The organism is Capnocytophaga bilenii (assembly GCF_017565765.1).
In the GTDB taxonomy this organism is placed as follows: Bacteria; Bacteroidota; Bacteroidia; order Flavobacteriales; family Flavobacteriaceae; genus Capnocytophaga; species Capnocytophaga bilenii.
In genome coordinates this window covers 1-45,624 of sequence record NZ_JAGDYP010000012.1, presented here as the reverse complement: position 1 = coordinate 45,624, position 45,624 = coordinate 1, and the positions used below count along the sequence as shown (strand labels likewise).

Genomic DNA, 45,624 nt, shown 5'->3' with positions numbered 1-45,624 from the left:
GGCAACTTCACCCTCTACCGATAGCAACGGGAGATAAATGAATCATAAGAAACCAGCGAATGAGAAATCACTCGCTGGTTTTTTTGTTGGTGGATAGTGCTGTGTGTTTGTTGTTGGGGATTGAGTTTTAATTGATAATCTTTCTAAATATCAATGTTATCGGAAAAAAATATCTTTTTTTCATTAAAGATATAATTATCTTTTATAACTTTGCAGCGTGAAATTAAAAACACTAATTTTAAATTGTTATGACAGCTAAAAAATTATGGTTTTGGCTTGGAGCGACAGTAGCCGCTTCATTCCTTGTGCTGATTTTTTACGGTGTTGAAATTTACCGTACAGCACCGCCTTTCCCTACTAAGATTGTCGTTAATAATGGCGATCTTCTTTATGAAGGGCAAGACATTAAAGATGGTCAGAATGTTTGGCAATCTATGGGTGGTCAAACAGTAGGTAGTATTTGGGGACACGGAGCTTACATCGCTCCCGACTGGAATGCTGATTACCTACACCGCGAATCAGAAGCTTTGCTAAAAATTTATGCCGAAGAAGACGGTAAAGTGTATAGCGAGCTTACTGAAGAAGAACAAGCTAAGTATCAGGTAAGATTGCGTAAAGAATTGCGCAACAATACCTTTGATGAAGCTACAGGCGTGATTACCTTCTCGCCAGAACGTGCTAAAGTTGCTAAAGAACTTGCCGACTATTACCGTCGCTTGTTTATGAACGACCCTGCTCTTAAAACTACTCGTGTGCATTACGCTATCCCCGATAACGCTATCAAAGATGAAGCTCGTATGGCACAAATGAGTGCATTCTTCACTTGGACTTCTTGGGTATGTAGTACCAACCGCCCAGGTAGTGATGTTACTTATACCAATAACTGGCCTTATGACCCTGTGATTGGTAACCACCCTTCTACTTCACTACAAATGTGGTCGGGCTTTAGCGTGCTAATGTTGCTTTTTGGTGTTGGTTTATTGGTATATTACCACGCAAGCAACAAAGAGGAAGAAGAAAGCGAACATCTTCCTGCACAAGACCCTATGCGTGGTTTAAAGCCTACCCCTTCAATGAAAGCTACCCTCAAATATATTTGGATTGTATCTTTGCTTATCTTGGTACAGATGGTAGCTGGGGTAATTACAGCTCACTACGGGGTAGAGGGTGAAGGTTTCTTCGGTATCCCACTTGATTTGATATTACCACAAGCTATTACCCGCAGCTGGCACGTGCAGCTCGCTATCTTCTGGATTGCAACCTCTTGGTTGGCTACAGGGCTTTATATTGCCCCTGCAGTATCAGGCTACGAACCTAAATACCAATGTCTTGGCGTGAATGTTCTCTTTATTGCCTTGTTGATAGTTGTATTAGGTTCGTTGGCAGGACAATGGTTTGGAGTAATGCAAAAATTAGGCTTGGTAGAAAACTTCTACTTCGGTCACCAAGGATATGAGTATTTAGAGTTGGGTCGTTTTTGGCAAATCTTATTGCTTGTAGGCTTGTTCTTATGGTTGTTCTTAATGGTAAGAGCCTTGTTGCCTGCTTTGCGTAAAAAAGACGAAAACAGACACTTATTATTGCTCTTTGTATTAGCCTCTATAGCTATTGCTGCTTTCTATGGTGCAGGATTAATGTACGGACGCCAAACACATATGGCTATTGCCGAATATTGGCGCTGGTGGGTAGTGCATCTTTGGGTAGAAGGCTTCTTTGAAGTATTCGCTACTGTAGTAGCAGCGTTTTTGTTCTCACGTATGGGCTTATTGCGTTTGAAAGTAGCAAGCGCTTCAGTATTGTTCTCTACAATTGTATTCTTGGCAGGAGGTATCTTGGGTACATTCCACCACTTATACTTTAGCGCAACCCCTACAGGTGTATTGGCATTGGGTGCTACCTTTAGTGCTTTAGAGATTGTACCTTTGGTACTCATCGGTTACGAGGCTTATCACAACTACAAAATCTCTAAAACTACTGAGTGGATAAAAGCTTATAAATGGCCTATTTACTGCTTTATAGCTATGTGTTTTTGGAACTTCCTTGGTGCAGGTATCTTCGGGTTTGCTATCAATCCTCCTATAGCGCTTTATTATATACAAGGGTTGAACACCACCGCAGTTCACGGGCACGCAGCCTTGTTTGGAGTGTATGGTATCTTAGGTATAGGCTTAATACTATTCGTATTACGCGGTCTTTACCCCGATCGTCATTGGAATGGCAAACTCCTTGCGTGGGCGTTCTGGCTTATCAATATAGGTCTGTTAGTAATGTTAGTAGGCAGTTTGTTGCCTGTAGGTATCTTGCAAGCGATAGAAGCTATCCAAAATGGCTATTGGTCAGCTCGTTCTGAAGCGTTTATGCAATCAGAACATATGCAAATCATTCGCTGGTTGCGTATTCCAGGTGACTTGCTCTTGGCTTTTGGTGAATTGCTATTGGTATACTTCATCATCGGTTTGCAAACAGGTTGGTCGTTAAAAGAAAAACGATAATAGCGATTTTATTTATATGATAGAAAAGGCTACCTCAAAAAAGTGGGGTAGCCTTTTCTATTTTTTCTGTTAAAATTTATCTTTTTCTTGTTAGCTATTATTTTTTTTCATACTTTTGTGCCGTCAAGACTATGAAAAAGAAGCATTTGCATAATCGTTATGGCGTCCTTTTGTTACTGCTATGTATGCTGAAAGTCGCATTTCCTGTAGGAGAGTTTTTTCATAAACACCTTACAGGGAAAGAGTTATGTGCTATAGCTTCGGGTGATGAGTGCCACCACAAAGCTCACTTTTCATCCATAAACACCCACTACGATTGTATTTTTTTACAGTTACATCAGTACTTTATTGGTACAAGCGTTCTTCACTTCCTTATAGAACTACCTACTGAAGTAACTACTTTTTTTCTTCAAAATAATATTTACCAAACAACTTCTGTTGTTTTCTCACGAGGACCTCCTGCTAATTTAGTAGTTAACGCTAGTATTTGATGACTAAGGTCTAATAACAAACGACTAAGGTCTAACAACTAAATCCAATTTCTATGCAAAAGATATTTACTCTTCTGCTGCTTTTGTGTGCGCTTCCTATTTTGGGGCAAAGCCAATTACAACTGCAAGTAGAAGATACACAGCAATTGCCATTGGCAGGGGCAGTGGTGCACTTTATGGGGAAGCACTATCTCACCGATAGCAACGGCAAAGCAATTATTGAGAAAGCAAACAAAGGTTCTTATCCTATCAAAATTACCTATCTAGGTTATCACGATTACCAAGCAACGCTTGCGCTGCCTATTGCACAACCTTATAAGGTAGTGATGAAAGAAGCAGTAAGTCAGCTGGAGGCTGTAACGGTAGTAGGTAATAACCCTACGAGAGTAAACTGCAAGTTGCCTTGCAAGATTGAAGGTATCAAAAAAGAGAATCTTACGCAGCATTTGGGTGATGAATTGGCTAAAATACTTACCCAAACAGCGGGCGTCTCGATGATACAAACGGGGGCTACCATTGCCAAGCCTGTTATTCACGGCTTGCACAGCAATCGTATTTTGATACTCAATAACGAGGTGCGCCAAGAGGGACAACAGTGGGGTGCCGACCACGCTCCCGAAATAGACCCTATGGTAGCCGACCAGATAACCATAGTGAAAGGAGCTAATGCCGTGCGCTATGGCTCTGATGCCCTTGGGGGAGTCATCCTCATAGCGCCTAATAAGTTGCCCTATGGCGATGGGCTACACGGTAGATTGGCGCCTTCTTTCGCTTCCAATGGCAGAAAAACAGTCCTTACCGCAGTTGCAGAAAGTTCAGTGCCTAAGTTCCATTCGTGGGCGTGGCGCGTGCAAGGTACGCTGAAACGCTCTGGCGACCTCAGTACAGCCAACTATCTGCTGAACAACACCGCAGCCCGCGAGGCGAATTTTTCGGTAGCTACAGGTGTACAACAAAAGCAAGGTACTGCCGAAGTGTTCTACAGCCGTTACGAGAATGAGAGCAGCGTGTTCTACGGGTCGCATATCGGTAATTTAGACGATTTGTTAGGCAGGTTTGAAATCGGGAAGCCCCTCACTACCTATCCGTTTTCGTACACTATCAATGCACCCAAGCAAAAGGTAGTGCATCATCTGCTGAAAACCAAAGCGTTTTACTATATGCTTGGCGGTAAGCTCACGGCGCAATACGCTTTTCAGAAGGATATACGCCAAGAATTTAGCGTGCGCCGTATGGATAGAACGCGTATCCCTGCCCTGAATATGGAGCTCACCACTCACACCCTCGATGTAGATTGGGAGCATAGCTATAAGCATTGGCAAACGATGATAGGGGCGAGTTTTGGTAAGCAAGATAACTACAACCAGCCCGGTACGGGAGTAGTGCCTGTAATCCCAAATTTTGCTTCGCTTAGTTACGGAGCTTTTGGCATTCAGCGTTATGAGCGGCACAATTGGTTGGCTGAGGCAGGACTTAGGTATGACTATAAGTACCTGAATGCCGATGGTTACGATATGTATTCGCAACGCTACGGGGGCGAACACCAGTTTCACAACATCACCTATAATGCGGGCGCTTACTACCATCATAATTGGATAGACATTGGCACCAGCATAGGGTTGGCTTGGCGTTCTCCTCACGTAAACGAGCTGTACAGCAGTGGGTTACACCACGGGGCAGGTACTTATGATTTAGGCGATGATACACTACAGTCCGAAACAGGACTTAAGTGGCTCACTACCTTTACTTATAGCCACTCCACATTACGGCTCAATGTAGATATGTATTTGCAATGGATAAAAAATTACATTTACGATTATCCTACAGGCGAAGTGCGTACTCTTTTTTCGGGCGTGTACCCTATCTTTCAGTACACCCAAGCCGATGCTTTCTTTAGAGGGATAGACCTCGAAGCAAGACTGCCGCTGCTGAAATGGTACCGACAGCGTAACCACACCTTAGCGTATGAACTAAAAGGCTCGGTTGTCTTTGCCAATGAGATGCAAACTAAGCGCTACTTTCCCTTTATACCCGCTCCGCGCCTAAGCCAGCAGTTGCAGTGGAATGCCGATAGCAGTACAAAGCTTATGAGGAAGTTTACAATAGGTATAGAACATACTTTTGTGGCTAAGCAAACCCGCTTTGAACCTGCCCAAGAGTTAGTGCCCACCACCCCCGATGCCTATCATCTTTTCGGGGCGCATATAGGCACTACCTTAAATATTAGCAAGCAGCAAGCGCTAAGCATTAGAGTTTCTGCCGAAAACCTTTTAAATACCGAGTACAAAGAGTACACCAATCGCTTTAGGTATTACGCCCACGATTTGGGTAGAAATGTATTTGTAAGGTTAAATTATAATTTTTAAACAGTATTCAAAAATGAAAAAAATAATAGGTTATTTAAAAACTATCAGTATGATAGTTTTAGTGTGTTTCGCAGTAAGTGGCTGTAGTAAAGACAAAACCAAACCCGCAGCCCCTACCGATGAAACTAAAGACAGAGGACACGATATGCCCGACAAGGTACAGTTTATCATCACCGATAAAGCTACTAGAGAGGTGCAAGAACGCACCGCCGATAAGTCGCCTAAAGGAATAGAGTATGACATTACTTCGCCTGTACAATGGAAAGTAGGGCACGAATACCTATTCGAGATAGTGTATTACAACAACGGACAGCGTATGAACCACGAGTTTGTAACTGCCGAAATGGCACCTATTCACCAGCACTTTTTTCAGCTATTTCAAGGTGAATATCCCAAAAATGGCGAAGGAAGAGCCGCTATGGTAGAGGCTATGAACAACCTTGTAAACTACACTTATGAGGATACCAACCCAGAGAATGGCACTTACGGCACACAAGGAGTAAGTTTGCGTTTGCGCACTTGGGATAAAAAACACCCAGAATTGCGCGACCCTATCGGGCTAAAAGGCATTTTTCATATCAAAGACGAGGCAACTAGCGGCAATTATAAGTTGCGTATCAAGTTGGCACACTTTATTGTAGCCAACAAGTTAAATCCTCAAACTAAAGAAGAGCGTCCTTACAACGTGGTTGAATATAGCAATGCTTTTCAGTTGGATTCCGATATGATACTCCCCATAGAAATTAAACAATAACCCTTTTAACACTAAAAACAATGAAAAACATATATAATTTTTTAAAAATCGCATTGTTATCAATGTCTATTGCTTTTATCTCTTTTTCTTGTAATAAGAATGATGATAAAATAACACCTCCAAGCAAACAAAACCCCCAAACTGCTACCTCTACTACTGCTTCAACAGCTACTCAAACATTTGTAACAACTTGGAGCAAGCTCGAAGTGCGCTTTACCAAAGGGCATTCTCACGGCTATTTTCACGGCAACCCCGATTATCCTGTGAAATACCTCAAAACAGTACAGCATTTTTACTTCAATAATGTAAATGGCGTGCCTACTCCAGCAGCCAATAACCCCACCGCTATCCGTTGGGAAGGAGCAGATGTAGTAGAAGAAGACCATCACGATGATGAAGACGAAGAAGAACACCACAATCACCAACACAATGCAGGGGTCAGCTTATATGGTATAGAATTGATTTTTTACGATGCAAGTGGTAAGCGTATAAACACAATGCTAAGTACGGGCAACAACCCCAATCACTATCAATTCTTTTTTGTTGCCAATAATTTTGTAGCAGTAGCCAGCAATACCACCGTTCCTACCCAAGCAGAAGCACTCAACTACAAATACCGCGATACCAATCCTGAAGAGCTGTACATCAAAGGGGGAGCAGGAATTGATAAAAATCCAAACGCCCCTAAAGGAGTACTTCGCCAAGAACAGATAGGATTGAAAGGCTTTTTTGAAGTAAAACGAACCTATATCAATTTTGATTTGCGAATAATATTGGGTTACTTTAGCAGCAAGCCTGCCGATTTAGCGTATAATACCGTCCCTAATAATAAAATATTAGATGTGAAAATCCCGATACATATCTATACCGATATTCTAAAAGAATACAAGCAAGTGGAAGATGCAATGCGTGAATTTGGCGTAAGCCAAGAAGAAATAGAAAAAGATCAAAGCGACATTTTAGCTTCAAATCTATCCCCCGAAAGCAGCGGTACTTTCTTGTAATAGCCAATCACAAAAGAAGCTGTCCAAAAAGTCTTTAAAAGTACTACTTCGGCATCTCCCCCCCCCCTTTGAAGGGGGGAAGGGGGGGATGTTAATAATCAATTAGTTACAAAAATATTCTGTTCATTAATAAGCTTGTTTTAAGCTAAAATAAAACTTTTTGGACACCCTCAACACCACACACTTTGGCAAACTTTCAGAGTTTGCCAAAGTTTTTTTTTCGCTATTTTTGCCCCCCACTCTCACCGAACGATGAGCGAAGGTTGAGCGAAGGATGAGCGAAGGATAAAAAAAAACTGTGCGGCTTGCACTATCATTAAACATTAATCTTAAAACATTGTTTTTGGCACAAAAATTGATTTACTATTATTAAGGCAAAGACTGTCTATCAATCAAGAATCGTTTTTTAATAAATAAATATTTATGGAAAGGAATAACAAATTACAGAAGATGATAACAAAGCTCCCCCTATGGGCGGCTTCGTTATGCCTGCTTACCTCCTGTGGTAGTTACTATTATGCCGATGGCATCTATGGCGATATTATGCCCGAAAGAAACTACCAATATGAGGCTCCTCGCCACGACAGATATGACGAAAATCAACCCCCTCGCCATTTGCACAATAATTACAAAGAGTATTTTGCCCAAAAAGCACAACAGTACAAGCAAGCCCCCGATACTACCTACACCGCTTTTACCGATGTAAATAGCTATCGTTCCTCAGCCTATGATACAGGAGGCAAAGCCTATGGCGGATGGGGTAGCAATGCGCAGCAAGTGAATGTAAATATATATAACCACAACCGTTATGGCTATCCTTATAGCTATTACTACCCCTATAGTTATGGTTATTATCCCTATTACACACCCTACCGCAGCGGCTGGAGTTTCTCTTTAGGCTGGAGCAGTTACGACCCCTATTACGATTATTACAGCTATCGCCCCTATGGCTATTATCCTTACGGAGGTTATTACGGCTATTACCCTTATTATGGCTACTACTATCCCTATGGTTATGGCTATTACGGAGGCTACAATTATGGCTATCAGCACCCTCGTGAATATTATTACGAGCCCGATAACTCTTATCGCCGTAACTCCTATAGCAACCAAGTGCCCTATTACGGCAGAGGGCGTGCTATTATAAAAGATGACGGACGTCGTGGCGACCCCAATCGCTATGAAGAATACAATTACAACTACAATACCGAAGCTTACGGACGAAGACAGTCCGATAGCCGAAACTACAACAATAGCCAAATGGGCAGAAATTACAACAGCAATAGCGGTAATTACAATAGTAGCTCAAATAGCGACTCCTCAAGAGGCTATAGAAGTCCTAATAGAGATTAAAAAACACTGAAAATGAAAAAGATAAGCATAATTACTCTGTTCTTATTGATAGGCATCACTGCAAAAGCGCAAAACCATACCGATGCCCTGCGATATAGTACCGAAGAACTATCGGGTACGGCACGTTTCAAAGCAATGAGTGGAGCTTTTGGAGCTTTAGGAGGCGATATGTCGGCAGTGAATATCAATCCCGCAGGAAGTACTTTCTTCGGCAGTAGCGAAATAAACTTTTCACTCAACAACAAAAACCAAACCCTCGATATAGGCTTTTTAGACCGAAAAGCCAAAAGTAACAAAAACGACTTTGATGTCAGCCAGTTTGGAGTTGTGTTTGCAATCCCCAATGTATCACCTACCCTCAAGAAAATAAGTGTAGCGTTCAACTATCAAAAAACTAAAAACTTTGATAATGATAAGTTTATGTACGAGGCTTATAATACCAAAGGCTTAGATAATTATTTTCAGAACTATCTGCTAAAAGGCAACGGCGGCAATCCGTTTGCTTACGGACTTTTTGCAGCGGGTATGAACTTTGAAACAAGTGATGAAAGAGGACAACGCGCCATAGGCGAGTATTACGCTACTTTAGGCAAGCAAAAAGGTTATGCTGCCCAAATGGCTTATCTTGGCTTACGAGCAGGATTGGTAACACCCACAGCCACTTCCACCACCAATACAGGCTATACAGCCTTAGGCAAAGACCAAGAGCGCTTGCAACGCTATAGAATAGAACGCTCTGGCTATGTGAATAAAGCTAATATCAACTTCGCTACCCAAGTGGGCGATTTTATAGCATTGGGTATGAACCTCAATATTCACAATATCAACGAAAAGGCAATGTATAGCCTCCGTGATAACGACTTCAGAGGTACATCTTCCCTCACTTATGCCAATCATAAGCAGTATATCAATACCACAGGCGAAGGATTTTCACTACAATTGGGCGGAATTGCCAAACTTACAGAAAACATTAGGGTAGGGGCAAGCTATCAATCACCCGTTTGGTACCGAATGAAAGAAGAAAGCCGACAAGTGCTTTACGGCACCGTGAAAGGTATTCCGCAAAATGTAAATTACGATGTAGAGCTGATTAATAGATATGGCGATGAAATATGGTACGAACGCGAATATAAATTCCGTACTCCTGCACAATGGACAGCCAGTGCAGCCTACCTTATCAAAAAACGAGCTATACTCAGTGTAGATTATGTGCATAGCTCTTATAATAACTTGAAATTCAGGAGCAACAACCTTGCAGCCGAAAATGCTGTCATACAAAGTGAGCTTGGCGATACTTCAGCATTGCGCATAGGAGGCGAATTGCGATTCCCATTCCTATTGTTCAAAGACGACCCAAAATCTATAAATTACTTTAGTGTGCGAGCAGGTTATCGCTATGAACAAAGCCCCTACCGCAGAACAATAGCCACAGTAGGCGATTTGAAAGGTTACGCTATGGGCGTGGGGGTAACCTTAGGAGGCGTGCGCATAGATGCTTCTTATGATATTGCAAAACAAACCAATACATTTGCTCTTTACGAAAGTATCCTTACCGACAAAGCTACCCTCGAAACACAAAACAACAACTTTGCTGTAACCCTCACTTGGACACTTTTTTAGTTGTTAGTCATTAGTTTTTAGTTGTTAGCTTACCCCACACACTTTGGCAAACTTTAAGAGTTTGCCAAAGTTTATATAACTGATAATGGCAGATTATTAAACATTATTTTGTACCTTTGCAGCCGAAAATACTCTTAGTACCCTCACTGCAAAATAATGAAATTACACAGAAACTTAGTAGATGCCGTCATTGAAGGACTGTTATTAATCTTCAATAACGAACAACAAGCCGATAAAATAGTTGAAAAACAACTCAAAAAAGACAAACGCTGGGGAGCGCGCGACAGGGCTTTTATAGCCGAAACTACCTATGAGATAGTGCGCTGGAAACGCCTATATGCCGAAATTGCCGAAGTAAATGCCCCTTTTACGGTGCATAATCTCAGGCGAATGTTTGCCGTATGGGCTACCTTGCGAGGAATTAACTTACCAGAGTGGGGAAATTATTTTGAAAATACCCCACAACGCCGCATCAAAGGACGATATGACGAGCTTTCTAAAGTGAGAAAGCTACGCGAGTCTGTCCCCGATTGGTTAGACGAGTTGGGAGTAAGCGAATTAGGCGAAACGCTTTGGACAAAAGAACTTGCAGCCCTAAACACGATGGCTCCTGTGGTATTGCGTGCCAATACACTCAAAATCTCTGTACCTCACCTCAAAACATACCTGCAAGCCGAAAAAATAGAAAGCTACCCACTGCAGCAATACCCCGAAGCTTTGCAGCTGGTGGAGCGTGCGAACGTTTTTAGTACAACAGCCTTCAACAACGGACTTTTTGAGGTGCAGGACGCCTCCTCTCAAAAAGTAGCTCCTTTTATGCAGATAGACGACTCTGTAAAGCGTGTGATAGACTGTTGCGCAGGGGCTGGCGGCAAAACACTCCACATCGCTACCCTGATGAAAAACAAAGGGCAGGTGATTGCTATGGACATCTACGACTATAAACTACAAGAACTAAAACGCCGCGCTCGCCGCAACGAACTCTTCAATATAGAAACCAAACTCATAGAACCACGCACCCTGAAACGCTTAGAAGCCTCTGCCGATAGGGTACTGATAGATGCCCCTTGTAGCGGTTTGGGCGTATTGCGCCGCAACCCCGATAGCAAATGGAAACTAAAACCTTCATTTTTAGATGAAATACGCACTACCCAGCAAGAAATACTACAGCAATACAGCAAATTAGTAAAACAAGGGGGTAAATTGATATATGCCACTTGCTCTATACTACCCTCTGAAAACAAAAAACAAATAGAGCAGTTTTTGCTTTCAGAAAAAGGTAAAGATTTTCAGTTGGAAGCCGAAGAAGTTATATTGGCTCACACTTCGGGCTATGATGGTTTTTATATGGCACGATTGCTAAAAAAATAATATTAAAGAAATGTTGTACTACTTATTAGAAAACTTAGAAAAATACCACGATTTTCCTGGTTCAGGATTATATAAATACTTGTCGTTTAGAGCAGGGCTCGCCCTGATGCTTTCATTGTTGATATCTACAATTTATGGCAAACGTATTATCTTGTTTTTAAGACGAAAACAAATAGGCGAAACCGTACGTGATTTAGGCTTGCAAGGGCAAAACGAAAAAGCAGGAACCCCCACTATGGGGGGGATTATCATCATCTTGGCAACCCTCATTCCCGTACTATTATTGGGCAAGTTGGATAATGTATATACTATCTTGCTCATTATAGCTACTGTGTGGATGGGAACTATAGGCTTTTTAGATGATTATATCAAGACTTTTAGGAAAAATAAAGACGGATTGAAAGGGCGTTTTAAAGTATTAGGACAAGTAGGCTTGGGGATTATCGTGGGCGCAACCCTTTATTTTAACGATGCTGTAACCGTAAAAAACGAAAAAATGAGCTTAAGAAAGGCTCGTACCGAAGTGGTAGCTCAAAATACTACTATAGAACAACCTGTACCCGAAGTAAAATCTACCAAAACAACCATTCCCTTTGTGAAAAATAACGAATTTGATTACGCCGACCTCATCGCTTGGACTGGCAATAACTATCATAATTATGTATGGCTTGTTTTTATACCTATAGTAATTCTCATAGTTACAGCCGTATCCAACGGGGCAAACCTCACCGATGGTATTGATGGGCTTGCCGCAGGAAGCTCGGCTATTATAGTACTCACTTTGGGTATTTTTGCTTGGATTTCAGGGAATATTATCTTTTCAGAATATTTGAATATAATGTATATACCGCGAGTGGGCGAACTTACCGTTTTTATAGCTGCTTTTGCAGGTGCTTTAGTAGGCTTTTTGTGGTATAATACCTATCCAGCGCAAGTATTTATGGGCGATACAGGTAGCCTAACTATAGGAGGCATTATAGCTGTAATAGCTATAGCCGTACGCAAAGAACTACTGATACCCGTATTGTGTGGCATCTTCCTGATAGAAAATTTATCGGTAATATTGCAAGTAGCCTATTTTAAATACACCAAAAAGAAGTACGGCGAGGGCAAACGCATATTTTTAATGTCACCTTTGCACCACCATTACCAGAAAAAAGGCTATCACGAAAGCAAAATAGTAATGCGTTTCCTAATAGTAGGTATATTTTTAGCCGTTATAAGCATCGTAACCCTCAAATTGAGGTAGTTTTTTTAGTTATTTGTTAAAATTTTTGTACCTTTGCAGCCGGATACTTATGTATCCTTTATTCACAGAAAACAACTATATATGATGCAAATACTTAACAAACAAATGTTTAGAGGGCTTTTAGTAGCCTTATTATTAGTCTTTTCGTGGGGTGCAAACGCCCAGGTAGCCGTCAATAGTGTAGTGGCTGATGACCAAGTGCAGTTTGCTAATAATAACAATTTTGAAATTGGTACCCTCACTATTAAGATAAAGTTACCTTCTACTAAAACCACTGCTAAGGTAACTGTTACCTTGCCTACGGGTATTGAGTACGTGCCAGGTTCTATAGTTCTGGGTGCGAATGCTACTTCAGTGACTCAAGTGGCAGGCAGCCTTGTTACTGCGCCTGTGTTCACCTTAGTAGGGGCAGCCAATAATGATGTTGTCTTTACTATCAAGCGTAAGCTTACCAAGTTGGCTACTGATGCTTTACAAGGAAAACTTCTTACCGATAAAGTAAAGGCGGAAGTAACTGGCGAAGCAGATGACGAAAAAAACTCTAACCAGTATAGGGTAATGCCGCCAGTGGTAACCGTACAAGGGGTTACCGCAATAGCTGCCGCCGAAATAGGGGTAAATACCACTACCTTTAGTATTCGCAATACAGGGGTAGGGGCGGCACGCACTATCTTCTTCTCTATAGATTACCCTGCGGGGGTTACCACCGTGAGTTTTATACCCCCAGCAGGGGTAACCTTAGCACAAGTAGGCACCGTGCCTGCAGGCTTTCTCAATGCAGGCAAACCGCTTTACAGCCTTACTAAAGCAGCTGGTTTTGCGGGTAATGAGGAGGTACCTATTACCGAAGTCTTCAAGATTGCCACTTCCTTATGCGAAAAGCAACCTAAATTGGGCTATGTACCCTATTGGGGGCTTTCGGCTACCGAGCTATTTGGAGAAAATACTAAGGTAGACCGCAATATAAAGGTGCGGACTTATGAACCTAAAATCATACAAACTAGTGATGCAAACAAAAGATATTTTCAGTATGATGCGGGGCTTTGTGCTGCTACAGGGCAAAAACTGGGTACATTCTATACCGCTTTTAATAATAATAGTACCGATGCTACCGCTTATAACAATAGAATAGAAAAATTGTGGCAAGCACGGACATACTTTGATTTAACTAACTTTTGTATTATTGCTACTGATGGTACAAAAATTCCTATTGCTGAAACCTCTAATGATGGTGGTTCTACTAAATTTGATTTTTCTACTAATGCGGCTTTACTTAGTTCCAATTCTGCTTTGGCAGGGAAAGATATAGGTTTTACCGATGAAGACGGTGATGGATATTTAGACGACCTAAAACCGGGGGCTGAAATCCGTATCTGTTACGACTTGGTATCTAAAGGAATACCTTTTGCTTGTAATACTTTATCTATAAATCCTTCTTATACTTATCTTTATGACAATGCTTGTGGGAAATCCATCCAATCAGTAGCTGCTCAACAGACATATATACGAGCTTATACTCGTATCAATAAAAGTATTTTTCCGGCACAGCTACTCTTAAATACACCAGAAAAAGGTTATTTGACCCCAGGAATGACATCGGTATCTGCTGATGAACAGCTAGAAGGACAAGGAAAAAGGATAAATGACCTTCGTTACCGCTATTATATGCAGCTACCTTCAGGGGTAGGACTTAAGAATGTGGTATTTCACTATACTAAGAATGATGATTTTACCGATACTGCTGCGCCTACTATCACTATTGCTGATGTGCCTGCTGGAGGGGTACTGAGTTGGACAACGCCTGATACACCTCCTGCAGGGGTAACAGGTAATGGAAAATTCTATTGGGGGCATATCTCTTTTGAGTTGGAACTTACTAACTGTACCGGTATGGGGTCTTCGGCTGCCTTCCCTTACACCATCTCGATGATGAGTCGCAACCAAGATGGTACTACCTTCTGTCCTATTCCTGTAGCGTGCGAAACAGCTACTATTGCAATTGGCTGTTCGGTACCTTGTTTGGTAAAGGGTCCTGAAATGCTCAGTACTAAAGTAGAGCGAGCTGACAATTCTTATGGCTGGACAGATGCTACAATGGCTACCCGTGTGCAGCGTGCTAATCTATCGCCCGAGCAACGCCGTAAGGTATTACCTTTAGATACCGTAGAGTTCTTTGCCGAAGGGAAACAATCTACTGCTCAGGGAGCAGATAATCTCTTCTATTACGTAGCGGTAAAAAAGAATGCAGATTTGTTGCCTAAGTCTATCAAAGTGAAAGTAGGTACTCACGAAATGACCCTACAAGCTACTGACACAGGGGTAATAACGCGCAGCAACGATGCTAATGCCAATTATTACCGTTGGAATCTTACCGATGCACTTCCTTTAGGAGGATTAGCAGCAGGGCAAACTTTCTCGGTAGTGGCTACCTATCAGGTAAATAATGCTACAGAAAATCAGGATTTAGCAGAGCAATCGGGTATTACCTCTTATTTCTATACCTTAGCTAATAAAAACGATACCGCTATCAACGCTCAAGGTGTGCATACCAATGCCTTACGTTGTGGAGTAGCCCTTATTCCGGTATTTGATTTCGGTAGAACCGGCAAGTGGAATGGTATGAATGGTTTTATTTTGAATGGTTGTTACCCTAATAATATAGGAGGCTATTATGTTCACTTAGGGCGCAACCAAGCGAGTGGTAGTTTGCTTTATGAGGAGTATCGCCCAGGTATTCTAATGAAGAAGATTGTACTTAAGATGCCCTTGGCATATAAGATTACCGCGAACCCTGAGTATTACTATACCGCTGATGCCACCCAAGCGAGAAATAATACTTCTTCTTCTACAACTATTCCTTTGGCTAATTGGGTAGAAACTATCGAAGGCAATAAGCGGGTATATACCTATCATAACCCAACTAATACAGCCGATCCATACTTTCTACGCCCAGGGATGATAGGAGCAAGAACTTATAATGAGTGGTTGAAGGTAATGGCGCAAGCCTCTTGCAAGTCAAAAGAATTTATAGGTACTGACTCGGAGAGATTAGCCGCTGCCAGACTTGCTGATGAAGTGGGCTATTACGAAATAGAGGCAGAAGATCTTTATTATCATTATGCTAATGAGTCTACTCGGTCATCTACCAATATAGCTAATAGCAGTGTTTTTCTCTTTAGTGCAAAACCACAACTGCTTATGGCAGCACAAGGGCAAGGCTCTACTATTAGGGCTAACAAGAACGAACAAAGCTCTGTTTTTGCCTTAGAAGCACGCAACAATCCTGCCCCTAATACGTGGGTGTCTATCCCTGATATTACAGGAGTAGAGGTGCAAGGCTTAGAAGAGGTAAACAATGCAGCAGGTACTACTGTAATACGAACTCTTACTCCGGAAACGAGTATTTCGGGCGAGAAGATGTTCTTCTTAAACCAAATTATACAGGCAGGGGCAGCAAACCAAAAGTACTACCGTTTGAAGTTTAAACTTACAAACTGTAGTCAGCCGCAAATAAAGTTTAAAGTATATGCAGGCTGGAACTGCGATGGCAACCCTACACAAGGCTATCGTGCTACTTGTGATGACACGTTCTTAGAGTATACCGTAAACATTGCCCAAAGTAAAAAAGAAATAGAAGTAGGTACGAACCCTACCAGCTTGCCTATGTGTACTAAAACGCCTTTCTCATACATTGTAAAAAGTACTGATGAGGGCGACATCTTTGGGGCTAACTTGGTAGTTACTCAGCAAGCGGGTATTGTTATCAGCGATGTGAAAGTAGAATACCCCTTAGGTTCAGGCAAGGAGTACAATACCAATACCCCTGTAGATGGTAAAAAGATAGGGGTAGTAACTACTGCTAATAAAACTACCTATAAACTTTCGGATATATTGCCAGAGGGCTCATTGCCTGGTTCTGTAAGTACCAATACTGAAAGCAGCCAGAAGTTCAAAGTACTTTTCAATGTACAACCTGAATGCGACTTTGTATCGGGCTCTTCTTTTGATATAGACTTAGAGGGTAACAACCTTTGTGGGGTGCCAGCTATAGGTCCTAAAGTAGTAGCTATTGTAGCAAGAGTACAAAATGCAAGTGTCAGCAACTATAATATGCTATTATCGTCAATCAATTACGTAAGTGGCAATGCTAATGCTTGCGATAATGGGGCTACTTATAAGGTACGCGTATCAGTAAACTCGTCTGTTCCTTCTTTTGCAATAGGTAGTGATGCACGTTTGCATATTCGTTTTCCACAAACCTATGATATACAAAGTGGTGATATTTCGGTAGATAGAACAGATTTCCCACAAGCTAATGCTAATAGCAGCTGGACAGACCCTACAGTAGTATCGAGAACTACGGTAGGTAATGATAGTGAGATAATAATGGTAGTACCAGCAGGTATGAAAAATTCTCAGTACTTTGATGTAACAGTAAAAATCAAACAAAAAGCCAATACTTTGGTAGATTGTACTACACAGCGAAATATAAAAGTACTTACTACTGATAAGATAACAGGTATTGCCTGCCCTACCTTGCCACCTTCTTTTGTGTGTCCTGCTCTTATAGTGAGCACTTCGCCTGAAAGAACCGCTGTTATCAAAAATGACCGTGCCGACCTTTCAATCACGGAGGTAAAAGCTACTGCTGTACCTTCGGCTAACAAAGAAAACCTTACTATTCAGTATAAAATAGCTAATGCGGCTACTGCTTCGGCTACTTATAATGGTTCGGTAGTGGTAAGCCTCTATAACGACCTTAACAACAACGGTTTAGTAGAAGCCAGCGAGGTACTCGCTACCCACACCACTACGCAAGCCTTAGGGGCTGGGGTAACCTCGACGGTGCAAAACTTTACGTACTTAGCCGATCAAGCGCAAGTATGCCGTTTGCGTTTGGCTATCCGCAATGCCGATAACAAGTGCCTTTGCGATGATAAAGATGTTGCCTTGCCAACACCTGCACATATAGGAGGTTTGGTAGGTAACCTCTCTACTTGCGAAACCGCTTCGGCAACCTTTGTGTATAACGCGGCAGCTCCTGCTTACGATAGCTATACGTGGTCGCCAGCCAGCTACTTGTCGGCAGCCAATACCCCTACACCTACGTTTACTTATAGTGGTGCTAAGCTAACCGCTCCGCTAACGGTTACCTATACGCTAACGGTAAAACGCACTAATGGTTGTGAATCGAGCCAAACGGTAACAGTAGTTGTAACCCCCACAACAGCAACTCCTAACCCTAATGCGGTAAACCTATGTGCTGGTAATACAATACAAAGTTTGAAGCAATATTTAGGCGGTTTGGTATCGGGTACCTTAAGGGTATACACTACGGCTACCGCTACTGCCGAGTTGGGTAACACTATTGCCCTAACCGATAATACTACTTATTACTATTCGGCACAAATAACCGGACAATGTGAAAGTGCACGACAAGCTATTCTGGTAAAAATAGTAGCAACTCCTACCGCATCGTCTAGCTACACTTATTGTGCGGGTACTAAGGTAGCTACTTTATGGGATGATATTGACTCAACTGATAATGATAGGTCGCTTAAGATATACACGGTAGCTTCAGGGGGTACTCCTTTAGATAGGAATACCGTGTTGCAAACGGGTAATTACTATGTAGCAGATTCGGCTACTAATGGTACAGCAAGCCCTACTTGTGAGAGCACACGGGTAGCAGTAACCGTAAATATAACAACGGTAGCTACTCCTACCGTGAGTGCCACTACAGTTTTGTGTCCGACAGCGAGCACACATAGCGTATCGTTTGCGGCGTATGCTACCGCCCTTAGCGGCAACAGCTTGCGCTGGTATGCTACAGCTACGGCTACAGTACCTCTAACCAATACACCTACTATCAACACACAAGTAAGTAGCACTACTACCCTTACTGCGTATGTAAGTCAGGTAACCACAGCAGGTTGCGAAAGTCCGCGTGGAACGGTAACTATAGTAGTGAATGACACTACAACACCTACTCTTACAGCACCAGCGCCTTTGGTAACCGATTGTCGCAATGCAGCTGCCAATATTATTACTTGGTTGGGTACAGCCACCGCTACTGATAGCTGTGGTGCCGTAAGTTTGACTAATACCTACAGTGCACCAGCAGATTTCTGCAATGTACCTAATGGTACTCTTACGGTGAGCTTTGTAGCAAAAGACCTCTTTGGTAATATTACTACTGAAACGCGTACTATTACCTTAGTAAATATAAAGGCAGAGAGCGATACCTTTACTGTTACACACGGAGCTGTAGCTACTACTACGGCTAACAGTGTGCTTACTAACGATAAAGTAGGAACGCAAACGGCTACTACAGGTACTGTAAGTATGACAGTTGTTACCCCAGCAACAGGTGTAACAGGCTCGGCAACACCAACGCTTAATAGCGATGGTACGATTACAGTACCAGCGGGTACTAAATCGGGGACTTATACTATAGGTTATAAGATATGTACTAAAGTAGCGAGTGTAACGGCTTGCGATACGGCTACTGCTACCGTAGTGGTAGGAGCCCCCGAAATAAAAGCTAATAGCGATACTCGTACTGTTACCAATGGTGTAGCAGGAGGTACTATAAGCAGCGTACTTACCAACGACAGCTATAATGGGGTAACAAACCCAAGTACTAACTCGATAACTCTTAGTTGGGGAACTTTACCAGCAGGCGTAGTAACCACTACTACTGTAGGCGAGTTGAAAGTGAATGCAGGTACAGCTTCAGGTACGCACCAAATACCTTATACTATCTGCGATGGGGTAAACAGTGCGACCAACTGCTCGACCGCTACCCTAACCCTTGTGATAGGAGCGCCAGCAATAACTGCTAATAGCGATACTCGTACTGTTACCAATGGTGTAGCAGGAGGTACTATAAGCAGCGTACTTACCAACGACAGCTATAATGGGGTAACAAACCCAAGTACTAACTCGATAACTCTTAGTTGGGGAACTTTACCAGCAGGCGTAGTAACCACTACTACTGTAGGAGAGTTGAAAGTGAATGCAGGTACAGCTTCAGGTACGCACCAAATACCTTACACCATCTGTGATGGGGTAAACAGTGCGACCAACTGCTCGACCGCTACCCTAACCCTTGTGATAGGAGCACCCGAAATAAAAGCTAATAGCGATACTCGCACTGTTACCAATGGTGTGGCAGGAGGTACGATAAGCAGCGTACTTACCAACGACATCTATAATGGGATTACAAACCCAAGCACCAACTCGGTAACCCTTAGTTGGGGAACCTTACCACCAGGCGTAGTAACCACTACTACTGTAGGAGAGTTGAAAGTGAATGCAGGTACAGCTTCAGGTACGCACCAAATACCTTACACCATCTGTGATGGGGTAAACAGTGCGACCAACTGCTCGACCGCTACCCTAACCCTTGTGATAGGAGCGCCAGCAATAACTGCTAATAGCGATACCTTTACGGTAACTAATGGTGCTAATGGAGGGTATGCAGGTAATGTACTTACTAATGACGAGTACAATGGTACAACCAATTTAGTAGGTAATGCATCTGTAACGCTTACTTGGTTGACAGTACCAACAGGTATACAAACCCATACTAATGGCGATCTTACTGTGGCAGCGGGCACCGCTTCAGGTACTTATGCAGTAACCTACAAGCTTTGCGAAAACTTGAATGGCAGCAACTGCTCAATTGCTACTGCTACGATAGTAGTAGGACAGGCAACTATCACAGCTAAAAATAACAACTATGCAATTGCGAATGGGGCTGTAGGAGGTACTACTAGCAATGTATTAGAAAACGATATTTATAACGGTATTACCAACTTAGTAGGCAACACCTCTATAACCCTTACTTGGAATACAGTGCCAGCATCTATTCAAACTAATGCAAATGGTACTATTAGTGTACCAGCAGGCACACCATCAGGTGTCTATACGCTTACTTATACTATTTGCGAAAACTTGAACAACGATAACTGTTCAACTGCAACTGTAACTGTAGCAGTAGGAGTTTCGCTTATAGTAGCAGAAGACGATAATGATGACACCTTTAAGATACCTAATGGGGCTAATGGCGGTACTACCAGCAGTGTATTGGCTAACGATACCCTAAATGGAGTAACCCCACCTAATACGACATCTATAACCCTTACTTGGACGAATGTACCAACAGGTATACAAACCCATACTGATGGTACTATCAGTGTGCCAGCAGGTACGCCAGCAGGTACTTATACCGTAAGCTATCGTATTTGCGAACGCTTGAATGGCAGCAATTGTTCATCAGCAACGGTAACAGTAGTAGTAGGACAGGCTACCCTAACAGCTGTGGATAACACCTTTACAGTAACTAATACCACTACTACCACTACTGATAGCGTACTTAATAACGATAGTTATAATGGTACTACCGGTTTAGTAGGTAATGCTTCTGTAACCCTTACTTGGACGAATGTACCAACAGGTATACAAACCCATACTGACGGTACTATCAGTGTGCCAGCAGGTACGCCAGCAGGTACTTATACCGTAAGCTATCGTATTTGCGAACGCTTGAATGGCAGCAATTGTTCATCAGCAACGGTAACAGTAGTAGTAGGACAGGCTACCCTAACAGCTGTGGATAACACCTTTACGGTAACTAATACCACTACTACCACTACTGATAGCGTACTTAATAACGATAGTTATAATGGTACTACCGGTTTAGTAGGTAATGCTTCTGTAACCCTTACTTGGCTTAATGTGCCAGCAGGTATACAAACTAATACCAATGGAAGCCTAACTATACCAGCGGGTACAGCTTCAGGTACTTATGCAGTAACCTATAGGCTATGCGAAAACTTGAATAGCAGTAATTGTTCAGTAGCTACCGCTACGATAGTAGTGAAGGGTGTAGCAACCCCAACGGTTACACCAACGATAGAAGTAACGGGCGACAGCTATACTCATACGGTAAGCGGTACTACTTATACTACTACCAGCAATGTATTGACGAATGACAAGGTAGGTGGTGTAACGGCAACGATAGCGAGTGTAACGATACACACGAGCACGCCAACGACCGACAAGCCTTATATAGATGCACAAACGGGCTTGGTAGTTATCCCAAGTGGTACACCAACGGGTACACATACGATAACTTACTATATCTGTGATAAGATAAATACAACGTTGTGTAGCAGTCCAACGGTGGTAACTATTACGGTGGTAGCAACAGTAACGACACCAACGATAGAAGTAACGGGTGACAGTTATACTCATACGGTAAGCGGTACTACTTACACTACTACCAGCAATGTATTGACGAATGACAAGGTAGGTGGTGTAACGGCAACGATAGCGAGTGTAACGATACACACGAGCACCCCAACGACCGACAAGCCTTATATAGATACACAAACAGGCTTGGTAGTTATCCCAAGTGGTACGCCAACGGGTACACATACGATAACTTACTATATCTGTGATAAGGTAAATACAACGTTGTGTAGCAGTCCAACGGTGGTAACTATTACGGTGGTAGCAACCCCAACGGTTACACCAACAATAGAAGTAACGGGCGACAGTTATACCCATACAGTGAGCGGTACTACTTATACTACTACCAGCAATGTATTGACGAATGACAAGGTAGGCGGAGTAACGGCAACGATAGCGAGTGTAACGATACACACGAGCACGCCAACGACCGACAAGCCTTATATAGATACACAAACAGGCTTGGTAGTTATCCCAAGTGGTACGCCAACGGGTACACATACGATAACTTACTATATCTGTGATAAGGTAAATACAACGTTGTGTAGCAGTCCAACGGTGGTAACTATTACGGTGGTAGCAACCCCAACGGTTACACCAACAATAGAAGTAACGGGCGACAGTTATACCCATACAGTGAGCGGTACTACTTATACTACTACCAGCAATGTATTGACGAATGACAAGGTAGGCGGAGTAACGGCAACGATAGCGAGTGTAACGATACACACGAGCACGCCAACGACCGACAAGCCTTATATAGATGCACAAACAGGCTTGGTAGTTATCCCAAGTGGTACACCAACGGGTACACATACGATAACTTACTATATCTGTGATAAGGTAAATACTAGCTTGTGCAGTAGTTCAACGGTGGTAACTATTACGGTGGTAGCAACAGTAGCAACACCAACGATAGAAGTAACGAGCGACAGCTATACTCATACAGTGAGCGGTACTACTTACACTACTACCAGCAATGTATTGACGAATGACAAGGTAGGTGGTGTAACGGCAACGATAGCGAGTGTAACGATACACACGAGCACGCCAACGACCGACAAGCCTTATATAGATGCACAAACAGGCTTGGTAGTTATCCCAAGTGGTACGCCAACGGGTACTCATACGATAACTTACTATATCTGTGATAAGATAAATACAACGTTGTGTAGCAGTCCAACGGTGGTAACTATTACGGTGGTAGGAAATACAACAACCCCAGCAACAATAACTGTGGAAGCAAATGGCGATGAATTTAACTATTACGCTGTAGCTACTCAAACGACCCTTGTGGGTAATGTATTGACCAACGACAAGTTAAATGGTACGTTGAATCCATCGGTGCGCAGTGTAACGATTACTACCCCATCGGTAAGCAACCCACGTGCGCCATACATTCACCCTGCTACGGGTGATGTAACAGTGCCACCACACACCCCAGCAGGAGTATACGAATTGCCATATACTATCTGTGCATTGGCATCACCTACAGAATGCAGCACCGCTACAGCAGTAGTGAGAATAAGCACGATAGAGGCACACAACGATGGTCAGCACCAACTTGGTACGACTGCGGGAGGCACTATTAGCAGTGTATTGACAAATGATAAGCTCAACGGTCAGCGCCCAGCAGCGGGAGAAGTGAATATCAACTGGGTACCATCATCATTGAGTGGCTTTACATTTAACAATGACGGAACGATAGATGTAGCAGCGGGAACACCTGTAGGTACTTATACTATTGTTTATACACTTTGCGCAACGGCTACCCCTAGTTTGTGTAGTGAGCGAGCAGAAGTGGTAGTAGCAGTAACAGCAGCAGTGCCAGTACCACCATTTAGTATAATGGCAGTATATGACGGGCCACACTATATAGACCAAGGAACGGCTACAACGGTAGCAAGTGTTTTGGCAAATGATACACTTGATGCCGACCCAGCGACTACGGGTAATGTATCGCTTACGTGGAATATCAGCAGCCCGGCGGGTATTACCCTTAATGCAGATGGAACAGTAGCGGTAGCAAGCACTACAGCGGCAGGCGTATATAAAGTGCCATATACAATTTGTGCTAAGAACGGAACCTTGTGTGCTACTACAGAAATAGAAATAGTAGTGATAGCACCAACGGTAACGCCAACGATAGAAGTGAATGGCGAAATGTTTACTTATACGGGTAGCCCAGTTGTAGGCAACGTACTTACCAATGAGAAATTGAATGGAGTTCCTAACCCATCGGTACGCAGTGTAACGATAAGCATAATGCCACCGCTTCCAGGGGTAAATGAACCATACCTAAACCCTGAAACGGGAGATGTGATAGTACCACCGGCAACGGTAGCTGGAACCTATACAGTTACTTACCGTGTATGTACGATAGCAGCGCCAGTGAGTTGTGATACAGCATCGGTGCGGGTAGTAGTTCCAGCGAGCGTATCGACACCAACAGCAGCACCTGTAGCGGCTGATGATAGGGCAACTACTATACGCAATACCCCTGTAACGATAGCAGTATTGTCAAATGACACTCCTAACGGAGCTACATTGCCTAATATCACTACAACACCGCTTAATGGTACCGCGATAGTGAATGCAGACGGCAGTATAGAATATCGTCCATCGACTAATTTTGTAGGTACAGATAGGATTGTATATGAGTTATGCGATGCGTTTGGACAGTGTGCAAGTGCGGTGGTAACGATAGAAGTAACGAATGGATTGTTGCCATACAATGGTATTTCAATAGACGGAAATGAAAGGAATAGCTACTTCCATATAGGAGGCATAGAAGCGTATCCGAAGAATGTAGTGAAGATTTTCAACCGTTGGGGAGTACAAGTATTTGAGATAGAGCATTACGACAACGTGCGCAATGTATTTAGAGGGCTTTCTAACGGACGAGTGACGATAGAGCGCGGTAGCAAGTTGCCACAAGGTACGTACTACTATATCATAGAATACGAAGATGACAACCACCAACAGCAGAAAGAAACAGGTTGGTTATATTTAAAACGCAATTAGCGATGAATAGAAAAGCACTCAGGCGCAACCCTGAGTGCTTTTTTTATAGAATATAAATTAACATCCCCCCCTTAACACATACTCCGCTGCGCCAGCTCGCGGACTTCCTTCAAAAGGGGGGGATATTAAATACTTTTTGGGCAGTCTCTGAGAATTTCAGGAAGGTGTTGGTTAAACCATTTATAGCGATTGATAATCATAATATGTGAAGCATTATTAATTACAATGGCGTTCTGAATGTATTCTATAGGAAAAACGTGGTCTTTGCTGCCGTGAATGTGAAAAGTGCGGGGCAAAGGCTCTTTTTGTTGCCAATTTACAATGCGGTCTATAGACCAATCTAAATACTGAGGTGAACGCATTCCCACGTATTTTTCGTATAACGCAATCCGTTTAGTAGCACTATCGGAAAATGAAAAGCGTTTCCAAAACTCTAAATTGCTGATAGCCCGCAGCGGTAGTAGCTTGTGCAAATTGGTATAACGCGCAAGAAGCATCTTTTTTGGCAATTCGTATTGTGTTTTTACACTCGAAATAACGATAAGCTTGTTGTAATCCATCTGTTTGGCAATCTCTTGTACAATAATACCGCCAAACGACACGCCTAACAAGGTAGGTTGAGGTTCAGTAATATTTTTAGCTATTCTGCCAGCGTAATGTGCCAACTCTTCATCTTTTTCAGGAGTAATCCAATCTAGTAGGCAAACCTTGTAATTACTAGGGAAAACAAGTCGTTCAAAAATTTTAGGGCTTGCAGCCATACCAGGCATTAAATATATGGTATTTGTTTTTTCCATTTATAATGTTTTTTTTTGCTTCTTTTATTTTTATTTTGTATTTTTGCAGCGGAAATTCAACCATTTTACAAAGGCAAAAATACGATAATTTTGTCAATTATAAAAACACTAACTGTAAAAACAATCTCTATGGAAGTAACTGACAATGAATTTTCACGCCAATATCAGGTAAAAATAGAAGGCGAACTTGCATATATAGAATATTCGTTGCAAGATAGAAAGATATTTTTTACTAAAACTCAACTTCCCGAAACTATAACAGAAGCAGTTATAGATGAGTTTTTTAAAACTACATTGGCTTTGGTAGCACAAAAAAAATATAAGATAGTACCTGTGTGCCCAGTGGCAATATCTTTTTTTAGGCGTAATAAAGAGTATAAAGAAGTATTGTCAGCAGGTATTAGAGTTTGAATTTAAACGAAAAAATATTAAATATGAAAGCAGTATTTTTAGATCGCAATACACTCTCAGAGCGTATAGATCTTGATATTCCAAAAGGAGTAGGGCAGTGGGTGGCATTCCAAAAAACAGCCCCTGATGAAATTGTACAGCGATTAAAACCCGCTGATATTGCAATCGTAAATAAAGTAAAGCTCACCGAAGAGATACTTAGACAGCTACCCAACCTTAAACTCATACAACTTACAGCTACAGGTATGGATAATATAGACCGCGAGGCGGCTAAAGCCTTAGGTATTGAAGTGAAAAATGTAGCTGGTTATTCTACCGAAAGTGTTACCGAACATTTCTTTATGTTGCTGCTATCGGTAATGCGTGCTTTAAAAGATTATCATTTGGCAGTAGAAGATGGTACTTGGCAAAAAGATGGGCGTTTTTGTCTTACAGAACCTCCTGTGTTTGAACTGCAAGGCAAAACGCTTGGTATTATAGGGGTAGGCAATATAGGCAAATCGATTACACAAATAGCGAAAGCTTTTGGTATGCACGTGCTTTGGGCTGAACGACAAGGAAGAGCTCCTCGCAATGAAACTTATACAGATTTTGAAAAAGTACTAAAACAAAGTGATGTGATTGTACTTACTTGCCCATTAACTCCCGAGACAAAACACCTTGTAGATGAAGAGTTTGTATCACGCTTACGCAAAAAACCTTTGTTGATAAATATGGCACGTGGGGCAGTAGTGGATGCTCAAGCTGTATATGAAGCCTTAGAAAGCAACCGCATAATGGGATTTGCTGCTGATGTATTTGAAAATGAACCCCCTGCTGCTGATGACCCTCTACTAAAAATAGCTAATCACCCTCGTGTGATTTATACACCTCATATAGCGTGGGCAAGCGAATATGCTCAGGATAAACTTTGGAAAATCTTGAAAAAGCAAGTAGAAGAATTTATAGCAAAATATAAAAAAGAACACCCAACCTTATAATGAAAGTACACAACTTTAGTGCGGGACCTGCAATATTGCCTGCATCAGTTTTAGAAAAAGCTTCGGAAGCCTTGTTGAACTTTGATAATACAGGGCTTTCAGTAGCCGAAGTATCGCATCGCAGTGCTCAGTTTGTAAAAGTTATAGAACGGGCACGTGCTTTGGCGTTAGAATTAGCAGGATTAGACAACAGTTATGAAGCACTCTACTTACAAGGAGGGGCAAGTATGCAGTTCCTGATGGTGCCTTATAATTTGTTGGAAAATAAAGCTGCTTATATAGACACAGGTACTTGGGCTAATAAAGCTCAAAAAGAAGCTGCTCTTTTTGGTGAAGTACAGGTAATCGCTTCCTCTAAAGAACAAGGATATAAGTCTATTCCTAAAAATGTAGTAGTGCCTACAGATATAGATTATTTGCATATTACTACCAATAATACCATTTACGGTAGTGAATTTCATAGTATTCCTAAATCAGGAGCACCTATAGTAGCCGATATGAGTTCGGATATTTTTTCGCGTAGCTTAGATTATTCGCAATTTGGATTGGTATACGCAGGTTCTCAAAAAAATTTAGGAGCTTCGGGTTCTACGTTGGTGCTTGTAAAGAAAGATTTATTGGGCAAAGTAAGCAGGAAACTACCTTCTATGATGGATTATCAGTTGCATATTAAAAACGAAAGTATGTTCAATACTCCTTCTACGTTTTCGGTATATGTAAATATGTTGGTATTGGAGTGGATAGAAGCTGAAGGAGGTTTGGCAGCAATGGAGAAACGCAATAAAGAAAAAGCCAACTTGCTATATAGTGAAATAGACCGCAATGCGCTGGTAGTAGGCTATACTGCTAAAGAAGACCGCTCGCTAATGAATGTAGTGTTCAACCTTACTGATGAAAGTACGAAAGACCGCTTTGATGCTTTGTGCAAAGAGGCTAACATCAGTGGTATGAAAGGACACCGCAGTGTAGGGGGATATCGTGCTTCTATATATAACGCTATGCCTTTGGAAAGCGTGCAAGTGCTGGTAGAGGTACTAAAAGAATTTGAAAGAACGGCTTAAAAATACGAATGAGAATTAATAGGATAACAGTAAAAGTAATAGTAAGTTACGTTTTGCTTATCTGTGTATCGGTAGTGGCAGGGTATATCATTATCAAGGAAATAAAAAAATTATCACAACAAGAGGAGATAAACCAAGAAGACCGAGTGAAAATTATCCAGATAGGGAAGATACTTTCGTTGGTAAATGAAACCGAAAATGCAGGTAGGGTAACTATAAGAACCGATGATGATGATATGTTGCAGTTGTTTTTGCAGAAAAATATAGAACTGCAAAACGAATTGCTTAAGTTTAGGCGTGATATATCGTCGGAAAAGCAGTTGCTTACGTTGGATACTATTAGTAATTTGCTGAATCTTAGAAAAGAGAATATAGAGAAGCTCAAGGCTTTTCAGGAAAGTGATAGTAGCTTGGTGAGCATACACGCTGCTATAAGAAAACTTTCAAGCCTTGAGCCTTATTTTGATTACGACCTTTATAACAAAACCTACTATACACGGCATAAGAAAAATATTATACCACCACAATCGGCAGATATTATATCAATAGTAAAACGCTATAAAAATGTAAAGATACCCCCGTTATTGGAACAGCGTGCTAATGATATAAGGGCGAAGAAAAATGCAAAGTTTGATAAGGTACTCAATGAAATTTTGGAAATGTTGAATAAAATCAATAAAAAAACCGAAGGAAATAGAGTACAAATAGACGAGCAGTTGCATAAAATGTGGGATAATGATGTGCAATTGTCTAAAAACTTAGATGATTTGCTTCATAATTTTGAAGAGGAAGTCATAGCCAATTCTCAACGCCTGAACCAAGAACGGCAGGTGATATTTGAAAATAGCAAAAACTTACTCATATTGGCTTTTTTTATAGCAATGGGTATTATAGCCATATCGCTAATTGTGATTATCAATGACTTTATTACTTCCCAACGCTATAGGCGCAGATTGGAAATGGCAAACCGAAAGACGAATAACTTGCTTAAAAATAGAGAGCAATTAATATCGATGGTGAGCCACGACTTACGTACCCCCTTGAGTTCTATTGTAGGTTATTCGGAATTGTTAAGCAAGGAAAATATTACCGAAAAAGGGCGTAATTATTTGTCGCACATTAAGTATTCGTCAGAATATATATCTAAATTGGTAGATGAGTTGCTAGACTATACACGCATAGAAACAGGAAATATAGTGCTTGAAAAAATACCATTTAATACTGCTGAGGTAATAGATGAGGTGGCAAGCAATGTACAATCGGCTTATAAAAATAAAAAAGTAGCCTTAGAGTTATCGTTTTCTGACACCATAAATAATTTAAACTTTTCTAGCGATGCGTATAGGATAAAACAAATTCTTTACAATTTGATTTCAAATGCTTTTAAATTTACTGAAAAGGGAAGCGTGCGCGTAGTTGCTGATGCTCATCAGGTGGATGGTGATAGCTATGAAATATCAATAAATGTGATTGATACGGGTATAGGAGTGAAAAAAGAACAACAAGAGCATATATTTAATGAATTTACGCAAGCAAATGACGAAATTTCTAAACGATATGGGGGCTTTGGTTTAGGCTTGCACATATCACAAAAATTAGCGCAATTGTTGCAAGGAAAAATTTATTTAGAAAGCGATGAAGGCAAAGGAAGTACTTTTACCTTGCGCTTTTTAGCCGAAAAGGTTGCTGAACGCACCAGTGAGCGTATGGTGATAGTTTCGCAAAAAGAGGTGGAAGATATTCGCATTGTGGTGATAGATGATGATGATAGTATTTTATCGCTCATACAAGAGCTGCTGAAACAGAAAAATATAACCCCTATTGCCTTTACTAATGCTAAAGATGCTTTTGACCAGTTGGAGCATTTACAATTCGATTTGGTAATTACTGATATTCAATTACCTGAAATGAATGGGTTTCACTTTGTAACCTTGTTTAACGAGCGATATAAAGACAATCCATTGCCTGTATTGGCTATTACGGGCAGGCGTGATGTACCTGAAAGCTTTTATACCAAAAGTGGTTTTTACGGTATATTGCCCAAGCCGTTCTTGCCAGAACAGTTTTATCAAAAACTAAAGGTATTTTTCCCTAAACTGAATACCGAAGTGGAACACAAACCTGTAATGATAAGTAATTCTGTAGGAGAAGGAGGTTATACGCCAGAGGTATTAGAAAACTTTATGGGTGATGATATAGAAGGCATTAGAGGTATTTATGAACATTTTCTGAAAGAGACTGAAGAGAACCTACTAAAGCTAAAAGATTTTGCTCAAGAGGAAGACTATAAAGGAATAAAAGCAATAGCACATAAAATGACAAGTATGTTTGCCCAAATAAACGCACAGCGTGAATCGGCAATACTCATAGTGCTAAATAGGATAGACAAAGAAGTACCCGATGATTTGAAAGAAAATATAACAGTGCTTAGTGAGCTTTTCTTGAATGACTGTAAACCTGCAATAGAACGGTATTTGCAATCATATGAAGGGGCTAATTTATAAAAAATGACGGACTAAAGCTTCAGGAGAGATTATGATACAAGAATCGGAACTGATATTGAATACTGATGGTAGTATTTACCACATTAATTTGAAGCCATCGGAAGTGGCAGATACGATTATATTGGTGGGTGACCCTAATAGAGTGCCACAGGTGAGTGCTCATTTTGAGCATATAGAACACAAAACCCAGAAACGCGAATTTTGTGCTCATACGGGTAGTTATAAAGGCAAGCGATTGACTGTAATTTCTACAGGCATTGGGCCTGATAATATAGATATCGTAATTAATGAATTGGATGCCCTTTTCAATATAGATTTGCGTACGCGAGAGCCTAAAAAAGAGCTTATCTCTTTGAATTTGGTGCGTTTTGGTACCTCAGGTTCGTTGCAGGCAGATATACCGGTGGATAGTTTTGTACTGTCATCATACGGATTGGGGATGGACAATATGTTTCATTCTTATAAAGACAGTGTAAAGGTGCGCGAAATAGCGATGGAAGATGCTTTTATAGCGCATACGCATTGGCATCTTGATAAGGGACGACCTTATATTGTAGCTTGTGGTAAGGAGCTGAAAAAACGTTTGCTAACAGCGCAAGTGTTTGAAGGGATTACGGGTACAGCACCAGGGTTTTATGCTCCACAAGGGCGCGAGCTGCGCTTGGAAGTGCAAGATAGAACGCTGAATGATAAACTGCATAGCTATAATTACAACGGTTGCCGAATGACTAACTTAGAAATGGAGACTTCTGCTATATACGGATTATCAAAGCTTTTAGGACATCAGGCGGTGTCGCTAAATGCTATTATCGCTAATAGAGCGATGGGTACATTTACCAAAAATCCTAAAAAGATAGTAGAGGAATTGATTGTTTATGGATTAGAACAATTAGTGAAATAGAAAAAATACAGTAATAGAAATAGAAATTGATGAAAACAGAACAAGAACTACAAGAGTTTTACGAACGTTTGAAAAATGAGTTGTTGGAAACAACAGTTTTTCCTACAAAATATTTGTATAAGTTTATAATTCCTAATGAGGATAGTAAACTAGTGCAGTTAGAAGAAGTATTTAAAGGTACAGATGCTAAGATTACAATAAAAGATTCGTCAAAAGCAAAATATAAAGGAGTATCGGTAGAAATAACGCTTCAAAATCCTGATGAGGTGATTGCTTATTACAAAGCGGCAGGAAAAGTAGAAGGAATATTGTCATTATGATTACATTAGAATACAATACAGAGCGTTCGCCTTTGCTAATTCCTGAATATGGAAGGCATATACAGAAAATGATAGAAAAGGCAGTGCTTTTGGAAGATCGCGCTGAGCGTAATCGTACAGCACGCAGCATTGTAGCCGTAATGGGGAATTTGTTTCCGCACTTGCGTGATGTACCCGACTTTCAGCATAAGCTTTGGGATCAGCTCTTTATAATGTCTGATTTTAAGTTGGATGTAGATAGTCCTTACGAAAAACCTACCAAAGAAATGCTTTACAAGCGCCCAGAGCGTTTAGAGTATCCGCAACACTACTTTAAATATCGTTTTTATGGCAATATTATTAGGCGAATGATTGCTACTTGTGTAAAATGGGAAAAAGGAGATTTACGGGAGGCATTGGAATACTCTATAGCCAATCATATGAAAAAAAGTTTTCTTACGTGGAACAAAGAAGCGGTAGATGATAGTGTGGTGTTTGAACATTTGTACGAATTGAGCAACGGACAAATAGACTTGCGCAAACGAAGAGAAGATTTATCGGATAGCCAAGCTTTGATACGTACCAAAGCAAACCTTACCAAGCGTAATGTACAGCAACAAGGGCAAGCGCATTACCCTCAAAACCAACAAAACAAAAAAGGATTTACCAAATTTTATAAAAGGAAAAACAATGGGCGTTTTTAAGATAGAAGGAGGACATACCTTACAAGGCGAGATTACACCACAAGGAGCTAAAAATGAAGCGCTACAAGTGCTTTGTGCCGTATTGCTTACCGACCAAAAGGTTACTATTCATAACCTACCCGACATACAAGATGTGAGCAAGCTCATTTCGCTATTAGGCAATTTGGGGGTGAAAATACAGCGTATAGGGCGTGGCTCTTATTCATTTCAGGCTGATGAAATCAATCTTGATTATCTAAAATCGGAGGCTTTTTATCGTGAAGGGCAAGCGTTACGAGGGTCTATATTGGTAGTGGGGCCGCTTCTTACTCGTTTTGGGGTGGGCTATATTCCTAAACCAGGAGGTGATAAAATTGGTCGCCGCCGCTTAGATACGCACTTCGAAGGCTTTATAAAATTAGGGGCTGAATTTTGCTATGACGAAACCAATTATACTTATAGCGTAGTCGCTAAAAAACTGAAAGGCACCTATATGCTGTTGGAAGAGGCTTCGGTAACAGGTACTTCAAACATTATAATGGCTGCGGTATTGGCTGAGGGTACTACTACTATTTACAATGCTGCTTGTGAGCCTTACATACAACAGCTATGCTCTATGCTTAATAGTATGGGGGCACAAATAGAAGGTATGGGCTCTAACTTACTTACAATAAAAGGAGTAGAGAAGTTAGGCGGCTGTGTGCATACAATCTTGCCCGATATGATAGAAATAGGTAGCTGGATAGGCTTGGCAGCGATGACCCGTAGTGAAATCACTATAAAGAATGTAGGCTGGGACTACTTGGGGCTGATACCTTCTGTATTCCGCAAGCTGGGTATTACTCTTGAAAGGCAAAACGATGATATTTACATACCTGCACACACCAATGGCTATGAAATACAAAGTTATATAGATGGTTCTATACTGACAGTAGCCGATGCGCCTTGGCCTGGTTTTACGCCCGACTTGCTGAGTATTGTATTGGTGGTAGCTACACAAGCGCGCGGCGAGGTGCTTATTCACCAAAAAATGTTTGAAAGCCGTTTGTTCTTTATAGATAAGCTTATAGATATGGGGGCTAAGATTATATTATGCGACCCACACCGCGCTACGGTTATAGGCAATGACTTTAAATCGCCGTTGCGGGCTACCCTGATGACCTCGCCCGATATACGTGCAGGAATTGCACTACTGATAGCAGCTCTTTCGGCTAAAGGCACTTCTACCATTTATAATATAGAACAGATAGATAGGGGATATGAATGTATAGATGAACGCTTACAAGCTCTTGGAGCAAAAATAGTAAGGGTTTCGTGATGAAAACTAAAAATTTATGAAATACAATTTTGATGAACTAATAGATAGAACAGGTACCGATGCACTAAAATTGGAGGCGTTACAACCTCGCTGGGGGCGTACCGATTTGCTGCCTATGTGGGTAGCCGATATGGATTTTAAAACACCTCCTTTTGTGGTAGCTACTATCAAAAAACGCCTTGAATGTGAGATTTTTGGCTATACCTCAAAACCTGATGCTTGGTATGAAAGTATTATCAGTTGGCAAAAACGCAGGCATCAATGGGAAATAAGCAAAGAGATGCTATCATTTGTGCCAGGGGTAGTGCCTGCATTGGCTATGGCGGTACAAGCCTTTACTGAGGTGGGCGATAAGATAATGATTCAGCAGCCCGTGTATAACCCGTTTATGCTGGTAGTGAAAAACAATCATCGCGAGCTGGTAAACTGCCCATTATATTTAGAAAATGGACAATATCATATAGATTTTGAGCTTTTTGAAGAGAAAATAAAAGGCTGCAAGCTATTTTTGTTTTGCCACCCTCATAACCCAGGTGGGCGTGTATGGACACGAGAAGAGCTGCAAAAGGTGGCTGCCATTTGTGAGCGAAACAAGGTGATAGTGGTAGCAGATGAAATTCACGCCGACCTTACCTTTGCACCTTATACCCACATACCTTATGCAACTATAAGTGAGGAAGCTAAAATGCACTCAGTAGTATTTGCTTCGGCAAGTAAGGCGTTCAATATGGCAGGTTTTGCAAGTTCTTATGCCGTAATAAGCAATCCTACGCTCCGCAGACGCTTCAATAGTTATGTGGAAGGAAATGAATTGGCAGCGGGCAATGTGTTTGCCTTTAACACTACGGTAGCTGCTTATAACGAGGGAGAAACGTGGCTATTAGAAATGCTTGATTATGTACAAGAGAACATTCAGTTTCTCACCAACTATATAGCAGAGCATTTGCCTATGCTGAAGGTAATTGTGCCTCAGGCTTCGTATTTAGTGTTTATAGATTTTAGTGCTTTGCAGCTTACACAAAAAGAACTGGTAGCCCTTTGCACTCATAAAGCACATTTGGCACTGAACGATGGTAGTATTTACGGCGAAGAGGGGAAAGGCTTTATGCGCATAAATATGGCTTGCGCACGCTCTGTGGTAGCACAAGCCTTAAAACAACTGAAAGAAGCCATTAAAAGTGAATCATTAGTATAAAAAAGAAGACATTTTAAGAAGATATTTTAAATTTGATGAAGAATATACGTAATTTTTGTATTATAGCCCATATAGATCACGGCAAGAGTACCTTAGCCGATAGGTTACTCGATTTTACTCAAACCGTTTCTGAACGAGAAAAACAAGATCAGTTACTTGATAATATGGACTTGGAGCGCGAACGTGGTATTACCATAAAAAGCCACGCAATCCAGATGGAATATGTTTATAAAGGAGAAACTTATATATTGAACCTTATAGACACTCCTGGTCACGTAGATTTTTCATACGAAGTATCACGTTCTATAGCCGCTTGCGAAGGGGCACTGCTTATAGTGGATGCCGCTCAAAGCATTCAGGCACAAACTATCTCGAACTTATATCTTGCTTTAGAAAATGATTTAGAAATTATACCTATTCTGAACAAAATAGACCTTCCGAGTGCTAACCCCGAAGAGGTAAAAGACGATATAGTAGATTTATTGGGGTGCTCACCCGATGATATTATTCCTGCAAGTGGAAAAACAGGTTTGGGAGTAGAAGCTATATTGGAGGCTATCATTGAGCGTATCCCCGCTCCTAAAGGCGATCCCGATGCACCACTGCAAGCACTTATTTTTGATTCGGTATACAATTCTTTCCGTGGTGTAGAAACTTATTTCAGGGTGATGAATGGAAAGATAAGCAAGGGGCAGAAAATTAAATTTATGTCTAACGGCAAAACCTATGATGCCGATGAGGTAGGGACGCTAAAACTGAACCAAGTGCCTAAGCCCGTAATTGGTACAGGCGATGTAGGCTATCTTATTACAGGCATAAAAGATGCGCGAGAGGTGAAAGTGGGCGATACTATTACTTCGGCTATTGATGGTTGTACCGAAGCTATTGATGGTTTTGAGAACGTAAAACCTATGGTATTTGCAGGAATTTACCCTGTAGATACAGAAGATTACGAAGAATTGCGCGCTTCGATGGAAAAACTACAGCTAAATGATGCCTCGTTGGTATTTACGCCAGAGAGTTCGGCGGCATTGGGCTTTGGCTTTCGCTGCGGTTTCTTGGGGATGTTGCACTTAGAGATTGTACAAGAGCGATTGGAACGCGAATTTGGTATGACGGTAATTACTACAGTGCCCAACGTAAGCTACCACGCTTATACTAAGAAAGACCCTGAAAGACCTATTATAGTAAATAACCCGTCTGATTTGCCCGACCCTTCCAAATTGGATAGAGTAGAGGAGCCTTATATAAAAGCCTCTATTATCACAAAATCTGATTTTGTGGGGCAAGTAATGTCGTTATGTATAGAAAAGCGCGGGCAGATTACCAATCAGCATTACCTTACTCCTGAGCGGGTAGAGCTAAACTTTGATATGCCATTGGCTGAGATTGTTTTTGATTTTTACGACCGATTGAAAACGGTGAGCAAGGGCTATGCTTCGTTTGACTATTCGCCTATAGGGATGCGGGCTTCCAACCTTGTGAAGGTGGATATACTTATCAATAGCAACTCGGTAGATGCACTTTCGGCACTTATTCACGCCGATAATGCTTATAACATAGGGAAGAAGATGTGCGAAAAGCTTCGTGAGCTTATACCACGCCAGCAGTTTGATATTCCTATACAAGCAGCCATAGGGGCGAAGATTATATCGCGAGAAACGATAAAGGCACTTCGCAAAGATGTTACTGCTAAGTGTTACGGTGGGGATATTTCGCGAAAACGTAAATTGCTTGAAAAACAAAAAGCGGGTAAAAAGCGTATGCGCCAAGTGGGCAATGTAGAGATTCCACAGAGTGCCTTTATGGCGGTGCTGAAGCTAAATGATTAAATTGTGAATAACTAAAAACAAATTATAACAATGGGAAAAGGATTTTTTAAAGTACCAAAGGCGGTAAACGAGCCTGTAAAAGGCTATGCACCAGGTTCGCCAGAACGCAAAGCGGTATTGGAAGTTTACAAAGAACTTTGGAATACCAAAGTAGATGTACCACTTTACATTGGTAAAGAGGAAATTAGAACAGGGAATACGACAGAAATGTACCCCCCTCACGATCACAAGCACTTGCTTGGTACTTACCACAATGCCGACAAAGGACTTGTGGAAAAAGCTATTGAAGAAGCACTAAAAGCTCGTGAAAAATGGGCTAACTTGCCTTGGGAAGAACGAGCTGCTGTATTCTTGAAAGCGGCAGACCTTATTGCAGGTCCTTACCGTGCCAAAATGAATGCTGCTACAATGATTGCACAATCAAAAACAGTGCATCAGGCTGAAATAGACTCTGCTTGTGAGTTGATAGACTTCTTGCGTTTCAACGTAGAGTTTATGGCTAATATATACAATGACCAGCCTAATTCATCAGAAGGTGTATGGAATAGAGTAGAATATCGTCCTTTAGAAGGCTTCGTATATGCAGTTACTCCGTTTAACTTTACAGCTATTTCTGGTAACTTGCCTACTAGTGCTGCACTTATGGGTAACGTAGTGGTATGGAAACCAAGTGCTTCACAAGTTTTCTCTGCAAATGTGATTGTAGAGGTATTGAGAAAAGCAGGCTTACCTGCAGGGGTTATCAATGTGGTAAACGGCGATGCACGAATGGTAACCGAAGTGCTTTTGGCAAGTCCGCATTTTGCAGGTATTCACTTTACAGGTTCTACAGGTGTGTTCCAAAGCATCTGGAAACAAATAGGTGATAATATTCACAAATACCGCACTTATCCTAAGATAGTGGGTGAAACAGGTGGTAAAGACTTTATCATTGCGCACCCATCGGCAGATGCACAAGAGGTAGCAACAGCTATTACTCGAGGAGCGTTTGAGTTTCAAGGTCAAAAATGTAGTGCTGCTTCACGCGTATATTTGCCAAAATCAAAAGCTGACGCTATCTTGGCATTGGTAAAAAAAGACGTAGAGTCGTTCAAAATGGGTAGCCCTGAAGATATGAGCAACTTTATCACAGCAGTGATTAACAAGACGGCTTTTGATAAATTGGCAAGCTATATAGACCAAGCTAAAAAAGATAAAGAAGCAAGTATACTTGTAGGTGGAGGTTACGATTGTTCAAAAGGATGGTTTATAGAGCCTACCGTAATCGTAACTACTAATCCTAAATATACAACTATGGAGACTGAGCTTTTCGGACCTGTAGTAACTGTGTATGTATATGAAGATGCTCAATGGTCTGAAACGTTGAAATTGGTAGACGAAACATCTGAATATGCGCTTACAGGTGCTGTGTTTGCTGATTGTCGTTACGCAATAGATGAGGCTGTAAAAGCATTGGCTAACGCCGCAGGTAACTTCTACGTAAATGATAAGCCAACAGGAGCCGTTGTAGGACAACAACCTTTTGGTGGAGCAAGAGCTTCAGGAACCAATGATAAAGCAGGTTCAGCACAAAACTTATTGCGCTGGGTATCACCACGCCTTATCAAAGAAACTTTTGTTTCTCCTACCGATTATCGTTATCCTTTCTTGGGATAAAGGAAAAAGTAAGAATTATAAAATAATAAGGAGCTTTGGCAAGGTAGAAAAACTTTGCCAAAGCCCTTAAAAATAAAATTAGCCATAATTATCAACTATTAATTATTTAAAGAAGTGGATTGGTTTATTAATTTGATGAATAACCACGAGAGCGTAGCATACACAGTTATAGTGTATAGCATCGTGATAGCCATAGGAGTAGCTTTAGGGAAAGTGAAATTTTTTGGTATCTCATTCGGGATAGCGTGGGTGCTATTCGTTGGGATAGCAATGGCAGAATTAGGTTTTACTGTAAACGGACACATACAACACTTTGTAAAAGAATTCGGACTTATCTTATTTGTTTATACCATAGGGTTACAAGTAGGTCCAGGCTTTTTTGCAGCTTTCAAAAAGGAAGGTGTAAAATTCAATTTATTAGCTATATTATCGGTGCTTACTTGCGTGGTAACGGTTATAGCAATACATTTTCTGACAGGTACTGATATGGCTACACTTGTAGGCATAATGTCGGGGGCTGTTACTAATACACCAGGATTGGGGGCAGCCCAAGCTACCCTTGAAGATGTATTGGGGACAGGACAAGTGCCTTCTCTTACCACAATGTATGCAGTAGCCTATCCTTTTGGGGTTTTTGGTATCATATTGGTGATGCTGATGTTTAAAGGATTTTTGAAGGTGAACGTAGAGGCAGAAAAACGTTTGAATACTTGGCGGCACGCAAAAGACCAAGTAGTAATTAATCGTTTTGCTATAAGAGTAACCAATCCGCAGCTATTTGGCAAAAAGCTTCAGGTTATAAAAGAAACACTTGATTTTGACTTTACCATTTCGCGTATGTGCCGTAATGGTGAAATATTAATGGCTGATTCTCAAACTCACATAAAAGAGGGTGATATAGTGCTAATTGTGGCTAACCAACGAGAAAATGAAAAATTCCTAAACCTAATAGGTGAAAATGTTCTCATTTCGGACTATTTTCCCGATGAAAAGGATATGCGCTACACTTCTCGCCGCATCAATGTAACCCAACGAGCTATCTTTACCAAAACGTTGGCAGAACTGGATGTTCGCAAGCGTTTTGGAGTAACTATCACACGGGTATATAGAGCGGGATTAGAATTTGTACCTTCAGCTCATACCAAATTGCAATTTGGCGACACAATAACCGTAATAGGCGATGAAACTCATATACAACTTGTGAGCAAAGAGTTTGGAAACTCTAAAAAACGCCTCCAAACCCCTCATATAGCTGAACTATTTATGGGTATTACCCTTGGGGTGTTGTTAGGTAGCATACCATTTAGTATCCCAGGTATCCCAGGTGCAGTGAAATTAGGTTTGGCGGGGGGTCCTTTGATAGTTGCCATACTGATAAGCCGCTATGGAGGAGCACTATCGGTAACACACTACGTATCACAAAGTGCCAACCTGATGATACGCGAAATAGGTATTGTTCTTTTCTTGGCAAGTGTAGGGTTGGACGCTAATGCCCACTTTATAGATACAATTATACACGGGCAAGGATTATACTGGATGGGATTAGGAGCGATTATTACGTTTGTACCTTTATTGGTAACAGCAATGGTAGCGCGCTTTAAAGCAAAGCTGGATTATATGGAAACTTGTGGTTTGCTGTCGGGGGCTTCAACAGACCCACCAGCCTTAGCTTTTGCTAACGAAATGACAAATTCAGACATTCCAGCGCTTACGTATGCAAGTGTGTATCCGCTCACTACGTTTATGCGAATAATGGTGGCGCAATTATTGATAGTATTTTTTATGTGATAGTTTCAAAAAAAATTGTACTTTTGCGCACTCAAAAAAACAGTGAAAAATTATGTTTGGAAATTTGAATCCTTTAGATTTGATGGGGAAGCTACAGGAGCTTACCGATAAGGCAGATGCAACCCGTAAGAGTTTGGACGAAACACTTATTGAAGAAACTTCGGCTGATGGTAAAATAAAAATAACTGTAGCCGGTAATAATAAAATAAAATCATTATCCATTGATGATACGCTGTTAGAAGATAAAGAAGCTTTAGAAGATTACCTAATAGTTACTATCAATAAAGCTATGGATAAAGTGAGTGATGCTAATAAAAATGCTTTCGGATTTATAAATGATATGAAACTTCCGTTTAATCTTTAAAATATTATACTATGGGGAAAATAATAGCTATTGCCAACCAAAAAGGGGGGGTAGGAAAAACAACTACATCAGTGAACTTAGCCGCTGCTCTTGGCGTATTGGAAAAAAAAGTATTACTTATAGATGCCGACCCGCAAGCTAATGCTACATCAGGATTGGGTGTAAATGTAGATACTGTGCAACACGGTACTTATGAGCTTTTGGAACACACACTTGAAGCCAAAGATATGATTATTCATACGGATTCTCCTAATCTTGATTTGATAGCAGCACATATCAACTTGGTGGCTATTGAAATTGAATTGGTAGATAAGGAGCAACGCGAGTATATGCTTAAAAAAGCGTTGGAAACTATCAAAGATGAGTATGATTATATCTTGATAGATTGTGCACCTTCTTTGGGGCTTATCACCGTGAATGCGCTTACGGCTGCCAACTCGGTAATTATACCTATACAATGTGAGTATTTTGCCTTGGAAGGGCTGGGCAAGTTGCTTAATACCATTAGAAGTGTACAAAGAGCTTTCAATGCGAATTTGGATATAGAAGGATTGTTGCTAACAATGTATGACCCTCGCTTGCGCTTATCAAACCAAGTGGTGGAAGAGGTTCAGAAAAACTTTAGCAATATGGTTTTCAAAACCATCATACAACGCAATGTTCGCTTGAGCGAAGCGCCGAGCTTTGGTGAAACAATTATCAACTATGATGCCACCAGCAAAGGAGCTACAAATCACATCAATTTAGCTCAAGAAATAATAGATAAAAACAAAACTGCATAATGACAAAGCCTGCTAAAAAACAATCATTAGGACGCGGACTTTCTGCTATATTAGGCGGAAGCCCAGAGCTTACGATTAATTCTATCAATGATAAGAATGCTGATAAAATAGTAGGTAATATCATTGAGCTGGAACTCGGGTTGATAGAAACAAACCCTTTCCAACCGCGTACTTCGTTTAACGAAGAAGAACTTGCTGGGCTTGCGTCATCAATAGAAGAATTGGGGGTGGTGCAGCCTATTACGGTGCGCAAACTTGATGGTGAAAATAAATACCAACTCATATCGGGGGAACGCCGCTTCAGGGCATCTAAGTTGGCAGGACTGCAAACTATACCTGCCTATATACGTATAGCCGATGATAATGAGTCGCTTACGATGGCTTTGGTAGAAAATATACAACGCCAAGACTTAGACCCTATAGAAATAGCGTTGTCGTATCAGCAACTCATAGAGCAGGTGAACCTTACCCAAGACCAGATGAGCAAACGGGTAGGTAAAAAACGTTCAACCATTACCAATTACTTGCGATTGCTAAAATTAGCACCTATAGTTCAAACAGGTATACGCGATGGTTTTATCAGTATGGGGCACGGCAGAGCAATACTATCTGTAGAAGACACTGATAAACAAGCTGAAGTTTACGAACGTATCATAGCCGAAGGGCTATCAGTGCGCGATACGGAAGAATTGGTGCGCAAAATGCAATACGGTGAAGAGGAAGGACAACCCGCTGAGGTAGCTAATATAGAACTTCCTAAAAGCACAACTGCCGCTAAGGTTGAATTGCCTGCGTATATTAAGGAAAATATAGGTAGTGTGTCTCATTTCTTCGGAACAAAAGTATCGGTGAAGATGAGCAGAGACGGCAAAGGAAGCTTGGTGATACCTTTTCAATCGGAAGAGGATTTTAAGCGTATTCAAAATTTATTACAAAAAGAGAATGAATAAATATATTGTATTGATATTAGTGCTATTAAGTACTGTTATGGGGCGGTTGTATTCACAAGAAGAGGTGGTTACAACAGCTAAAGACTCGGTGCAGGTAGCTGTAAATCAAGACAATATAAGGCGTATCACTTGGAATACAGACCCATTGTCGCCAGCAAAGGCGGCATTTTATTCGGCTGTATTGCCTGGATTGGGACAGATATACAACAAAAGTTATTGGAAAGTACCATTGGTGTATGCAGGAATTGGGATACCGATTTATTTTTACATTCAAAATTCTAAGGAATACGACCGCTATATGACTGCCTACAAACGCAGGCAGCAAGGTTATACCGATGATGAGTTTTTTTATGGGGGAGCTAGTGCGGATCAACCTCGTGTGAACAACGATGGATTACGACAGGGAATACAGTTTTACAGGCGAAATAAAGAACTCTCTATAATTGTAACAATAGGCTTATACGCCCTCAATATTATAGAAGCCAATGTAGATGCGCACCTAAAACAATTCAATGTAGATGAGCAACTTACAATTGCACCTTTCATAGAAACTAACTATTTTACTCAGCCACAATATGGACTCACACTCACATACAAATCTAAGAGATGAATAAACAGAATTTATTGGATACTTTGCGCCAAATAGTAGGTGCAAAGTACGTAATGACCGACCCAGCCAAAACCGAACGCTACCGCACAGGATATCGTTTTGGTACGGGGAATGCAATAGCAGTGGTTCGCCCTGCTACTTTGTGGGAACAATGGCAAGTGCTGGAGGCTTGTGTAGCCGCCGATGTAATCGTGATTTCGCAGGCAGCCAATACAGGTATTACAGGAGGTTCAAATCCGTTTGGCAATGATTATGATAGAGATGTGGTAGTAATCAATACGATGCGTAATGATACTATACAGCTTATCAATAATGGTGAACAGGTGGTGTGCCTACCGGGTTCGACACTTAATCACTTAGAACAAGAACTAAAACCCTTAGGACGAGAACCACACTCGGTGATAGGCTCATCGTGTATAGGAGCTTCAGTTATTGGAGGGGTGTGTAATAATTCGGGAGGCTCATTGGTGCAACGAGGGCCTGCCTATACAGAAATGTCGCTTTTTGCACAACTAAATGCTGAAGGGAAGTTGGAGTTGGTGAACCACTTGGGTATAGACTTAGGAAATAATCCTAAAGAAATACTTACAAACTTACAAGAAGGCAAGTATGCTACTAAAGATGTACATAACACGGGCAAAAAAGGGCACGACCACGATTATTGTAACCACGTACGTAAAATAGATGCTAATACACCCGCACGTTTCAATGCCGACCCAGCACGTTTGTATGAAGCATCGGGTAGTGCAGGGCGTTTAGGAGTTTTTGCAGTGCGTGTAGATACTTTCCCTTCTGAAAAAACTACAGCAGTATTCTATATTGGAACAAACGATACCTCTGTACTTACCCAATTAAGACGTGATATGCTGGGTTCGTTTGAACAGATACCTATCTCAGGCGAATATATTCACCGCACAGCTTTTGATATTGCTGCAAAATACGGTAAAGATACTTTTTGGTATATAAAAAATGTGGGTACAGAATATTTACCCCGCTTGTTTGCTTTAAAAGCGTGGGCAGATAGGGTAGCTAAAAAGTTGCCATTTATGCCTCATCACTTTAGTGAGAAGTTTTTGCAAGCAACCTCTAAGCTAATGCCAAAACATTTACCACAAACGCTTATAGACTATCGCAATACCTATGAACACCACCTTATTTTGAAAATGGGAGGTAAAGGCGTAGAGGAGGCTCGTGCCTACCTTAAAGAAAAATTTGCTGATGGTACTAAAGGAGCTTATATAGAATGTGATGCCAAATTGGCACAAGCAGCTATGTTGTTGCGCTTTGCAGTAGCATCGGCAGCTATTCGTTATCGTTCTGTACACGAAAAAGAAGTAGAAGATATTGTAGCCTTGGATATCGCCCTTAGACGTAATGATGACGATTGGTTTGAAAGATTGCCTAAAGAGATAGATGACAAAATCTTGCATAAGTTGTACTATGGCCACTTTATGTGTCACGTGTTCCACCAAGATTACGTTATCAAAAAAGGTTATAACTGCGAGGAAATAGAAGAGGAAATGCTTAAGCTTTTAGACAAACGAGGGGCGCAATATCCTGCAGAGCACAATGTGGGACACTTATATCACGCTAATGACGATCTAAAACACTTCTATAACGAACTTGACCCTACCAATAGTTTTAATCCAGGGATTGGGAAAACCTCGAAGAAGAAAGATTGGAAATAATAAAAAATATTTTTCAAAAATAAAAGGCTGCATATTGTTTATACAATGTACAGTCTTTTATTTTGGCATATTTTTTGATATAAGAACAATTATATTTGAATATAAAATACTTTTTATGAGAAAAATGCTATGGTTAGGTGTGTTAGGTTGCTTTCTACTACTAACAGCACAGTGTACTAAAGTGATTGAAGAGCGTATATATACGCAATTACCCGCTAACGTAATCCTATCAGGAGATGGAGCGCCTGCTTTAAACTTAGGAAAAGTTGGTGATTATTACCTTGATGTTACAAATACAAACCTTTATGGAGCTAAAACAGCTGAAGGCTGGGGGACTCCTATTAGTTTGAAAGGACTCCCAGGGAATGATGGTGCGCCTGGTGCGCCTGGTGCAGCTGGGAGTAATGGTACTACTCCTCACATAGGAGACAATGGCAATTGGTTTATTGGCAAAAAAGATACAGGCATAAAAGCAGCAGGCACTAATGGTAGTGATGGTACTACTCCTCATATAGGAGGTAATGGCAATTGGTTTATCGGTACGCGAGATACAGGTATAAAAGCAGCAGGCACTAATGGTAGTGATGGTACTACTCCTCATATCGGAAGTAATGGCAATTGGTTTATTGGCAAAAAAGATACAGGCATAAAAGCAGCAGGCACTAATGGTAGTGATGGTACTACTCCTCATATAGGAGACAATGGCAATTGGTTTATAGGAAACAAAGATACAGGCATAAAAGCAGCAGGCACTAATGGTAGTGATGGTACTACTCCTCATATAGGAGACAATGGCAACTGGTTTATAGGAAACAAAGATACA

The 45,624-nt window shown here is 41.2% G+C and carries 28 protein-coding genes and 1 pseudogene; 28 read left to right on the top strand and 1 reads right to left on the bottom strand.

All coding sequences use genetic code 11. The features are described 5' to 3' along the window. The first annotated feature begins 248 nt into the window (after window positions 1-248). The 10 genes from J4N46_RS11870 (at window position 249) to J4N46_RS11825 (ending at window position 24,982) form a co-directional block, all read left to right on the top strand. Entirely contained in the window at window positions 249-2,492 is a 2,244-nt protein-coding gene (locus J4N46_RS11870) for a nitric-oxide reductase large subunit (protein WP_208059466.1), read from the top strand. Window positions 2,493-2,677: 185 nt separating this feature from the next. Beyond that, window positions 2,678-2,983, top strand: a complete 306-nt coding sequence (locus J4N46_RS11865; protein ID WP_208059467.1) for a hypothetical protein — start codon at window positions 2,678-2,680, stop codon at window positions 2,981-2,983. A gap of 53 nt (window positions 2,984-3,036) precedes the next feature. Continuing rightward, window positions 3,037-5,349 (top strand): TonB-dependent receptor, encoded by a 2,313-nt coding sequence (locus tag J4N46_RS11860; protein WP_208059465.1) that lies wholly within the window; start codon window positions 3,037-3,039, stop codon window positions 5,347-5,349. A 13-nt stretch (window positions 5,350-5,362) separates the two neighbouring features. Next, window positions 5,363-6,103 (top strand): hypothetical protein, encoded by a 741-nt coding sequence (locus J4N46_RS11855; protein WP_208059464.1) that lies wholly within the window; start codon window positions 5,363-5,365, stop codon window positions 6,101-6,103. A 20-nt stretch (window positions 6,104-6,123) separates the two neighbouring features. Beyond that, complete coding sequence (locus J4N46_RS11850) at window positions 6,124-7,107, top strand: hypothetical protein (RefSeq protein ID WP_208059463.1); 984 nt, start codon at window positions 6,124-6,126, stop codon at window positions 7,105-7,107. Between the two features lie 423 nt (window positions 7,108-7,530). Next, window positions 7,531-8,460 (top strand): hypothetical protein, encoded by a 930-nt coding sequence (locus J4N46_RS11845; protein WP_208059462.1) that lies wholly within the window; start codon window positions 7,531-7,533, stop codon window positions 8,458-8,460. A 12-nt stretch (window positions 8,461-8,472) separates the two neighbouring features. Then, window positions 8,473-10,080 (top strand): OmpP1/FadL family transporter, encoded by a 1,608-nt coding sequence (locus J4N46_RS11840; RefSeq protein WP_208059461.1) that lies wholly within the window; start codon window positions 8,473-8,475, stop codon window positions 10,078-10,080. Between the two features lie 156 nt (window positions 10,081-10,236). Next, window positions 10,237-11,451, top strand: a complete 1,215-nt coding sequence (locus tag J4N46_RS11835) for an RsmB/NOP family class I SAM-dependent RNA methyltransferase (protein ID WP_208059460.1) — start codon at window positions 10,237-10,239, stop codon at window positions 11,449-11,451. 10 nt (window positions 11,452-11,461) lie between these two features. Beyond that, the gene (gene mraY / locus J4N46_RS11830) at window positions 11,462-12,700 is read left to right on the top strand and encodes a phospho-N-acetylmuramoyl-pentapeptide-transferase (RefSeq protein ID WP_208059459.1); all 1,239 of its coding nucleotides are present in this window, start codon (window positions 11,462-11,464) and stop codon (window positions 12,698-12,700) included. An 81-nt stretch (window positions 12,701-12,781) separates the two neighbouring features. After that, window positions 12,782-24,982, top strand: coding sequence for a T9SS type B sorting domain-containing protein (locus J4N46_RS11825; RefSeq protein WP_208059458.1), 12,201 nt, complete (start codon window positions 12,782-12,784; stop codon window positions 24,980-24,982). Window positions 24,983-25,107: 125 nt separating this feature from the next. Here J4N46_RS11825 and J4N46_RS11820 read toward each other — a convergent pair whose 3' ends face one another. Beyond that, window positions 25,108-25,779, bottom strand: coding sequence for an alpha/beta fold hydrolase (locus J4N46_RS11820; RefSeq protein ID WP_208059457.1), 672 nt, complete (start codon window positions 25,777-25,779; stop codon window positions 25,108-25,110). Between the two features lie 129 nt (window positions 25,780-25,908). Here J4N46_RS11820 and J4N46_RS11815 point away from each other — a divergent pair, with 129 nt between their 5' ends. The 18 genes and pseudogenes from J4N46_RS11815 to J4N46_RS12755 all read left to right on the top strand — a co-directional run. Beyond that, on the top strand, window positions 25,909-26,190 hold the full coding sequence (locus J4N46_RS11815) for a GNAT family N-acetyltransferase (protein ID WP_208059456.1): 282 nt from the start codon (window positions 25,909-25,911) through the stop codon (window positions 26,188-26,190). A gap of 23 nt (window positions 26,191-26,213) precedes the next feature. After that, the gene (locus J4N46_RS11810; protein WP_009415495.1) at window positions 26,214-27,170 is read left to right on the top strand and encodes a D-2-hydroxyacid dehydrogenase; all 957 of its coding nucleotides are present in this window, start codon (window positions 26,214-26,216) and stop codon (window positions 27,168-27,170) included. Then, a complete protein-coding gene (gene serC / locus J4N46_RS11805) occupies window positions 27,170-28,231 on the top strand; it encodes a 3-phosphoserine/phosphohydroxythreonine transaminase (protein ID WP_208059455.1) in 1,062 nt (353 codons plus the stop codon). The genes J4N46_RS11810 and serC overlap by 1 nt, the downstream gene beginning before the upstream one ends. Before the next feature lie 8 nt (window positions 28,232-28,239). Beyond that, window positions 28,240-30,735 carry a hybrid sensor histidine kinase/response regulator gene (locus tag J4N46_RS11800; RefSeq protein WP_208059454.1) on the top strand — a complete coding sequence of 832 codons (2,496 nt, stop codon included), beginning with the start codon at window positions 28,240-28,242 and terminating at the stop codon, window positions 30,733-30,735. 31 nt (window positions 30,736-30,766) lie between these two features. Further along, the gene (locus J4N46_RS11795; RefSeq protein WP_208059453.1) at window positions 30,767-31,636 is read left to right on the top strand and encodes a nucleoside phosphorylase; all 870 of its coding nucleotides are present in this window, start codon (window positions 30,767-30,769) and stop codon (window positions 31,634-31,636) included. A gap of 29 nt (window positions 31,637-31,665) precedes the next feature. Continuing rightward, window positions 31,666-31,956 (top strand): DUF493 family protein, encoded by a 291-nt coding sequence (locus J4N46_RS11790; RefSeq protein ID WP_009415491.1) that lies wholly within the window; start codon window positions 31,666-31,668, stop codon window positions 31,954-31,956. Continuing rightward, entirely contained in the window at window positions 31,953-32,639 is a 687-nt protein-coding gene (locus J4N46_RS11785; protein WP_009415490.1) for a DUF4290 domain-containing protein, read from the top strand. The genes J4N46_RS11790 and J4N46_RS11785 overlap by 4 nt, the downstream gene beginning before the upstream one ends. Further along, entirely contained in the window at window positions 32,626-33,936 is a 1,311-nt protein-coding gene (murA, locus tag J4N46_RS11780) for a UDP-N-acetylglucosamine 1-carboxyvinyltransferase (RefSeq protein ID WP_208059452.1), read from the top strand. Before J4N46_RS11785 ends, murA begins: the two co-directional genes overlap by 14 nt. 16 nt (window positions 33,937-33,952) lie before the next feature. Beyond that, entirely contained in the window at window positions 33,953-35,131 is a 1,179-nt protein-coding gene (locus tag J4N46_RS11775) for a MalY/PatB family protein (RefSeq protein ID WP_208059451.1), read from the top strand. A gap of 35 nt (window positions 35,132-35,166) precedes the next feature. Continuing rightward, window positions 35,167-36,963, top strand: a complete 1,797-nt coding sequence (lepA, locus tag J4N46_RS11770; protein WP_009415487.1) for a translation elongation factor 4 — start codon at window positions 35,167-35,169, stop codon at window positions 36,961-36,963. Between the two features lie 30 nt (window positions 36,964-36,993). Next, on the top strand, window positions 36,994-38,619 hold the full coding sequence (gene pruA, locus J4N46_RS11765) for an L-glutamate gamma-semialdehyde dehydrogenase (protein WP_208059450.1): 1,626 nt from the start codon (window positions 36,994-36,996) through the stop codon (window positions 38,617-38,619). 114 nt (window positions 38,620-38,733) lie between these two features. Further along, window positions 38,734-40,407, top strand: coding sequence for a putative transporter (locus tag J4N46_RS11760; RefSeq protein ID WP_208059449.1), 1,674 nt, complete (start codon window positions 38,734-38,736; stop codon window positions 40,405-40,407). 52 nt (window positions 40,408-40,459) lie between these two features. Beyond that, window positions 40,460-40,771 (top strand): YbaB/EbfC family nucleoid-associated protein, encoded by a 312-nt coding sequence (locus tag J4N46_RS11755; RefSeq protein ID WP_009415484.1) that lies wholly within the window; start codon window positions 40,460-40,462, stop codon window positions 40,769-40,771. A gap of 11 nt (window positions 40,772-40,782) precedes the next feature. Beyond that, complete coding sequence (locus J4N46_RS11750; RefSeq protein WP_009415483.1) at window positions 40,783-41,553, top strand: ParA family protein; 771 nt, start codon at window positions 40,783-40,785, stop codon at window positions 41,551-41,553. Beyond that, window positions 41,553-42,503, top strand: coding sequence for a ParB/RepB/Spo0J family partition protein (locus J4N46_RS11745; RefSeq protein WP_208059448.1), 951 nt, complete (start codon window positions 41,553-41,555; stop codon window positions 42,501-42,503). Before J4N46_RS11750 ends, J4N46_RS11745 begins: the two co-directional genes overlap by 1 nt. Continuing rightward, on the top strand, window positions 42,496-43,113 hold the full coding sequence (locus J4N46_RS11740) for a DUF5683 domain-containing protein (RefSeq protein ID WP_208059447.1): 618 nt from the start codon (window positions 42,496-42,498) through the stop codon (window positions 43,111-43,113). The genes J4N46_RS11745 and J4N46_RS11740 overlap by 8 nt, the downstream gene beginning before the upstream one ends. After that, a complete protein-coding gene (dld, locus tag J4N46_RS11735) occupies window positions 43,110-44,801 on the top strand; it encodes a D-lactate dehydrogenase (RefSeq protein WP_208059446.1) in 1,692 nt (563 codons plus the stop codon). The genes J4N46_RS11740 and dld overlap by 4 nt, the downstream gene beginning before the upstream one ends. A 115-nt stretch (window positions 44,802-44,916) precedes the next feature. Continuing rightward, a pseudogene (locus tag J4N46_RS12755) lies at window positions 44,917-45,624 on the top strand (hypothetical protein); the annotation flags it as partial.

What these genes read in the sequence shown, in the direction of transcription:
- J4N46_RS11870 (WP_208059466.1), top strand. Translation starts at nt 249, where the DNA reads ATGACAGCTAAAAAATTATGGTTTTGGCTTGGAGCGACAGTAGCCGCT.
- J4N46_RS11865 (WP_208059467.1), top strand. Translation starts at nt 2,678, where the DNA reads ATGCTGAAAGTCGCATTTCCTGTAGGAGAGTTTTTTCATAAACACCTT.
- J4N46_RS11860 (WP_208059465.1), top strand. Translation starts at nt 3,037, where the DNA reads ATGCAAAAGATATTTACTCTTCTGCTGCTTTTGTGTGCGCTTCCTATT.
- J4N46_RS11855 (WP_208059464.1), top strand. Translation starts at nt 5,363, where the DNA reads ATGAAAAAAATAATAGGTTATTTAAAAACTATCAGTATGATAGTTTTA.
- J4N46_RS11850 (WP_208059463.1), top strand. Translation starts at nt 6,124, where the DNA reads ATGAAAAACATATATAATTTTTTAAAAATCGCATTGTTATCAATGTCT.
- J4N46_RS11845 (WP_208059462.1), top strand. Translation starts at nt 7,531, where the DNA reads ATGGAAAGGAATAACAAATTACAGAAGATGATAACAAAGCTCCCCCTA.
- J4N46_RS11840 (WP_208059461.1), top strand. Translation starts at nt 8,473, where the DNA reads ATGAAAAAGATAAGCATAATTACTCTGTTCTTATTGATAGGCATCACT.
- J4N46_RS11835 (WP_208059460.1), top strand. Translation starts at nt 10,237, where the DNA reads ATGAAATTACACAGAAACTTAGTAGATGCCGTCATTGAAGGACTGTTA.
- mraY (WP_208059459.1), top strand. Translation starts at nt 11,462, where the DNA reads ATGTTGTACTACTTATTAGAAAACTTAGAAAAATACCACGATTTTCCT.
- J4N46_RS11825 (WP_208059458.1), top strand. Translation starts at nt 12,782, where the DNA reads ATGATGCAAATACTTAACAAACAAATGTTTAGAGGGCTTTTAGTAGCC.
- J4N46_RS11820 (WP_208059457.1), bottom strand. Translation starts at nt 25,779, where the DNA reads ATGGAAAAAACAAATACCATATATTTAATGCCTGGTATGGCTGCAAGC.
- J4N46_RS11815 (WP_208059456.1), top strand. Translation starts at nt 25,909, where the DNA reads ATGGAAGTAACTGACAATGAATTTTCACGCCAATATCAGGTAAAAATA.
- J4N46_RS11810 (WP_009415495.1), top strand. Translation starts at nt 26,214, where the DNA reads ATGAAAGCAGTATTTTTAGATCGCAATACACTCTCAGAGCGTATAGAT.
- serC (WP_208059455.1), top strand. Translation starts at nt 27,170, where the DNA reads ATGAAAGTACACAACTTTAGTGCGGGACCTGCAATATTGCCTGCATCA.
- J4N46_RS11800 (WP_208059454.1), top strand. Translation starts at nt 28,240, where the DNA reads ATGAGAATTAATAGGATAACAGTAAAAGTAATAGTAAGTTACGTTTTG.
- J4N46_RS11795 (WP_208059453.1), top strand. Translation starts at nt 30,767, where the DNA reads ATGATACAAGAATCGGAACTGATATTGAATACTGATGGTAGTATTTAC.
- J4N46_RS11790 (WP_009415491.1), top strand. Translation starts at nt 31,666, where the DNA reads ATGAAAACAGAACAAGAACTACAAGAGTTTTACGAACGTTTGAAAAAT.
- J4N46_RS11785 (WP_009415490.1), top strand. Translation starts at nt 31,953, where the DNA reads ATGATTACATTAGAATACAATACAGAGCGTTCGCCTTTGCTAATTCCT.
- murA (WP_208059452.1), top strand. Translation starts at nt 32,626, where the DNA reads ATGGGCGTTTTTAAGATAGAAGGAGGACATACCTTACAAGGCGAGATT.
- J4N46_RS11775 (WP_208059451.1), top strand. Translation starts at nt 33,953, where the DNA reads ATGAAATACAATTTTGATGAACTAATAGATAGAACAGGTACCGATGCA.
- lepA (WP_009415487.1), top strand. Translation starts at nt 35,167, where the DNA reads ATGAAGAATATACGTAATTTTTGTATTATAGCCCATATAGATCACGGC.
- pruA (WP_208059450.1), top strand. Translation starts at nt 36,994, where the DNA reads ATGGGAAAAGGATTTTTTAAAGTACCAAAGGCGGTAAACGAGCCTGTA.
- J4N46_RS11755 (WP_009415484.1), top strand. Translation starts at nt 40,460, where the DNA reads ATGTTTGGAAATTTGAATCCTTTAGATTTGATGGGGAAGCTACAGGAG.
- J4N46_RS11750 (WP_009415483.1), top strand. Translation starts at nt 40,783, where the DNA reads ATGGGGAAAATAATAGCTATTGCCAACCAAAAAGGGGGGGTAGGAAAA.
- J4N46_RS11745 (WP_208059448.1), top strand. Translation starts at nt 41,553, where the DNA reads ATGACAAAGCCTGCTAAAAAACAATCATTAGGACGCGGACTTTCTGCT.
- J4N46_RS11740 (WP_208059447.1), top strand. Translation starts at nt 42,496, where the DNA reads ATGAATAAATATATTGTATTGATATTAGTGCTATTAAGTACTGTTATG.
- dld (WP_208059446.1), top strand. Translation starts at nt 43,110, where the DNA reads ATGAATAAACAGAATTTATTGGATACTTTGCGCCAAATAGTAGGTGCA.